The organism is Inquilinus sp. 2KB_23 (assembly GCF_052115705.1).
GTDB classification, from domain to species: domain Bacteria; phylum Pseudomonadota; class Alphaproteobacteria; order DSM-16000; family Inquilinaceae; genus Inquilinus; species Inquilinus ginsengisoli_A.
The window spans coordinates 54272-109030 of the sequence record NZ_JBFRHF010000027.1 but is presented as its reverse complement, the minus strand read 5'-3'; the positions used below and the strand labels follow the sequence as shown (position 1 = coordinate 109030).

The window sequence follows — 54759 nt, the reverse complement described above, 5'->3', positions numbered from 1 at the left end:
GCCGGCCAGGTGGTGCCGTCCGAGCCGGGCGGCGAGCCCGGGCCCGGCCGGGTCAGCACCGTGGTCGGGGCGCCGGTCAACGCCACCATCACCGGCACGGGCACCGCCAAGAAGCAGGCCGCGGGCAGCCGCCTGCTGCTGCTGTATCTGGAGCAGGACCGCGACGTCCACGGCACCAAGCAGAAGATGCCGGTCGGTGCCGTGGTCGTCGCGCTGCCGAAGGACGCCAGCCTCGGCGCCCATGATCTCAAGCCGTTCTCGCAGGCGGTCGCGGCCGACAAGACCGCGACCGGCTACGGCGTCTCCTTCAGCCTCGAGGCCGGCAGCGATTCGCTCGACGGCTGCGACCAGCAGGCTAGCGGGACGTTGACGCTGACCAGCCTCGACCCGGTCGCCGGGTCGGCGCGCTTCACCTGCGCCGACCAGAACGACCTGACGGTCGAGACCGATTTCGACGGCATCCCGACGGAATAGCCGTCAGATCGTCAGAGGATGAAGTCACCGGCAACCAGGGTCGGCAGGCCGGACAGCTTGATCTGGAAGTCCGCCGTCCCGTCGCCGTTGACGTCGCCCTCGACCAGCGTGTCGGCGCCGGAGCCGATGGCGTGCAGCTGGCCCGCCACATGGGTGAAGGCGCCGGCGATGAAGGTGAAGGCCTGGTCGCCCGCCACGGTGGTGTTGGCGTCGATCAGATGCAGGTCGATCTTGTCGCCCTGGGACGAGCTGAAGTCCAGAATGCGGTCCGCATTCACGCCTACCGCGCTGTCGGTGATCGCGGCGTAGACGAACCTGTCCGCCCCGGCGTCGCCGCCGATGACGTCCTGGCCGCCATTGCCCTGCAGCACGTCATTTCCGCCATTGCCGCGCAGGATGTTGGCGCCGCTGTTGCCGGTCAGCGTGTCGGCGAAGGACGATCCCGACAGGCTTTCGATGTTGATCAGCGAATCGCCCTGGGCGGTGCCGCCGATGCCGGCGCCGGAGACCAGGCTGACGGTGACGCCGACCGTGCTGTCGATGTAGTAGACGGCATCCGAGCCGTTGCCGCCGTCCAGCACGTCCGGCCCGAGGCCCCCGAACAGCCTGTCGTTGCCGTCGCCGCCGGACAGGAAGTCCGTGCCGGCCAGCCCGGTCAGGATGTTGTCGCCGGTGTTGCCGACCAGGGTGTCGGCATCGGCGGTTCCGGTGGCGTTGATGGCGGCGCTGCCGGTCAGGATCAGGCGGTCGACGAAGTGCGGCATCGTGTAGGTGACGCTGGAATAGATCGTGTCGATGCCGTCGGTGGCCGAGAATTCGGTGACCGTGTCGCCGATGGAGTCGACGATGTAGGTGTCGTCGCCGAAATTGCCGACCATGTTGTCGTCGCCGGCGCCGCCATCGAGATAGTCGTCGCCGCCACCGCCGTCGATATGGTCGTTGCCGTTGCCGCCGAAGCCCTGGTCGTTGCCGATGCCCATGTTGAGGTCATCGTTGCCGTCGAGGCCGAAGAAGATATCGTCGCCACCATTGGGGTCGCTGCCGGTCGGCAGCATGTCGTCGCCGTTGGTGCCTGTGAATGTGGTCATGAAGTCCCTCAGCAATTAGGAATTAAATATCGGCCCCCGTTTCCGAAGCGGAAGTTAGTTTGTATTGGCGGCTTTATTTGGGCACAAACGCGAAGAATCCGAGATATTCGTCTGCATGCATGGCTGCTTCGGCGCCGAGCCGCTCTCGCCGGCGGTCGTGGCCGACAAGACCGCGATCGGCTCAGCCTCGACCCGGCGACCGGGTCGAGGCTGATTTCGACGGTATCCCGACGGAATAGCTCCCTGAGTCAGGGATGGCAGGTCAGAGGATGAAATCCCCGGCGACCAGGGTCGGCAGGCCGGACAGCTTGATCTGGAAATCTGCCGTCCCGTCGCCGTTGACGTCGCCTTCGACCAGCGTGTCGGCGCCGGAGACGATGGCGTGCAACTGGCCCGCCACACCGGTGAAGGCGCCGGTGATGAAGGTGAAGGCTTGGTCGCCCGCCACCGTGGTCTTGGCGTCGATCAGGTGCAGGTCGATCTTGTCGCCCTGGGACGAGGTGAAGTCCAGGATGCGGTCCGCAGTCGCGCCGACCGCGCTGTCGGTCGTGGCGGCGTAGAGGAATTTGTCCGCCCCGGCGTCGCCGCCGATGATGTCCTGGCCGCCATTGCCCAGCAGCACGTCATTTCCGCCGTTGCCGCGCAGGACGTTGGCGCCGTTGCTGCCGGTCAGCGCGTCGGCGTAGCCCGACCCGGACAGGTTTTCGATGTTGATCAGCGTGTCGTGCTGGGCGGAGCCGCCGAGCCCGATGCCGGAGGCGAGGCTGACGGTGACGCCGACCGTGCTGTCGCTGTAATAGGCGGCATCCAAGCCGTTGCCGCCGTCCAGCGTGTCCGGGCCGGCCCCGCCGAAGAGCCTGTCGTTGCCGTCGCCGCCGGACAGGAAGTCCGTGCCGGCCAGCCCGATCAGGATGTTGTCGCCGGTGTTGCCGACCAGGGTGTCGGCATCGGCGGTCCCGGTGGCGTTGATGGCGGCGCTGCCGGTCAGGATCAGGCGGTCGACGAAATGCGGCATCGTGTAGGTGACGCTGGAATAGACCGTGTCGACGCCGTCGGTGGCCGTGTACTCGGTGATGACGTCGGCAGCGGAATCGACGATGTAGGTGTCGTCGCCGAAATTGCCGACCATGGTGTCATTGCCGGTGCCGCCGTCGAGATAGTCGTCGCCGCCACCGCCATCCATGTAGTCGGTCCCGGCCCCGCCATAGACGGTGTCATCGTCGCCGCCGCCCTGGACATAGTCGTCCCCGTCGCCGCCATAGACCAGGTCGTTGCCGCCGCCGGCGTCGACCTGATCGTTCCCGGCCAGGCCCTGGAAGATGTCGTCGCCGGAGTTGTTGGAATTGAACGGCGGCAGGATGTCGTCGCCGCTCGTGCCTGTGAATGTGGTCATGAAGTCCCCCAACGAATAGGAATTAAATATCAGCGCCCGCGTCCGAAAGGGACGTTAGATTGCGTTGACGGCTTTATTTGGGCATAAAAAAGATAAATCCGCGATATTGCATATCTGGATATGCTGATTTTGACCGGGCAAGAAAAAGCCCCCGCCGGAGGCGGGGGCTGGGTCGGTTCCGGACCTGACGGGCCGGGATCAGTAGCGGTAGTGGTCCGGCTTGTACGGGCCCTCGCTCGGCACGCCGATATAGGCGGCCTGCTTCGGCGTCAGCGTGGTCAGCTTGGCGCCGATCTTCTCCAGGTGCAGCGCCGCGACCTTCTCGTCGAGGTGCTTCGGCAGGACGTAGACCTTGCGCTCGTAATTGGCATGGTTCTGCCACAGCTCGATCTGGGCCAGCACCTGGTTGGTGAAACTGGCTGACATCACGAAGCTCGGGTGGCCGGTGCCGCAGCCGAGGTTGACCAGCCGGCCCTGGGCCAGGACGATCAGGCGCTTGCCGTCCGGGAAGATGACCTCGTCGACCTGCGGCTTGACCTCTTCCCACTTGTAGTTGCGCAGGCCCTCGATCTCGATCTCGCTGTCGAAGTGGCCGATGTTGCAGACGATGGCGCGGTCCTTCATCTGCCGCATGTGGTCGAGCGTGATCACGTCGACATTGCCGGTCGCGGTGACGAAGATGTCGCCCAGCGAGGCGGCCTCGTCCATGGTCAGGACCTGGTAGCCTTCCATCGCCGCCTGCAGGGCGTTGATCGGGTCGATCTCGGTGACCATGACCCGGGCGCCCTGGCTGCGCAGCGAGGCGGCCGAGCCCTTGCCGACATCGCCGTATCCGGCGACGACCGCGACCTTGCCGGCCATCATCACGTCGGTAGCGCGCTTGATGCCGTCGACGAGGCTCTCGCGGCAGCCGTAGAGGTTGTCGAACTTCGACTTGGTGACGCTGTCGTTGACGTTGATGGCGGGGACCTTGAGGGTGCCCTTCTTCATCATCTCATACAGGCGGTGCACGCCCGTGGTGGTCTCCTCGGACAGGCCGCGGACGTCGTTCAGCATCTCCGGATACTTGTCGTGCATGAGCTGGGTGACGTCGCCGCCATCGTCCAGAATCATGTTCGGGGTCCAGCCGCCCGGGCCGCGCAGGGTCTGCTCGATGCACCACCAGAACTCCTCCTCGGTCTCGCCCTTCCAGGCGAAGACCGGGACGCCGGCGGCGGCGATGGCCGAGGCGGCCTGGTCCTGGGTCGAGAAGATGTTGCAGGACGACCAGCGGACGGTGGCGCCGAGCGCCGTCAGCGTCTCGATCAGCACGGCGGTCTGGATGGTCATGTGCAGGCAGCCGACGATGCGGGCGCCCTTCAGCGGCTGCGACGGGCCGAACTCCGCCCGCAGCGCCATCAGGCCGGGCATCTCGGTCTCGGCGATCGCGATCTCCTTGCGGCCCCAATCGGCGAGGCTGAGATCCTTGACCTTGTAGTCGGTGAAGGTGGTGGCGTCAGGCATCGGATGCTCCTGCGGCAAATGCGGAATTGGCGCAGGGTGTAGCAGCGGCGCCCGTCCGCCACAAGCATAAAGACATCTTTATATGTTTGATTTTCACCCCTCCCCGCGACGTGGCAGGGAGGGGCGGGGCATCAGGTCAGGCCAAGTCCTTCGCCGTCCCGGCCTTCTTCGCGTGGCGGCGCTTGGCCAGCAGGTTCAGCGCCTCGACGCCGAGCGAGAAGGCGATGGCGAAGTACAGGTAGCCGCGCGGGATGTGGAACTGCAGCCCGTCGGCGATCAGGGCCACGCCGACCAGCAGCAGGAAGGCCAGCGCCAGCATCTTCACCGTGGGGTGGCGGTGGACGAAGCCGCTGATCGGGCCGGACGCCCACAGCATGGTGCCCACCGCGACGATGACCGCGGCGTACATCACCGGCAGGTTGTTGGTCATGCCGACCGCGGTGATCACGCTGTCGAGCGAGAACACCAGGTCGAGGATGATGATCTGGCCGATGATCGCGGCGAAGCTGGCCGCCTTGATGGCGTGGCCCTCTTCCTTCTCCTCGATCGCGGCGTGGATCTCGATCGTCGCCTTGTAGAGCAGGAACAGGCCGCCGCCGAGCAGGATCAGGTCGCGCCACGACACCACGAGGCCGAAGGCGGAGAACGCCGGCGCGGTGAGGCCGATGATCCAGGAGATCATCGCCAGGAACACCAGGCGCAGCAGCAGCGCCAGGATCAGGCCGGTCCGCCGGGCCGAGGCGCGCTGCGCCTCCGGCAGCTTCTCGGTGGCGATGGCGATGAAGATGATGTTGTCGATGCCGAGGATGATCTCAAGCACCGCCAGAGTCAGGAAGCTGGCCCAGATCTGGGGATCGGCGAGGAATTCGAGCACGGCTCGTCGGTCTCCGTTTTGGCTGAAAGCCGCCGGGATATGGGGCGACAGTCCCAGGATTACCAGAAGTTCATGTTGGATCTTTCGCCGCGCCGTGGGCCGATGATGGTCAGGCTTCCTGCCCGAGGTTGCGTGTTCGTGCATGATCATGCATGATTGGCCGACCTCATGCGGACATCGCCATGACCGACATCCTGTTGCCCGACGAGCGGCGCCGCCGCCTGCTCGACCTCCTCGCCCTCGACGGCAAGATCCTGGCCACCGCCGCCAGCGCTGCGCTGGGCGTGTCGGAGGACACCATCCGGCGCGACCTCAACGACCTCGCCCGCAACGGGGCGGTGCGCCGCGTCCATGGTGGGGCGCTGCCGCTGACCCCAGCCGCCGGGTCCTTCGACCTGCGCGCCGAATCGCGGCCGGAGGCGAAGGCGGCGCTGGGGCGGGTGACGGCGGGGCTGATCCGGCCCGGCGAGGTGGTGCTGCTCGACGGCGGCACCACCATGCTGGCGGTGGCCGAGGCGCTGCCGCCCGACCTGCGCGCCACCATCGTGACGCCGAACCTGCCCGCGGCGCTGGCCCTGACCCGGCACCCGACGGTCGAGGTGGTGCTGCTCGGCGGCCGGGTCGACAAGGGCGGCCAGGTGACGGTCGGCACCTCGGTGCTGGCCGCGCTCGAAGGCCTGCGCGCCGATCTCTGCCTGCTCGGGGTCTGCAGCCTCGACCTCGAGGCCGGGCTCGGCGCCATGGACCATGAGGAGGCGTTGGTGAAGCGCCGCATGGCCGCTTGCGCCGGCCGGGTCGCCGCGGTCGTCACCGCCGACAAGCTGGGCACCGCCGCCCCGTTCCCGATCCTGGCCGTCGACCGGCTGGATGCGCTGATCACCGAACGGGCGGTCGACGCCCGCATCCTGGCCGCCTACCGCAAGGCCGGCCTCACCTTGCTTCTCGCCTGACGGAGCCGTCATGACCAGCCTCGCCCAAGCGGAGGGGAAGACCGCCGACCCGCGCGCCGCGCGCCTCGCCACCCGCGCCATGTTCCTGGTCTGCGGCACCGTCACCGCCAGTTGGGCGCCGCAGGTGCCGCTGGCCAAGGCCCGGCTGGGGCTCGACGACGGCATGCTGGGCCTCACCCTGCTCGGCCTCGGCGCTGGGGCGATGGTGGCGATGCCGCTGGCCGGCTTCCTCGCCGCCCGCTTCAGCAGCCGGCTGATCACCACCCTGGGCGGGCTGGTGATCTGCCTGTCGCTGCCGCTGATCATCCTGGCGCCGGACGCGCCGCTGCTGGCCCTGGCGCTGTTCCTGTTCGGCGCCGCCACCGGGTCGATGGATGTGGCGATGAACGTCCAGGCCACGGCGGTGGAGGCGCGGGGCGCCCGGCCGGTGATGTCCTCCTTCCACGGCATGTTCAGCGTCGGCGGCCTGATCGGCGCCGGCGGCACCAGCCTGCTGCTCGGCCTCGGCCTGGCGCCGCTGTCCGCGGCCCTGATCGTCAGCGGCCTGATGCTGGCGCTGCTGCTGTCCCAGGCCGGGTCGATGCTGCCGCCGGAGCGCGGCGGGACCCGGGCGGGGCTGCGCCTCAGCCTGCCGCGCGGCCTGATCCTGGTGCTCGGCCTGCTGACCTTCGTGCTGTTCCAGGCCGAAGGCGCGGTGCTGGACTGGAGCGCGGTGTTCCTGCACGAGGCTCGCGGCCAGGACCCGTCGGTGGCGGGGCTCGGCTACGCCGTCTTCGCGGTGGCGATGGCGGTGATGCGGCTGACCGGCGACGGCATCACCAGCCGCTTCGGCGGCGAGACCGTGGTCCGCCTCGGCTCCGCCCTGGCGGCGGCGGGCTTCCTGCTGGCGATCCTGGTGCCCTGGCCGGTGGCCGGCCTGGTCGGCTTCTTCCTGGTCGGGGTCGGCGCCGCCAACGTCGTGCCGGTGCTGTTCAGCGCCGCCGGCCGGGTGCCGGGAACCGACCCCGGGCTGGCGATCTCGACCATCGCCACGCTCGGCTATTGCGGCATCCTGGCCGGCCCGGCGGCGATCGGCTTCGTCGCCGACCATCTCGGCCTGCCGCTCGCGCTCGGCCTTGTGGCAGTGCTGCTGGTCGCCACCGCCGCCGCGGCCCGGGCGGTGCGGGTCTAGAGGGCAGCGCTCAGCCGGTCAGGAGCTCGACCACCGGGGCATCGCGCGGCACCGCCAGGGTGAAGCCCCCCAGATCGGCGAAGGCGCTCTGGAAGGCGGGGCGCTGCGACAGCCGCGCGATGTAGTCCGCGAACACCGGATCGCCGCACAGCTGGTAGGCCCGGGCCCACATCACGCCGTGCCCGATGACGCAGTCGGCGGCGGAGAAGCGGCCGCCGCAGGCGAAGCCGCCGGCCTCCAGTTGGCGCTTCAGCTGGGGTTCGACCTCGCCGGCAAATTTGTGGCGGTAGCGCTGGATGGTGCGGTCGTCCCGCTCGCGATCGGGCAGGATGTGCTCGTGGATGCGGATCTGCCACAGCATCATGTCCATGGCAGCGCCGCAGAAATGGATCGCCTGCAGATAGTCGGCACGCTCCGGCGAGAAGCCGTCGGGCAAGGGGGCCAGGCCCTTCTCCGGGAAGCTGTCCGCCAGCAGCACCACCATCGCGCCGCTTTCCAGCATGCGGGTGGACCGGCCATCCTCGGTGACGATCTCGAGCGCCGGCACGCCATGGTTCGGGTTGATGTCGAGATAGCGGGGGCTGTACTGCTCGCCCTCATAGAGGTCGACGACCTCCAGCTCGAAATCGTCGCCGACCAGTTCGTGCAGCAGCCACTTCACCCGGGCGCTGCGCACGGCGGGATAGTGGTACAGCTTGAGCGTCCGGACACGCATGGGCGGGATTCCCTGCCATGCCCGGCGCCATCCGCCGGGCTTCCAGGGTGATGCTGGGCCGCCGGGATTGCACAAGGATGTCGCCCCGGCTACGGCCGCAACCGGACGACGCGCCCCCAGCCTATTTCTCCACGAAGGCCTTCTCGACCACAAAATGCCCGGGCCGATTGTTGGCGCCTTCCTCGAAGCCGCGCTGGTGCAGCATCGCGACCAGGTCCTTCAGGAACACCGGCGACCCGCAGATCATCACCCGGTCGCTGTCCCGGTTCAGCGGCGGCAGCCCCAGATCGGCCGGCAGCTTGCCCGATTCCAGCAGCGCGGTGATGCGGCCGTTGTGGACATAGGGCTCGCGCGTCACGGTCGGATAGTATCTCAGCTTGGCCCGCACCATCTCGCCGATGAACTCGTCCTCCGGCAGCACCCGGGTGATGAAGTCGTCATAGGCCTGCTCGGCGATGAAGCGGGTGCCGTGGACCAGCACCACATTCTCGTACCGCTCATAGGCCTCGGGGTCCTTGATCACGCTCAGGAACGGGGCCAGGCCCGTCCCCGTGGCGCAGAGATACAGGGTGCGGCCGGGCAGCAGGCTGTCCTGGATCAGGGTGCCCACCGGCTTGCGGCCGACCAGGACGTGGTCGCCGACCCGGATGTTCTGCAGCCGCGAGGTCAGCGGGCCGTCCGCCACCTTGATCGAGAAGAACTCCAGATTGTCCTCGTAATTGGACGAGGCCATGGAATAGGCGCGCAGCAGCGGCTTGCCGTCGACCTCCAGCCCGATCATGGTGAACTGGCCGTTGAGGAACCGGAACGCCGGGTCGCGCGTGGTCTTGAACGAGAACAGCCGGTCCGTGTAGTGGCGGACCTCCAGCACGCGTTCGGTGTTCATGGTCGACATCGCATCCCTCCCAGCGAAGGCGCCGTTGCCCGGTATCTTCAGCCGCCCTCGTTGAAGTCGTCCAGCAGCGCGGCGATGCGGCCGGAATCGGTCTGGTCCAGCATCATCCGGGCGCGCCGGGCGGCGGCGACGCTGTCCAGCGTCAGGATCCGGCGCTTGACCTCCAGCAGCCGCAAGGGCGCCATCGACAGGTCGCGGATGCCCAGGCCCACCAGCAGCGCGGTGAAGCGCGGATCGCCGGCGATCTCGCCGCAGACGCTGACCGGGATGCGGGCGCGCAGCGCGGCCTCGACCGTGAACTGCACCAGCCGCAGCACCGAGGTGTGCAGCGGGTCGTAGAGATGGGCCACGGATTCGTCGCCGCGGTCGGCGGCCAGCGTGTACATCACCAGGTCGTTGGTGCCGATGGCGAAGAAGTCGACCTCGCGCGCCAGGGCGTCGGCGATCAGGGCCGCGCCTGGGACCTCGATCATCACCCCCAGCGGCGGCATCGCGGCCGGCACCGGCACCTTGCGCCGCCGCAGCCGCCGCATCGTCCGGTCCAGCGCCGCCTTGACGGTGCGGATCTCGCCGATGGTGGTGATCATCGGCAGCAGGACGCGGATCGGCCCGTGCGCCCCGGCCCGCAGGATGGCGGCCAGCTGCGCCTCCAGCAGCTTCGGCTCCTTCAGCGACAGCCGGATGGCGCGCAGGCCCAGCGCCGGATTCGCGATCTCGGCGAAGCGGCCGCCCAGCGCGGCCGCGATCTTGTCGCCACCGAGGTCGAGGGTGCGGATGGTGACGACCTTGCCGGCCATGGCGTCGACCATGCCGCTCAGGGTCGCGTACTGCTCCTCCTCGGTCGGCAGGTCGTCCCGGTTCATGAACATGAACTCGGTGCGCAGCAGCCCGACCCCGGCCGCGTTCAGGTCGGTGGCCACCTGGGCGTCGCGCGGCAGCTCGATGTTGGCCGACAGGGTGATGGTGACGTCGTCGCGGGTGCGGGCAGGCAGGCCGACCAGGGCGTGCAGCTGCTTGCGGTCGGCGCGCTGCAGGTCGCGCCGGATGCGGAAGGCGGCCAGGGTCTCCGGGGTCGGGTCGATGATGACGCGGCCGGCGCTGCCGTCGACGATCACCATCTGCCCCGAGCGGATGCCGACCAAGAGGCCGGGCACGCCCAGCACCGCCGGCAGGCCGAGCGACCGCGCCATGATCGCGGTGTGGCTCTGGGCCCCGCCCAGCGCCGCGGCGAAGCCGACGACGCGGCGCGGGTCCATCAGGGCGGTATCGGCCGGGGTGATCTCCTCGGCCAGCACGATGCTGCCCTCGGGCAGGTTGGCGAAGGCCTGGAACTGGCGCTTGGTCAGGTTGCGGATCAGCCGGGCGCCGACCTCGCGGATGTCGTCGATCCGGCTCGCCAGGTAGCTGTCGTCCATCGCCGCGAACTGCACCGCCAGCGCCGCAATCTCCGACTGCACGGCGTATTCGGCGTTGACGCGCTCCTCGGCGATGCGGGTCTCGACGCCGCGCAGCAGGCGCGACCCGGACAGGATCGCGGCATGGGCGTCGAGCAGGTAGCCGATGTCCTCCGCCGCCTGCTCCGGCAGCCCCTGGGCCTTGGCCTTCAGCTTCTTGATCTGGCGCCGGGCCTTGGCCAGCGCCTCGGCGAAGCGCTCGCGCTCGGCCGCCAGGTCGGCCTCGTCCAGCCGGTACTCCGCCACCTGTTCGACGCCGCTCTCGATCAGATGGGCCGGGCCGATGGCAATGCCGCCGGACACGGCCAAGCCGGTCAGCGCCACTTCGCGGTTCGGGGCCGGGGCCGGAATGTCGGCGATCTCCATCGCCATGGGATCAATCCTCGTCGAAGCCGCGTTCGACCAGCGACACCAACGCCGCCAGCGCCGCTTCCGCCTGCGCGCCGGTGGCGGCGATGTCGATCGTGCTGCCCGGGCCGGCCGCCAGCATCATCAGCCCCATGATCGACTGGCCGCCGACCTCGCTGCCGTTGCGCTCGACCCAGATCTCGGCCTCGAACTCGGCCGCCAGCTTGACGAACTTCGCCGCCGCCCGGGCATGCAGCCCGCGCTGGTTGATGATGGTGACGGTCTTGGTCAGCCGGTCCATGGCCGCGTCCGGGGACGTCGGGCCACTCATTTTTTCTTCTCCGGCCTCAGCAGCGCCGACGCGACGCTGATGTATTTCTGGCCGGCCTCGCGGGCGCTGGTCACCGCGTCGGTCAGGGTGTCGGTCTTGCGCACCGAGGCCAGCTTGATCAGCATCGGCAGGTTGATGCCGGCGATGACCTCGACATTGGCGCGGTCGAGGATCGAGATCGCCAGGTTCGAGGGCGTGCCGCCGAACATGTCGGTCAACAGCACCACGCCGCGCCCGCCATCGACCGTGGTCACCTTCTCCAGGATCTCGGCCCGGCGCTGCTCCATGTCGTCCTCGGGGCCGATGCAGACCGTGGCGACCTGGGGCTGGGCGCCCACCACGTGCTCCATCGCCGCGACGAACTCATCGGCGAGGCGACCATGGGTCACGAGGACCATGCCGATCATGGGGTGGGTGGTCATGTTGGTCTGATTGCCTTCCTGTCAGCCCGGCGCCGGCATGTCGCGGTGGATCAGGCCGCGGCGGTAGCCCTGGCCGTCCAGCCAGGCCGCCAGCGTCTCCGCCACGAACACCGATCGGTGTTTGCCGCCGGTGCACCCGACGGCGATGGTGAGGTAGCTCTTGCCCTCGCGGTTGTACCGCGGCAGGAGCGGTTCGAGCAGGCCGAACAGCGACGCCATGAAGGGGTCGAACTGGATGTCGCGCCGGATCATCGCCTGCACCTCGGGGTTCTGGCCGGTCTGCGGGCGCAGCGCCGGAACCCAGTGCGGATTGTCGAGGAAGCGGACGTCGAACACCAGATCGGCCTCGCGCGGCAGGCCGCGCTTGAAGGAGAAGGAGACGACCGAGACGTACAGCCCGGGCGCGGCGCCGATGCCGAAATGGCCTTCGACGATCCGCCGCAGATCCTGCGGGCTGGTCAGCGATGTGTCGAGCACCACGTCGGCCATGGCGCGCAGCGGGTGCAGCTCCAGCCGCTCGCGCCGGATGCCGTCGGCCACCGGGCGGTCGATCGCCAGCGGGTGGCGCCGCCGGGTCTCGGTGAAGCGGCGCTGCAGGATCTCGTCGTCGGCATCGAGGAACAGCAGCTTGACGTCGGTGTCGCGCCGGGCGCGCAGCACCGCGATCTCGGCCTCCAGCGCCGCGACCGAGAAGCCGCGGGTGCGGGTGTCGATGGTCACCGCCATCGGCCGGCCCTCGGCATGCTCGACCAGCGGGCCGAGCAGCACGATCGGCAGGTTGTCGATCGCCTCATGGCCGAGATCCTCGAGGATCTTCAGCGACGAGGAATGGCCGGCGCCGGACAGGCCGCTGATCAGGACGAGGCGGTGCCGGGCCTGGGGCCGCGTCCCGGTGTCGGGGGTGTCCATCATCGTGCCAGGCGGCGTTCGGGGGCGGCGAGGCCGGCGAGGGCGAAGCGCAGCTTGATCGGGGCCGAGGCCTCGAAGGGCGAGACCGAGACCAGCGGCAGGATGATGCCGAGGTAGGCGCAGGTCCCGGGCTCGGGCAGCCGCTCGATCGCCCCGTCCGGCTTCAGGTCGGCGACCAGCAGCACCGGCACCTCCGGCAGGAACGGCACCGGGATCGGGCCGAAGCCGCGGGCCTCGATCAGTCCGGCAAGGATGGCGGGCGGGCGGGCGATCACCAGCCCGCCTTCGAGCGACAGCTGCACGCGGTCGTCGGCCACCAGCCGCCCGCCGGCATCGATGAGCCGCAGTGCCAGATCGGATTTGCCGCTGCCCGACGGTCCGCGCAAAAGCACGCCACGACCGTCGACTGCGACGCAGGTAGCATGGATCGTCGCCATCGCGGGAGGGAAGGTGACTGGCACCTCCCTCCCTGTCAATCGCGACGGCGACAGGTCGGACAAGACGACGCGTTATTTCGCCGGCACAGCCTTGGTCTCCAGCGTGTACGGCGTGTCACCCTGGTAGGAGTAGACCCGCAGCAGGTAGGTGCCGGGGTCCAGCCGCAGCTGCAGCTCCTCCGGATCGGTGCCGGAATTGGCGCCGCTGATCAGGCTCTCCTGGTCCGAGGCGCGCAGCAGGTCGATGTCGGCATCGCCCTTCTCCATGGTCAGCCGCACCGTGACGTCGGCGCGCGACGCCAGGGTGAAGCGCCAGTAGTCGTCCTTGTCGGTGAAGCCGACCCAGTCGCTCAGGGTCACCGGGGTCCGGCCGACATTCTCGATGGTGCCGGCGGCGTCCGGCGTGTTGCCGGCATGGTCCGGCGGCGGCGGCTCGGCCGGGCCGCCGGCCACGGTCAGGCGGTAGTCGGTGGCGCCCTCGCCGGCCGGATAGACGTTCAGGTAGTAGGTGCCGGGGTCGAGCGTCGCGGTCAGCGCCTCGGCCTCGGTGTCGACATTGGTGCCGCTGAGGAGGTAGCTGCCGTCGGCGCCTTCGAGGTTGATGTCGGCATCGGCCGACATCCCGTCCAGGCCGATGGTGACCGTCTGCCGCTCGGTGACCTGGAAGGCGTAGTAGTCGCTGGCATCGGCCGGGCCGACCCAGTCGCCGGCCTCGGCGCTGGTGCCGGTGACGTCGCCGAGGTCATGCGCGTCGGACTGGCTGGATCCGGCCGCGTCGGGCGGCGGCGCCGCGCCCGGCGTGCCAGAGACGGTCAGGCGGTACGGCGTGCCGTCGCCATAGCTGGTGATCACGAAGTAATAGGTGCCGGGGGCCACCAGCTTGCCCATGTGCTCGGCATCCGAACCGCTGTTGGCGGAGGAGGCGACGGTCTGGCCGTCGCCGTCGCGCAGCTCGATATCCGCGTCGCCGGTCATGCCGGCCAGGTCCACTGACAGCTCGGTCCAGCCCTCGACCGTGACGCTGTAGGCGTCGGTCTGGTCGGTCTGCGAGACGCGGCCCTCGGCCACCAGCGGCGTGGCGCCGACCATGCCTAGCGCCGTGGCGGTGGCGATGGTGTCGTCGGCGGATTCATCGGCCTGGCCCAGCGTCGGTGCCGGGCCGGTGGGTGTGCCGGGCAGGGCGACGCGCATCGGCGCCAGGGTCTGCGCCCACATGTAGCCGACCGGCGTCTTCGGGGTCTGCACCCGCACCCAGCCGCCGGCGGCCAGCCGGCCGGTGACGATGACCTGGGACCCGAAGGGCAGCGTCTCCTCCAGCGTGGCGGTGCCGTTCGGGGCGCCGCGGACCGAGGCGCTGGTCCAGGTGACGAAGGACAGCGCGTCCATCTCCTCGGCCACGGCGGGGGCGGCAGCGACGGCCGGGACCGCCGGGGCGGGCGCCTCGACCACCGGCGCGGGCGGCGCCGGCACCTGGACGACGACCGGCGGCGGCACCACCGTCTGGGTCTGGGCCAGGGCCGGGAGGGTGGCCAGGGCGAAGACGCTGCCGAGCAGCAGTCGGCGCAGGCGCGAATTCATCGGATTTCCCCTTCGATGCGGATTGGGTCGATTGTTGCCGCAGATCACTTGGCGGGGATCTTCACCGTGAAGCGGGCGCCGGGACGGCCCTCCCGGTTTTCGGCGAAGATCTGGCCGCGATGGGCGGTGATGATCTGCTTGGAGATGCTGAGGCCCAGGCCGGAATGGGTGCCGAACTTCTCCCCGGCCGGGCGCTCGGTGTAGAAGCGGTCGAAGATCGCCTCCAGCTTGGCGGCCGGGATGCCCGGCCCGTCATCCTCGATGGTCGCGATCACCCAGGCGCCTTCGCGCCGGGCCCGCAGGGTGATGGCGCCGTCCGGCGGCGAGAACGAGATCGCGTTGGTGATCAGGTTGCGGAACACCTGCACCAGCCGGTCCTCGATGCCGGGCACGGTCAGCGACGACCCCGGCGGCAGGCTCAAGGACACCTTGAGGTCGGTGTCCTCCAGCGTGGTCTTGTACAGGTCGGTCAGCATGCCCAACATGCGGCCGATATCGGCGGTCCCGGTCTCGGCGCGCGACAGCTCGGCGTCCAGCCGCGAGGCGTCGGAGATGTCGCTGATCAGCCGGTCCAGCCGCTGCACATCCTCCAGGATGATCGCCATCAGCCGGCGCTGCTGCACCGGGTCGGTGATCCGGGCGGTGGTCTCGACCGCGCTGCGCAGCGAGGTCAGCGGGTTCTTGATCTCGTGCGACACGTCGGCGGCGAAGCGCTCGATCGCGTCGATCCGGGTCCACAGCGCCGCGGTCATCGCCCGCAGCGCGCCGGCCAGCTCGCCGATCTCGTCGCGCCGGCCGCTCATGTCGGGGATCTCGACCTTGCGGCCGCGGCTCTGCTGCACCCGCTCCGCCGCGCGGGCCAGCCGGCGGATCGGCCGGGTGATGGTGCCGGCGAGGTACAGCGACAGGATGATGGTGACCGCCAGCGCGATGGCGAAGACCTTCAGGATCTCCTCGCGCACCGTCTGCAGGTTGCCCTCGATGTTGATGCCCTCGCGGGTCACCAGCACCGCGCCCAGCACCAGCCGCACGCGCTGCACCGGCACGGCGACGCCCAGCATCAGCTGGCCGTCCTCGCGGGTCCAGATCTGGCGGCCGACCCCGCCGGTCAGCGCGGCGCGGACGCTGGCATAGTCGTTGCCCTGCTGGTCCTGGCGCTCGACATAGGTCGGCCAGCGCTTGCGCGGGCCGGCGAACTCGGCGCTCCAGTCGTAGACCGCGTCCCAGGCGGCGCGGATCCAGCCCTTGGCCACCGGCGGCAGCAGCGGCCGCACCTCGATGATGCCGCCGGGCTGGCCCAGCATGCGGCTGTCCGCCACCAGCTTGCCGTCGATGCCGAACAGGCGGGCGCGGGTGTCGGTCGACTGGTAGACCCGGCGGATCATCTGGCGGGCCTTGTCGGGGTCCAGCGACTGCTCGGTGTCGACCCCGCCGACCACCGCTGCCTCGGCCAGGCCGCCGGCGAAGATGGTGGCCTCGGCGTCCAGCGACGCCAGCTCGTTCTCGATCAGCCGCTCCTGGTAGGACGACAGGTACAGCATGCCGCCGACCAGCATCATCAGCGCCATCATGTTGACGGCCAGGACGCGGGCGGTGAGCTTCGAGAAGAAGCGGCGGCGCAACCGGATGATCGGCGCGTCGACGGCGCGGCCGCCGACCGGGGTGGCGGTGATCGGCTCCACCGTGGGCTCGGCGACCAGCTCCGCCATCGGCTCCGGCCGGGCAGCCGCATTCTGCTCGGCGGATTCGCCGAGGCGCGGCGGTGCGGGGCCGCGGGACGCTCTCAATGGAGCCGTCATTGGGGGGCCGTCATGGCGTCATGCGGCGGTCAGACTCCGATCACGGGCGGCCGGCGCTGCCCGCGATCAGGCCTCCTTGTAGCGATAGCCGACACCGTACAGCGTCTCGATGTGCCCGAACTCGGTGTCGACCACCTTGAACTTCTTGCGGATGCGCTTGATGTGGCTGTCGATGGTGCGGTCGTCGACATAGATGTGCTCGCCATAGGCGGCGTCCATCAGCTGGTCCCGGCTCTTGACGTGGCCGGGGCGGATGGCCAGCGCCTTGACCAGCAGGAATTCGGTGACGGTCAGGTCGATGGTCTCGCCGCGCCACAGGCAGGCATGGCGGTTGCCGTCCAGCGTCAGGTCGCCCCGCGCCAGCACCGCGGCGGGGTCTGCGGGCGTGCTGTCGGTGGCCAGCTGCTCGCGCCGCAGCAGGGCGCGGATGCGCTCGATCAGCAGGCGCTGCGAGAACGGCTTCTTGATGTAGTCGTCGGCCCCCATGCGCAGGCCCAGCAGCTCGTCGACCTCGTCGTCCTTCGAGGTCAGGAAGATCACCGGCATGTTGGTGGTCTTGCGCAGGCGGCCCAGCAGCTCCATCCCGTCCATGCGCGGCATCTTGATGTCCAGCACGGCCAGGTCGACCGGCTTCTGCAGCAGCCCGCGCAGCGCCTCGTCGCCGTCGGAGAAGGTGCGGACTTCGTAGCCCTCCGACTCCAGCGATATCGCCACCGACGTCAGGATGTTGCGATCGTCGTCGACCAGCGCGATGGTCTGGGCCATGGCCCCCTCCACTGTCACCACCCGCCCCCGGCGGGCAAGTACCCTCGATGCCGGCGACGCTGAAGGCTCAATATGGCGTATATACGGCCGAAATGTCACTCGAACGCGGTAATCTTCAGGAAAACCAGCGGGGTAGCAACGCCATGACATCCCAGGATGCCGGCCCGGCCGCCGGTCCGAGTGAACGCGCCCGCACTCTGCTGCGCCGTCTCGACCGCGGCGCGCTGGCCACGCTCGACGCCGATGGCGGTCCCTACGCCTCGCTGGTGCTGGCCGCCACCGACCCGGCGGGGCATCCGCTGCTGCTGATCTCGCGGCTGGCGGAGCACACCGGCAACCTCGATCGCGACGCCCGCGCGGCGCTGCTGCTGGACGGCACGGCGGGGCTCGACCAGCCGCTGACCGGGCCGCGGCTGACGGTGTCCGGCCGGGCCGAGCCGGTGGTCGACCCGGGACTGCGCGGCCGCTACCTGGCGCGCCATCCGGATGCGGCCGGCTATGCCGATTTCCAAGATTTCGGCCTGTGGCGGATCCGGGTCGAGCGCGGCCACATGATCGCCGGCTTCGGCGCCATCCACCGGCTCGACGCGGCCGAGCTGCTGGTCGACCCGCCGCCGGCGCTGACCGCGGCGGAGACCGGCATCGTCGCCCATATGAACGACGACCACGCCGACGCCGTCGACCTCTACGCCCATGTCCTGCTCGGCCAGGCGGGCGAGGGCTGGCGGATGACCGGGATCGACGCCGACGGGGCGGATCTGCGCCGCGGCGGCGCCGTCGCCCGCCTGGCCTTCGCCGCCCCGGTGACCGATGCCGATTCGGCGCGGAAGGAGCTGGTGCGCCTGGTCCGCCACGCCCGCAGCGGCGGGCTGGCGGATTGACCGAACGACCGGTCAGCCTTTCCGGCCGGTCCCCCTTTCTGGGTCAGCTCACCGACTTCAGCCGCTCCATGGTCTCGACCAGGGCGGTGCGGATCCCCGGCTCCATCGCGGAATGGCCGGCATCCGGCACCACGACATAGGTCGCCTCGGGCCAGGCGCGGTGCAGCTCGTCGGCGGTCGCGATCGGGCACACCGTGTCGTAGCGGCCCTGGACGATGGTCGCCGGCAGGTGCCGCACCCGGTCGACGTCCTGCAGCAGCCGGTCGGGCGGGGTGAACAGGTTGTTCAGGAAGTAGTGCGCCTCGATCCGCGCCAGCCCCAGCGCATGCGCGTCCTCGCCGGCCGAGGCCACGATCTCCGGATTCGGCAGCAGGGTGGAGCAAGAGCCCTCATAGATGCTCCAGGCCCGCGCCGCGGGCAGGTGCACCGCCGGGTCGGGATCGGTCAGCCGGCGGTGATAGCTGCGGGTCAGGTCGGCGCGCTCCGCCGGGGGCAGGAACTCGACGAAGCTGCGATGCGCCTCGGGGAAGAAGGTGCGCATGCCGTTGAAGAACCAGTCGATCTCCTGCGGCCGCATCAGGAAGATGCCGCGCAGGGTCAGCGACCGGCAGCGCTGCGGATGCGCCTGGGCGTAGGCCAGGGCCAGGGTCGACCCCCAGGACCCGCCGAAGACGTGCCAGCGCTCGATCCCCAGCATGCGGCGCAGCTGCTCCATGTCGCCGACCAGGTGCTCGGTGGTGTTCTGCCGGGTCTCGCCCAGCGGCCGCGACCGGCCGGCGCCGCGCTGGTCGAAGATGATGATGCGGTAGAAGCCGGGGTCGAAGAAGCGGCGATGGGTGGGCGAGGCGCCGGCGCCGGGGCCGCCATGCAGGAAGACCACCGGAACGCCGTCGGGGCGGCCGCACTGCTCCCAATAGATGCTGTGCAGGTCGTCGACCGGCAGCAGGCCGGTGGCGAAGGGCTCGATGGTCGGGAAGATCAGATCGCGCGGCATGGTCTCGCTGTCGGCTGGGGGTCCCCTCCCACTCTACGGACTCGGCGGCGCATTGCAAAAATCGATCGCACGGGGGCAGGCAAGACGCCGCAGCCTGGCCTATGCTCGCGGCATGCGCCGGGCGCTTCTCTCCCTCATCCTGCTGCTGTGCGGCGTCGCCGCCGCGCGGGCCGACAACGCACCCGGCGGTCCGTCGGACGGGCTCGACTACGGGCCGCCGCTGGCCGTCGCCGCGGTGCTCGACGGCCGGACGCTGCGGCTCAGCGACGGCACGGTGGTCCGCCTCAGCGGGCTCGACGTGCCCTTCGGGCGCTGGCAGGCCGCGGCCCGGTCGGTGCTGGCGGCGCTGGTGGACGGCCAGCCGGTGCGTCTGGCCCCGGTGGCGCCGGCCGATCGCTACGGCCGCGTGCCGGGCCATCTGCAGCGCGCCGACGGGCTGTGGATCGAGGAGGATCTGCTGGGCCGCGGCCTGGCGCGGGTCGATGCCGGCGGCGCCGACCCCGCCGCGGCGCTGGTCTCGCTGCTGGTGACCGAAGGCGAGGCCCGGGCGGCCGGCCGCGGCCTGTGGGCCGACCCCGATTTCACCGTGAGGCCGGCGGAGGCGCTGGACCGCGCCGGGCTGGATCGCTTCCAGGTGGTCGAGGGGACGGTGCTGCAGGCGACCATCCTGCGCGGCCGCGCCTACCTCAATTTCGGCACGGATCAGCGGCAGGATTTCACCGTGATGATGGAACCCGACGCCGTCCGCCGGCTCGGCGCCGGGCCGCAGCTGCTGGCGCTGCAGGGCCGGCGCATCCGGGTGCGCGGCTGGCTCGACTGGTCGGGCGGGCCGCGGATCGCGGTCGGGCGGATGGAACAGATCGAAAGGTTGGACTGACATGGCGTCGACACGCCGAGAGTTCCTGCTGTCCACGGCGCTGCTGGCCCTGGCGCCGCGGCTGGCGGCGGCGGACGCCGTCCTGGCGGAGGGCGCCAAGGATGTGCAGGAGGAGTTCGGCGGCCCCTACCAGGCGCCGGCGCTGCGCGACCGCGTCGCCCGCATCGGCCAGCGGGTCGCCGATGCCGAGACCGGCGGCACCATGCGGGTCGCGGTCGACCTGATCGATTCGGACCGGGTGAACGCCGTGGCGCTGCCCGACGGCCGGATCCTGGTCACCCGCGGCCTGCTGGCGCTGGCGCGCAGCGAGGCGGAGGTGGCGGCGGTGCTGGCGCATGAGATCGGCCATGTCGTCGCCGACCACGCCAGGCTGCGGGCGCAGCGGGCGCAGACCCGTCCCGACATCGCCGAGCCGTCGGGTGAGGCCGATTTCGACCAGGCACAGGAGCGGCAGGCCGACCGGATCGGGATCGAGGCGATGGCCGCGGCCGGCTACGACCCCGGTGCGGCGCCCGCCTTTCTGGCCAGGCTGGATGCGGAACACCGCCTCGTCGCCGCTCTGGTGGGACGGCCGGAGCTGGCCTCGGCCGCCGCCAACGGGGCCGACCATCCGGAGACGGCGGACCGGGTCGCGGCCGCCCGCGCCCAGGCGGCGGCGCTGCCGGAGGGCGAGAGCGGGGAGGCGGAGTGGCTCGCCGCCACCGACGGGCTGCCCTGGGGCGAGAGCCCCGGCCAGATCCCGTTCCGGGGCCAGGCCGTGATCGACCCGGTGGCGCGGTTCCGCTGGGACGCGCCGCCGGGCGTGGCGCTGATGCGGCAGCGCCGCCGGGTGATGGGGGTGGGGCCTGACGAATCGGTGATCCTGTTCGACCATCTCAGCCAGCCGGGGGCCCTGCCGGCCCGGCTTTATCTCGAACGGGTCTGGGGCAAGGCGGTGGGCGGCGTCCGCGATGTCGAGGCGCTGGATCTTGGCGGCTTCCCGGCGGCCCGGGGCCGTGCGTCGGTGGCCGGCGCGTCGGGGGCCTGGGATGTGCTGCTGGTGATGATCGAGACCTCGGCCGAACGGCGCGACCGCTTCACCGTGCTGACCCGGGCCGGCAGCCCGGCCCAGGCGCCGGCCCGCGCGGCGGTCGACAGCTTCCGCCGGATCAGCGCGGCGGAGGCCGCCAAGGTGCGTCCCCGCCGCCTCGCCATCGCCAAGGTGCGGCCGGGCGACACGGTGGCGTCGCTGGTCGGCCGCATGCGGGTCGAGGCGGCGGAGGACCGGTTCCGGCTGCTGAACGACGGCGACCGGCCGGCGCCGGGCAGCCTGGTGAAGCTGATCGTCGAGTGAGGGCGGGGAAAGGGAGCCACCGCGTCGCCTCCCCCGCTTGCGAGGCCTTTTCAGAGTAGACCCAGCGCGCCTCTTCCTTGTCCCCCCTCCCCTTGCGGGAGGGGGTAGGGGGAGGGGTCTGCGCGCGTCCGCGCGCGAATGGACAAGGATCTTGCCGCGTGGTGCCGAGGGCGGTCGGCCCCGGGCGGAGAAAACCCCCWCCCCCWACCCCCWCCCGCAAGGGGAGGGGGGACTCGGTAAGGTTCGACCTTGAGACCCCAAGCTTCACCCCACACCCCTCAGGCGACGTCCCCGGCGATCACCGCGCGCTGGGCGGCCAGGCCGTCGCCGACCAGCTCCATGAAGGCGCGGATGCGGGCGGTGCGGCGCAGGTCGGCATGGGTGATCAGCCACAGCTCACGGCGCAGCGCCGGGATCGGCGGGAACAGGCGGCGCAGTTCCGGCTCCGGGTCGGCGAGGTAGCAGGGCAGGATGGCGAGGCCGATCCCGGCCTTGGCGGCGACCAGCTGGTTGACCAGGCTGGAGCTGCGATAGGCGATCGCCTCCGGCGGCACCGCGGCGGCCAGCCAGGCGGCGGTGCCGACCGCGCCGGCGCCCTCGGCCCAGCCGATCACCGGATGGGCGCCGAGATCCTCGATCCGCGCCGGCGCCGGGTCGCCCGCGCGGCCATAGGCGGCCCAGGCGATGTCCGCCAGCTTGCGGCCGAACAGCTCGGGCTCGGCCGGGCGCAGCGCGCGCAGGGCGATGTCGGCCTCGCGCCGCCCGAGGTCCAGCGCCCGGTTGTCCAGGATCAGCTCGACCGTGATGCCGGGATGGGCGGTGCGGAAGCGGGCCAGCTCGGGCGTCAGCAGGCGATAGGCCAGGGTCTCCGACGCGGTGACCCGCAGCGTGCCGGACAGGCGGATGTCATGGCCGGCCAGGTCGCGCTCGACCGTCAGCAGCTCGGCCTCGATCCGCAGCGCCGCCGCGATCAGGCGCTCGCCGGCCTCGGTCGGGGCGTAGCCGCCCTCGGCGCGGTCGAACAGCCGGGTCTCCAGCCGCGCCTCCAGCGCCTTGAGGCGGCGGAACAGGGTGGAATGGTCCAGCCGCAGCGCCTGCGCCGCGACGGCAAGGCGGCCGGCCCGGCCGATCGCCAGCACCGACCGCAGCTCCTCCCAGGACAGCTTGGACATGGATTGCATCCACGCAATGGCGATTGGCCAATACACAACAGCCGTTGCGTTGATGCAAAGCCTATCGTCGATCCGACCGCCGCAACCGGTGCGGCGGAGCAGATGGAGATCACGATGACCGACAAGATCAGCCGGGCGGAGCTGAAGGCGAAGCTGGACCGCGGCGACGCCGTGACCCTGGTCGAGGCGCTGCCCGAGGCCTATTGGCGCGACCAGCACCTGCCGGGGGCGCTCAGCCTGCCGCATGACAAGGTCGACGCCCTGGCGGCCGGCCTGCTGCCGGACAAGGCGGCGGAGATCGTGGTTTATTGCGCCAACACGCCCTGCCAGAACTCCAGCATCGCGGCGCGCCGGCTGGCCCAGCTCGGCTACACCAGGGTGCGCGACTACGTCGAGGGCAAGCAGGACTGGATCGAGGCCGGGCTGCCGGTCGAGACCGCGGCGGCCGTGGCGGGCTGAACCGGCCCAGGCAGGATTTCCGGGCTCTGGCCGCGCAGGGGCGGGCCCCGGGAGTCCTGCCAACGCCCGATGGCGAGCGGCACCGCCGGCTATGGCGCCGCGTCCGGAGCGGGAAAGATCATCCGCAGGCAGGCGCCGCCGGACGCCCCGTCCGACACCACGATCCGACCGCCATGCAGGCGCATGGTCTCCCGCACCAGGTTCAGGCCGAGGCCGGCGCCCTGTCCCTGGGGATGGAGCCGGTAGAAGGGCTCGAACACCCGCTCGTGCTGTTCGGCCGGAATGCCCGCGCCCTCGTCGGCGACCTCGACGATCCCCGGGGCCGCGACGCGCACCGTGATCAGGCCGCGGCGGCCGCCATGGTCGATGGCGTTCTGCACCAGGTTGGTCAGGGCCCGTTCCAGCGACGTCCGGTCGCCCGACACCAGGACCGGCCGGGCGTCCGCCGCCTCCGCAGCCCCGGCCTCGAACGCCATCTGGTAGCCCGCCGCGAAGGCCAGGGGGGCGATGTCGCTCACCACCCGGCGGGCGAGCGCGACGAGGTCGACCGGGGCCATCTGCCCCTGCCGGTCGAGCCGCTGCAGGTCGAGCAGCTGTTCCGTCAGCACCGCCAGGCGGGCGGCATCCTCCAGCAGGCGGGTCTTGTCCCGGCCGGGCGGCAGCGAGGCGATCCGGATGTTCAGGATGGCGATCGGGGTGCGCAGCTCATGCGCCGCATCGGCCAGGAAGCGGCGGTGCCGCTCATAACCCTCGTCGAGGCGCCCCAGCGCATCGTTGACGGCCTTGACCAGCGGTGCCACCTCGGTCGGCATGTCGTCGACCGGCAGCCGCACGCCGCGCTGGTCGATGTCGATCCGCTTCGCCTGCGCGGCCGCCCGGTCCAGCCCGGCCAGCGCCCCGCGGACGACTAGCGGCGTCGCCACCAGCGTGGCCAGGGCCATCACCGCCATGATCGGCAGGATGGCGTTCAGGAGCAGCAGTGCGACGGAAAGCCCGATCATCGACAGCGGCAGCGGGCTTTCCGATCCGGTGAGGATCTGGACCTCGCCGGCCGGGCTGTCGACCCAGCGCAGCCGGCCTGTGGGCCCAGGCGGATCCCCGATATTCCAGCCGAGACGCGCCTGCCCGATGCGGTCGAGGGCGTCACCCAGAGCCGCGAATTCCATCGGGACCGAGCCTTCCGACAGGCGATGGCCCTCGCGATCGCGGATGACGAACCACAGATCGGGCGCATCGACCCGCAGAGAGTCGAGCTGCGGCGTCTGGTCCAGCGCCAGCCCGCCCGCGGCATCGCGGACCACCGCCGGGCGCAGCCTCTCGATGGTCGCGTCGGTGGAGGTCATGTCGACCAGGAAGCCGAAAGCCTTGAGGGTCAGCGTGACCGCCAGCAGGACGACCGCCTGGAACGCCACCAAGCGGACGACGAGCCGCCGCCGGAGCGACCGTTGCGGCCGAGCGGTCATGACTCCTCCCGGAGCAGGTAGCCGACGCCGCGGACGCCGTTGATGGTGACGCCGGCCCCGGTCTCCGCCAGCTTGCGCCGCAGCCGCGAGACATGGGTGTCCAGCGCGTTGGACTGGATCTCGTCATCGAGGCCGAAGACCGCCTCCATCAGGGCCGGCCGCTGCACCATCCGGCCCATGCGCCGCACCAGCGTCTCCAGCACCAGCAACTCGCGCCGCGGCAGCTCCAGCGGGGTGCCGCCGACGCTGGCCTCGCGATGGGCGGCGTCGAAGGCCAGGCGGCCGAGCCGGATGACGTCGGACCGCATCTCGGCCGGGCGACGCAGCACCGCGCGCAGCCGGGCCAGCAGCTCCTCGAAGGCGAAGGGCTTGGCGAGGTAGTCGTCGGCCCCGGTGTCCAGGCCCGAGACCCGGTCGACCAGGCCGCCGCGCGCGGTCAGCACGATCACCGGGACGCGGTTCCCGCCGGCGCGCAGCTGGGGAATCAGGGACAGGCCGTCACCGTCGGGCAGGCGGCGGTCGAGCAGGATGACATCGTAGACATCGTTGACAGCCACCTCCGCCGCCTCGGCCAGGGTCGCGGCGTGATCGACCACCATGTCATGCCGCTTCAGGGCGGAGCGAAGCGCCGCGACCATTTCCGGTTCGTCCTCGACCAGCAGCAGTCGCATCGTCCCACCCGTCCGTCGCCCCATGCGGATAGCAGCCCGAGATTGCGGCAGCATGGCGACGATCCCACCCGCCAGCGGGAAGGGCGCAAGGCTGCCGCAATCTCGGGGTGAGACACCGGACCGGTCGCATCCCGCGCCGATTCGATCCGGAGCCATCGCCATGCCGTCCCACGCCCCGTCGCTGCGCATCGCCTCGATCGTGCCGTCGGTTCGGCGCCGCCTGCCGGACGGGCTCGGCCTCGACGCGGCCCGGATCGGTGCTACGCTGCGCAACATCCCGCCGGCGGCGGTCTATCGGATCACCCGGCAGTCCCGATCCCCTGCGGCCGAAGTCTGAGGCCCGGGATGCCGATCCGCCTCGGCAACCCTGGCCTGGAATCGCCGCTGCCGGGGCTCGGCTTTGCCCGGTGCGGGGAGGGAGCGGATCCAGGCAGCCTGGGGCTGGCCCTGATCGGCATTCTGGTCGCCGCGGAACTGCTGGTCCTGCTGCTGCTCTGTCGCCGCCGGCGCAAGGCCGTCCGAGGCCGGCCTTCCCCCCAATCACGGAGACGATGATGACACGCCTCTCCCGCCACGGCCGGCCGCGGATGGTGCTGGCCTGGACCCTGTGGCCGCTGCTGTATGGCGGCGGGCTGGTCGGCACCGGCCTGGCGCTGGCCAGCGCCCATCCGCTGTTGTGGTTCAACGCCGTCTATGTCTCGGTCGCCGTGGCGATCGGCCTGTTCGAACGGCTGATGCCGCATGAGGAGGCCTGGCTGCAGCCCGATGGCGAGACGGTCGACAATCTCGCCCACACCCTGTTGACCAAGGGGCTGGCCCAGCTCGGCGCCGCGATCATCTCCAGCGTCGCCATGGTCACGGCCGCCGTCGCGCAGCCGGCGATCCGCATCCCGGGATCGCCCTGGCCCGACCAATGGCCGCTGGCCGTCCAGGTGATCCTTGGCCTTGTCCTCGCCGAGGTCGGGCTCTACGCCGCGCACCGGCTGGCGCATGAGCGGCTGGCGCTGTGGCGGTTCCATGCCCTGCACCACAGCGTGCGCCGGCTCTGGGTTCTCAACACCGGCCGCTTCCACCTCGTCGATTCGTCGCTGAAGATCGCCCTCAGCCAGACGCCGTTGTACCTGCTGGGGGCGCCTCTGCCGGTGTTCCTGTGGATCAGCGCCGTGACCGCCTTCACCGGTCTTCTGACCCATTGCAACATCGATCTCCGCACCGGCCTTCTCGATCGCGTGGTCAGCACGCCGGCCTTGCATCGCTGGCACCACTCGAAGGTGCTGGAGGAGGGCAACCGCAACTACGGCGAGAACCTGATGCTGTGGGACCAGCTGCTGGGCACCTACCACAACCCGGCGCGGCGCCCGCCGGTCGATATCGGCATCCGCGGGCGGATCGCATCGGGCTTCCTGCGGCAGCTGGCGCAGCCCTTCACCGCGGCCGGTGTCCGCGCGATCCTCGGGGCGGCGCCCCGGCAGCCGCGGACCGGTGACGCCGCCGCCCGGTCGTCCGGCTGACCGGGCGGGACTTCGGCGCGGCTACCTCCAGCCGCGCCAGGGCCGCTCGTCATCCCGGTCACGTCGGCGGTCCAGCCAGTCCAGCAGCTCGTCGCAGCTGCGCGCCCGGCCGTCGCTGACCCGGCCGTCCGTGCAGGGGTCGTAGCGGCCGCGCCGGTCCTCGCGGTCCCGACGGCGGTCCAGCCAGTCGTGCAATTCGGCGCAGCTGTGCGGGTGGCCGTCGCTGAAGCGGCCATCCGTGCACGGGTCGTAACGGTCCCGGACCGGCGATACGGGCGCTCCGCCGGCGGTCGGCAAGACCGGCAACGGCACCGCTTGCACCGGCACCGGGACGACGGCCGCCATGGCGAGCGCGATCAGCAGGGCGCCGGGTGAGCCGGAACTCCTGGTCATGACTGTTCCCTTTCGAAGTGATCCTGGACGGCGCGAGCGGGCGGCGAAGCGCCGCCGCCGGCTCCCGGCAGGCCGGGCGCGGGCGCGCACCGGCCCTTGCCGCAGCACGATCGCGCGCTTCGGTTGCGCGAGCATTGCGCGCTTCAGTCGACGGGAATGCCGAAGCCCAGGTCCGGGAAGGCGCCTCGCTGCCGGTGGAGCTGCAGCCTGCCGGCAGGCGTGACGGGGAGGTCATCCTTCACACGCGGCAAAGCCGCCTCACTCGCCAACCAGCGCGCGAAGGACGGCAGCGCCGCCTCGCCGAGCGGCGGACGGCATGGCGATGGGCAATGGACGACCGGGTCCGCAGGGACCGCGACGGCTGGCCGCGGCTCTCACTCCTCCAGGAACAGCTCCTCGGGCCGGGTGACGTGCTGGGCGATCGAGGCGCGCAGCTTCAGCATCGCCCGGTGCTCGAGCTGGCGCACCCGCTCCTTGCTGACGCCGAGCTGGCGGCCCAGCTCCTCCAGCGTCGCGCCGCTGTCGCGCAGCCGGCGCTGGCGGATGATGGTCTGCTCGCGCGGGCTCAGGGCGCCGATCGCCTCGGCCAGCCAGCGCGAGCGGGTGACGTTGTCGCGCAGGCCGATCACCACCTCCTCGGGCGAGGGGCGGGTGTCGGCCAGCAGGCCCTGCCAGTCGTCCTCGCCCTCGTCGGAGATCGGGGCGTTGAGCGACTGGTCGCCCGCCGCCAGCCGCATCTCCATGGCCTCGACCTCGGCGACGCCGACCCGCAGCTCGGTGGCGATCCAGGCGCGGCCGGCCTGGGTCAGGCCGCTCTGCCCGCCGGCATTCTCGATCTTGGCGCGCAGCCGGCGCAGGTTGAAGAACAGGGATTTCTGCGCCGCGGTGGTGCCGGTGCGCACGATCGACCAGTTGCGCAGGACATAGTCCTGCATCGCCGAGCGGATCCACCAGGCGGCGTAGGTCGAGAACCGCACCTCGCGGTCGTGCTCGAACCGGGCGGCGGCCTGCATCAGCCCGACATTGCCCTCCTGCACCAGGTCGCCGACCGGCAGGCCGTAGTTGCGGAAGCGCGAGGCGGTGGAGATGACCAGGCGGGTATAGGCCCGCACCAGCGCGTGCAGCGCCGGCTCCTCATGCTGCTCGCGCCAGCGCCGCGCCAGATCGAACTCGGTCTCGCGCGAGAGCAGCGGCTCGCCCATCGAGGCTTTGATGTATTTCAGATTGGCGCGCTGGGTCTCGGGATCGTCGAGATGCGGCATGAACGCCCCCTCTTCGGCCGAATGGCGCCGCGGATCCGGACCGCGACCTCGATAGACGAACACCCCCGGATACGGCGTCGTTCCATCGCCGGATCATGCCGGGGTCGATCACCCAACGATTCGTCGGATTGAGGTGGATGGTTACGCCGGAGAGAGTCGTCAGACTTCGACGATCTCGATCAGCGAGCCATCGGGTTCGAACAGCCCGGCGGCCAGGCGGCCGCCGCGGCCGCAGCCGGAATCGAGGGTCACCGCCATGCCCTCGAGCTGAAGCCCGCCGCCGGCCGGGTCGTGGCCGCGGACCAGGCGGTGGAAGCCGTCGAACGGCGCGGTGATGGCGGCGAAGCTGCCGGAGGACCACCAGAAGGCGTCGCCCTGGGCCGCCAGGGGACGGCTGGGGTCGATCCCGGCGCTGACGAACAGGGCGCCACCTCCGCCTTCGGCGGCGGCGTCGGTGCCAGCCCGCTCGGTGAAGGCGGCCCGGCGCAGCGCGGCGTAGAGGGCATTGTGCCCCGGCGCGCTGCGGATCGATTCGCGCAAGGCATTGGTCCAGCGGGTCAGCCGGATCGCGCCCTCGCGCGCCGCGGCCAGGCCCTCCTCGGCGCGGCCGCCATAGGCGCGCAGCGTCGGCTCGACCCCCTGGGCCAGCATCCAGCGCAGCACGTCCTGCGGGTTGGGCGCGAATTGCAGCTGCAGCATCTTCTGCCACATCTCCTCCTGCGCCCCGCGCAGGAAGACGACGTCCTCGGCCAGGACGCCGGGCCGGGCGATCAGGCTGCGGCGGACCGACAGCACCTCGTCGACCAGGGCGTGCACCCGGTCGGAATGACCGATCAGGTTGCCGAGATAGACCAGCCGGTCGCCCGGGGCAAAATGGGCCAGCACATGGTCGTGCAGCGCGACCAGGCGGTCGACCGCGCCGTGCACGGCACCGATGGCCCAGACCCGCCGAGGGCGGCCGAGCCTGGCGAATTTCTCCGAATCGCCTGTCACGTCAGGCCCGGGGTGTTGAGGTCGATCATATCCTGCCGCAGTCTAGCAACTGGCTCCCGCGAGGCCAGCCCAATTCCCACACCCAACGTCCCAGCCCCGCGTCGTGATCCACGGTTTCGTGACGAAGAGGGCGTCCGGGCATGAAAAAGGCGGCCCGAAGGCCGCCTTTGTCGGAAGCGATGGCGGTCAGGCCGCCTTCTTCAGCACCTGTTCCAGGCGCTGGGTCGCCTTGACCTCGTCGATCTTCTCGACCGCGGCCAGTTCGCGGGCCAGCCGCTCCAGCGCCGCCTGGTAGATCTGGCGCTCGCTGTAGGACTGCTCCGGCTGGTCGGTGGCGCGGTGCAGGTCGCGCACCACCTCGGCGATCGACACCGGGTCGCCGGAGTTGATCTTGGCTTCGTATTCCTGGGCGCGGCGGCTCCACATGGTCCGGCGCACGCGGCTGCGGCCGGTCAGGGTCTCCAGCGCGGTCTTGATCCGGTCCTTCGACGACAGCTTGCGCAGGCCCGACTTCTTGGCCTTGCCGACAGGAACCTTGAGCGTCATCCGCTCCTTCTCGAAGCTGATGGCATACAGCTGCACGGTCAAGCCGCTGATGCTGTGCGTCTCCAGCGCCTCGATGCGGCCGACGCCATGCGCCGGGTACACCACATAGTCGCCGACGTCGTACTCAAGTTCCTGAGCCATGTCTGCCAATGGAGTCACCCTCTATGGTCGGACCCAGTGGGCGGTATGCCGACGGGCGGCTACCGCTCCGCGCGCCTTCACCGCGCGACGACCACTTTCGAATTCCACGCCGAAAAGTCGGACACAGAAACCGATTCCGAACCATAGGGGGCTGGGTCGGAAGTGATCGTCAGCACCGGGAATAGGCGTGTACTATAATACGTTGCGCTTCCGATATGAAGGCCGGTCCCGCCAATACATGACGCTTTTTTTGCAATGCAGGGCGGCGGACTCGGCGAATCGTCAATTGCCTTCGCCCGGAGTCGCGCTGAAATGCTCGGCAAATTTGTTCTCGACGTCCTTCCAGGCGTCGGCGTCGGCCGGGGCATCCTTCTTGCGGGTGATGTTCGGCCACAGCGTCGCGTATTCCCGGTTCAGCTCGCCCCATTTCTCGGCGGCGTCGGCCTCGGTGTCCGGCTTGATCGCCTCGGCCGGGCATTCCGGCTCGCACACGCCGCAGTCGATGCACTCGTCCGGATGGATGACCAGCATGTTCTCGCCCTCGTAGAAGCAGTCCACGGGGCAGACTTCGACGCAATCCATGTACTTGCACTTGATGCAAGCCTCACCCACGACATAGGTCATACTTTACTCCGGATCCTCTTCCGCGGCCGTTTCGGCACCATTACGCGCAAGCACACGGCGGCGGGCGGCGCCGCTATCCGCGTCCGAAACGAACAGGAGGGCCGCGACTCGCCGCATCAGATTGGCTTCGAGATCGTCGATCTTACCATCGGCCACAATCACATCCCACAGCATTTCCACAATGCGGATGCGCGCCGGCTCGTCGCAATGCTCGCGGATGGTGTGGGTCAGGGCGTGCCAGGACACCGCGCCGTCGCTCGCCCGCTCGGCCTCGGTCTCCAGCTGGGCGGCCTCGAACGGGCCCAGCCGGAAGCGCCAGGCCAGCAGCGCCTGGATGCGCTCGCGCTCGGCCTGGTCGGTGATGTCGTCGACGCGGGCGGCTTCCATCAGCAGCGCGGCCACGGCCCGGCGCAGGGCGCCGTCGTCGCGCGGCGGGCGGGCGTCGCCCCGCGCCCAATCGAGAATCTGGTTCAGCATGGCGGAGATCTAGTCGCTGTCCTGCAGCCTTTGAAGGGACCGGCGGTCGCGCTTGGTCGGGCGCGGGCCCGCTTCCGGCAGGGCGGCCTCCGGCGTCGGCGGCTGCAGGTCGCGGTACAGACGCTGCGCTTCGCTCGCCGGGCCGCGGCGTTCGGCCAATGCGACGACCTCGATCACCCTGATGTGGCGGCCCTGGACGAAGGTCAGCACCTGGCCGGGGCGGATTGCCGCATGCGCCTTCAAGGTGGGCGTGCCGTCGATGCGCACGGCACCGGTGGCGCAGATCCGCGCCGCCAGGCTGCGCGTCTTGAAGAAGCGCGCCTGCCACAGCCATTTGTCGAGTCGGGGGCGTTCGGTCTCGTGATCGGGCTGGTCAGGCATCGCGGCGGGCCAGCAGGGCAAGCTTGGCGAACGGATTGTCGGCCGCCACCGCAGCCGGGCGCGCGGCCTGCGGTCGCCGCGACCTCACCGGAACATAGCTCACGCGTCCCTCGCCATCCTGGGTCGGCCGATACCCGGCCGCCTGCAGGATAGCCGGGATTTCGGCGACGGTGCAGCCGACGATCGGCGCCAGCGTCGGGTCGGCGGTCAGCCCGCCCTGGCGCCGGCGCGATTCGGCGGCGTCGCGCAGCGTCTCGATCCGGTCCAGCCGCACCCGGCGCGGGCCGAAGGCGACGAAGCCGGCGAGGTCGAGCGCCGCGGCGTTGCCATCGTCGTCGGCCGGGGGGGCCGGGACCGAGATGCGGGACGGGTCGGGCAGGGCGACCGGCAGCGTCCAGCCCGCGGCGACGGCGCCCAGCAGCACGCGCAAGCCGGTCGGCCGCGGCTTCAGCATCGGCGCGAGATAGACATGGGCGGGCCCGAAGCGCACGCCGAAGGCGCCCAGCTGCCGCCGGTCGGCCGAGGTCAGGCTGGCGATCAGCCCGTCCAGCGCCCGCCGCGGCAGCAGGCCCAAGCCCTCGATCAGCTGGAAGGCGATGCCGCGGGCGGCGCCGGCCAGGGGGGCGTCGCGCAGCCGCAGCAGCGGCCGCAGCTCGCGGTCGATGTGGTCGGCCAGGAAGCGCTGCAGCCGGGCCGCCACCCGGTCGCGGCCGGCGCCGTCCAGCAGGTCGGTCTCGCGCACCCGGACGGCGGGGGCCAGCGGCGACGGCCCGGCGGCGATGCGGCCGACCGGCACGCCCAGCCAGGACAGCACGCCATCCGGGGCCAGGGCGAGATCGGCGCCCGGCGCCGCCTCCAGCCGGCCGATGCGGCCGGCGATCTCGTCCCGCAGCGCCCGCCGCACCGCGCTGCGGATCGCCTTGAGGTCGTCGTCCTCGATGGTGGCGTCGGGGGTGAAGGCGAAGCCCTCGATGCTGCCGACATGCTCGCCCTCGACCAGCACCTCGCCGGCGGCGTTGACCGCAGCCAGCAGCTCGCCGCCCGCCTTCATCGACCGCACCAGCAGGGCGGTGCGGCGGTCGACGAAGCGCTGGGTCAGGCGCTCGTGCAGGGCATCGGACAGCCGGTCCTCGACCGCGCGCGTGCGCTCCTGCCAATGCGCCGGATCCGCCATCCAGCTGCCGCGATGGGCGACATAGGTCCAGGTGCGGATGTGGGCGATGCGGGTGACCAGCGTGTCGATGTCGCCCTCGGTGCGGTCCAGCCGGGTGACCTGACGGGCCACCCAGTCGGGGTCCAGCCGGCCGGCCGGCTCGGTCAGCTGGCGGAAGATCTGGGCCTGGATCCGGGTGTGGGCGTCGGACAGCACCTTGCGGAAGTCCGGGATCTGGCAGATGTCCCACAGCAGGCGCACCGCCGCCGGGTTGCTGGCGCGTTTGATCAGCTCGGCGTCGCGCATCAGGATGCCGAGCGACAGGTGGTCGTCGGCCTCGGCGGCGCGCCGCAGCTCCGGCCGCGGCGGCCGGCGCTCCAGGCTGCGCAGCAGCCCCAGCGGGCTGCGGTAGTCGAGCTCGGCGTTGCGCCACATCAGCGCCTGCAGCGGGTCGAACTGGTGGTTCTCGACCCGGTCGACCAGCTCCTCGTCCAGCGGCCCGGCCTCGTCGGTGGTGCCGAAGCTGCCCTCGGTCATATGCCGCCCGGCGCGGCCGGCGATCTGGGCGATCTCGGTGGCGTGCAGCCGGCGCGGGGCGCGGCCGTCGAACTTGGTCAGCCGGGCGAAGGCGACATGGTCGATGTCGAGATTCAGCCCCATGCCGATGGCGTCGGTGGCGACGAGGTAGTCGACCTCGCCGGACTGGTACATCCCGACCTGGGCATTGCGGGTGCGGGGGCTCAGCGCGCCCAGCACCACCGCGGTGCCGCCGCGCTGGCGCCGCATCAGCTCGGCGATCTCGTAGACGTCGTTGGCCGAGAACACCACGATGGCGCTGCGCGCCGGCAGCCGGGTCAGCTTGCGCGTGCCGGTGTAGCGCAGTTCGGAGAAGCGCGGCCGGGTCACGAACTCGGCCTCCGGCACCAGCTTGCGGATCAGCGGGCGGATCGTCTCCGACCCCATCACCATGGTCTCCGCATGGCCGCGGGCGTGCAGCAGCCGGTCGGTGAAGACATGGCCGCGCTCGGGGTCGCCGCACAGCTGGATCTCGTCGATGCCGACGAAGGCGACGGGCCGGTCGAGCGGCATGCTCTCGACCGTGCACAGGAACCAGCGCGCGCCGGGCGGGATGATCTTTTCCTCCCCGGTCACCAAAGCGACATGCGCGCGTCCCTTGATTGCCACGATCCGGTCGTAGTTCTCACGGGCGAGCAGCCGGAGCGGAAAGCCGATCATGCCGCTCGCATGGCCGAGCATGCGTTCGATGGCGAGATGAGTCTTTCCGGTGTTGGTCGGGCCGAGAACGGCCGTGAGTCGCGGACGGTGACCGGCGAGGTACATAAGGGACAATTGAACGCTGCAAGCCTCTAATGCAAGACTGCGCCGGTGCGAGCGGCGCGGACGGTACCTTCAGTCGCACCATATTTTGGCCGGCCTGCCTCAGGGCTCCGCCCATATTGACGGAGATAAAATCACGATGCGCACATCCACTCTGTTTGCCGGCGGCATCGCCGCCTGGATCTTCTGCGTGCCCTTCGCCGGCCAGGCCCAGACGACGCAGGAGGGGGCGGACAAGATCCGGCTCGGCCTCAAGGAGTGGATCGCCAGCCACCTGACCACGGCCGACAAGTCGGTGGTGTTCAACTTCCAGGGCCCGATCACGGTCGTGCCGCAGGGCAAGTCCTACAAGGCGGTGATCCCGAAGTCGGAGGTGGTGTTCGCCGACGGCGACGACCCGGTGACGCTGCCGGTCGACACGATCGAACTGGTGCTGACGCCGCAGGAGAATGGCTGGCTGGACACCGCGATCACCATCCCGTCGCACTACCGGCCCGAGAGCAAGGACGGCAAGGGCATCGACGTGACCATCGGGTCGCAGGCGCTGCACGGCGTGTTCGCGCCGCAGTACCAGACCTTCATGGCGCTCGACAGCAAGCTCGGCGGCATCGAGATGCGTTCGCTCGACCCGACGGAGGCGAAGGGTTCGCTCAAGATCGGTGCGATCGCGGTCGACGGCGACAGCAAGGCGGTCGGCCAGGACACCTATGACAGCACCGGCACTGTGACGATCTCCGACAGCGCCTTCGTCGACGAGAAGGGCGCACAGCTGTTCAAGCTCGACGAGGCGACGGTCGCGGGCACGGCGACAGCCGCCAATCTGGCGGCGCTGTACGGTTTCAGCCAGAAGCTCGAGGCCCTGCAGAAGCGCTATCCGAACGCCGGCGAGGGCGAGCCGTCGAAGGAGTTCCTGGGCGAGCTCGGCAAGGTGTTCAACGGCACCCCGAACCTGTTCGACGATTTCGGCTTCACCTACGGGCTGAAGGGGCTGACGGTCACCCCGCCGCCCGCCGAGGGCGAGCCGGAACAGGTGACGCTCGCGTCCACGAGCTTCGGCATCGGCATCGCCGGCCTGGCCAAGGACGCCTCGACCTTCCAGGTCACGCTGGACCTGGACAAGCTGGGCATCGTTCCGACCCCGGAATTCGGCCAGTTCGTGCCGCACACCGCGACGGTCGACCTGGCGCTGACCAACCTGCCCAACCAGGTGCTGCTGCAGGCCCTGACCAGCATGCTCGACTCCTCGGCCACGCTCGGCCCCGACCAGGCGGCCGAAATCGCGGCCGGCCAGCTGCAGCAGGCCCTGCTGAACAGCAAGGGCGCGCTCGAGATCCGGTCGTTCAAGGCGGTGTCGCCGCTGACCAGCATCGACCTGACCGGCACGCTGAAGCCGAACCCCCGGGCGCCGCTGATGGTGACCGGCGACGTCAAGCTGGTGGTGATCGGGATGGAGGACGCGCTGGAGGCGGCCAAGACCATGCCTGACGGCCAGGAGGCGGTGCAGGGCCTGACCATGCTGCAGACCCTGGGGGCGCAGGACACGGTCGACGGCAAGCCGGCCCGCACCTACCAGCTGGTGGTCAGCGAGAAGGGCGACATCCTGCTCAACGGCACCGACCTGAAGCCGCTGCTCGGCATGCATTGATGCAGGGCATGCATTGAGGCGGGCGGGCTGACCGTCGGATCCTAGGATGGGAACGCCCGCCGTCGGCGGGCGTTCGTCTCTTGGCGCGGCGATCCCACGCCGCAAACCCGGATAAGGAAGCGAAGCATGCGTCGTTCGGTCTGGATCCTGCTCGGCACCACGCCGCTCTGGCTGACCGGTTCCGCCTTCGCCCAGGCGACGCCGGAAGGCGCCGCGGCGCTGCGCGACGGGCTGACCGGGATGATGAAGCCGATCCTGTCCGCCCAGGTCCAGGGCAAGCCGCTGTTCTCCGGCCCGATCACGGTTCAGCCGGCCGGCGCCGACTACACGGTGGTGTTCCCGGGCATCGACCTGACCGTCACCTCGGCCAAGCCGGAAGGGCCGAAATCCCTGACCGTGCAGTGCGGTGCGCAGACCTACCAGGCCACGGCAGTGGCCACCGGCAACAGCTACCGGCTGGATTCGAGCCAGCCGCTGAACTGCACGGCGGAGGCGTCGGGCAAGCCCAAGGTCACCGTGACCACCCGGTCGCTGCAGGCCCATATGGTGGTCGATCTCGACCAGAAGCTGATGACCGAATCCGGATGGCAGGCGGACGGCATCGCGCTCAAGCAGGAGGGCAAGTCCAACGCCTTCACCATCGACCGGTTCTCCGGCACCGGCAGCCTCGTGCCGGCCGCCACCCCGGGCCGCCACAACGCCGTCTTCAAGATGGAGGCCGGGCATCTCAGCGCCGTCGACGAGACCGGCGTCGAGCGTGTCAGCCTCGGCAACGTGGTCTATGACGGCCATGTCGACGGCATGGATGTGCAGACGATCATCGCCAGCTATGGCGACCTGATCGACGCCTATTCCGGGATGTTCGAGGGCCTCGCCGCGGGCGACCAGAAGCTGACGCAGCAGGTCCCGGCCGAGACCATGCGCAAGGTGATGGCCGTCTTCAAGCGCATGATGGCCGGCTACGGCGACGCCGGGGTCTTCACCGGGACGTTCACGGACCTGCGGGTGAAGGCGCCGGAGGTGCAGGTGACGCTCGATTCGCTGCGCTTCGGCGAAGGCTTCGCCGGGGCGTCGGACCCCAAGGGCACCGGCAATCTCGAGATCGAGATGGCCGGCCTGGCGCTGGCGCCGAAGCCGCCCTTCACCCAGTGGATTCCGACCGATGCGACGATCAAGCTCAACGCCAGCGACATCCCGTGGAGCGAGGTGGGCACGGCCTACATCTCGATGATGGAGGCCTCGGCGGACCAGGTCACGGCGCCGGAGCAGGCGCAGCAGCGCATGGCCGAGTCCATGGCCCAGATCGGCGGCATCCTGCGCAGTGCCGGCAGCCGTCTGGACATCGACGCGTTCCACGTCGCGGCGCCGGAGGCGGCGATCGACCTCGGCGGCAAGGTCCAGGGCAGCGCCACGGCGGCGCATGGCGTCACCGCCGCCCTGAAGCTGCGCTTCACCAATCTCGACGGGCTGATCAAGTTCCTGCAGTCCTCACATGATGGCGAGCAGGCCGCCGCGGGGTTGTCGATGGCCCAGGTGATGGGCCATCAGGCCACAGGCGACGGCGGCAAGCCGGCCCGGGACTACGACATCGTGGTCGACGAGGCCGGCAAGATCCTGGTCAACGGCACCGATCTCAGCGCGCTGGCCCCGAAGAAGTAGCACTGAGGCGGATCGGGCCTAGGAGAGGAAAGACCATGCGTCGTCTCGCTTCCACCCTTCTCGGCTCGGCCCTGCTCGGCACCGTCCCGCTCTGGCTCAGCGCGGCCGCCTTCGCCCAGGCGACGCCGGAGGGGGCGGCGGCGTTGCAGAAGGGGCTGACCACGATCCTGACCCGGCGCTGGCGGCGCCCGGCGCCGGCACGCCGATCTTCGAGGGCGGCTGGACGGTGGAGCCGGCCGGGGCGGAGTACCGCATCACCGGCCCCGCTTTGGCACTGGCCCTGCGCGACGATGCCGACGGGCAGAAGCGGGTGCTGCGGATCCGCTGCGACGGCGACCGCTACACCGCGACGCCGACCGAGGCGGCGGTCTACCGGCTGCATGGCGAGACTCCGTTCCGTTGCGAGATCCAGCCGGGCGGCGGCGAGCCTGCGGCGGTGGTCACCAGCCGCGCCCGCAGGGCCGACCTGACGCTGGATCTCGCCGCCTCGCTGCTGACCGCCTCGGCCGACCAGTCCGACGGCGTCACGATCACGGCCGACGGCAAGGTCCAGGTCACGGTCGACCGGCTGCGGCTGACCAGCGCCACCACGCCGCGGGCGGGGTCACCGCGCCAGGACGTCGCCTTGCAGGTCGAGGCTCGGGGCATTTCGGCCGGCGATCCGACGACCGGGGACGCCGCCCGCCTGGCCCATGCCCGCTACAGCACCCGGCTCGAGGATGTCGACGCCGTGGCGCTCCGCGAGCGGGTGTGGCGGCTGGTCGCCTTCGCCCTCGACGCCGCCCAGCGCGACCCCAAAGCGCCGGCCCCGCCGAATTTCGAGCGCAAGGCGGATGTGCTGCTGCGCCAGGTCATGGCGCTGGCCGGCAGGGCGTCGCAGACCGAAATGGTGCTGACCGACATGCGCAGCACGTCGCGCGACACCGTCGCCGGGTTCGAATCGCTGACCGTCTCGGGCGGCTACCATGGGTTGGATCCGGCCGCCCCGGGCCCCGGCCTCGGCGGCGCGGTGGCCATGGAGCTCAAGGGCCTCAAGGTCGGCGCCGCGGCGGGCGCAAGGACCGGCGATCAGCCGGATGTCACGATCGGCCGGCTGCGGCTGGCCGGCGCGCTCGATCCGGCCGCAGGCGGGGCCGGGACGGGAAGCAAGGGCGCCAGCCTGACCTACGGCGTCGATCTCGACGGCCTGGCGGTCAAGGCGCCGGATGACGACGTGGATGTCAGTCTGGCGAACGGCCATTACGGCGGCCGGCTGGACGGTGTCGACGTCGCCGCGATCATCGATGCGGTGCAGACGCTGCAGGGCCTCGCGGCGCGCCATCCCACCGGGGAGCCCTCGCCGCAGGAGATCGACGGGCTGGTCGCCAAGGCGCAGGCGATCACGGCCGCCCTGTCGGGCTATCAGGTCGATCTCGGCCTCGACGGCCTGCGCGTCGCCGCGCCGGACGTGAAAGTCGCCCTCGGCCGCATCGGCTTCGGCGAATCCTACCAGGGGCTCGACCGCGACGACGGCACCGGCCGCGTCACCGCCGAGCTGAAGGGCCTGGCGATCGATCCGCCGCCGCCGCTGGCGGACTGGATCCCGCGGGACGGCGAGATCGCGCTGTCGCTGAAGAGTGTGCCCTTCCGGTCGATCGCCGCCGCGCTGTGGTCCGGCGTCACCGACACGATCGAATCCCCGGGCGGGGGCGAGGAGGCCGAGATGGCCTTCGCCAAGGCGATGGGCGGGGTCCTGCGCAACTCCAGCGCCAGCCTCGATGTCGACGCCTTCCACATCGCGGCGCCCCAGGGGGCGATCCGGCTCGGGGGCTCGGTCCGGGCCGACCGGGCCGCCACCTATGGCGTGACCGGCGACGCGACGCTGCGCCTGGTCGGCTTCGACACCCTGATCAAGGCGCTGCAGGCCCAGCCGGGCGAGGACAGCGCCGGCACGGCCGCCGGGCTGACCATGTTCCAGGTGATCGGCCGCCAGGCCAGGACCGAGGACGGCAAGGCGGCGCGCGACTACGACATCGTGGTCGATTCCAGCGGTAAGATGCTGCTCAACGGCACCGATCTGGCGGCGATGGTCCCGAAGTCCCCGCAATAGGACCGGCGCAGGCGAGCACTGTGGCGGCACGGGGTTGCGGGCCGCCGCCGCTTTGCCCATATCGGGCGGCATCGACGAGAAAGCAGCCGGGACCCTGAGATGGATCATCCGAAGACCGACGAGACCCTGTCCTTCCAGGCTGAAGTCAGCCGCCTCCTCGAGATCGTCGCGCATTCGCTGTACAGCCAGAAGGAGGTGTTCCTCCGTGAGCTGATCTCGAACGCGTCGGACGCCTGCGACCGGCTGCGCTACGCCGCGATCACGACGCCGGAGCTGCTGGCCGGCGATGCCGACTACCGCATCACCTTGGCGGTCGACCGCGAGGCGCGCACCCTGACCGTCGCTGACAACGGCATCGGCATGGGGCGCGAGGACCTCGTCGGCAATCTCGGCACCATCGCCCGGTCCGGCACCAAGGCCTTCCTCGACACGCTGTCGGGCGACGCCAAGAAGGATGTCGGACTGATCGGCCAGTTCGGCGTCGGCTTCTACTCCGCCTTCATGGTGTCGCGCGAGGTCGAGGTGTTCTCCCGCCGCGCCGGCGAGGAGCAGGGCTGGCGCTGGGTGTCCGACGGCAAGGGCAGCTTCACCGTCAGCCAAGCCGACGACGTCGCCCGCGGCACCCGCATCGTCATGCATCTGTCGGACGGCGAGGACGAGTTCCTGGAGCCGCTGCGGCTGCGCCAGATCGTCAAGACCCACTCCGACCACATCGCCGTCCCGATCGTGCTTGTCGAGGCCGAGGGCAAGCAGGAGACGCTGAACCGCGCCTCGGCGCTGTGGACCCGGCCGAAGGCCGAGATCACACCGGAGCAGTACAAAGAATTCTACCACCACGCCGCCCATGCCTACGACGAGCCGTGGCTGACCGCGCATTGGAAGGCGGAAGGCGCGATCGAGTACACCTCTCTGCTGTTCGTGCCGACCAGCCCGCCCTTCGACCTGTGGGAGCCGGACCGCAAGCACCGGGTGAAGCTGTATGTCCGCCGGGTGTTCGTGACCGAGGCGGCGGACGGGCTGATCCCGCCCTATCTGCGCTTCCTGCGCGGGGTGATCGACAGCGAGGACCTGCCGCTCAACGTCAGCCGCGAGATGCTGCAGTCGAACCCGACCGTGACCAAGATCCGGCAGGGCGTGACCAAGAAGGTGCTGGCCGAGCTGAACCGCAAGGCCAAGGACGACCCGGCCGCCTATGCCACCTTCTGGACCGCCTTCGGCGCGGTGATGAAGGAGGGGCTGTACGAGGATCGCGAGCAGCGCGACGCGCTGCTGCCGCTGATGCGCTTCCGCACCACCAAAGGCGACGATCTGGTCAGCCTGGAGGAGTATGTCGGCCGGATGCGGCCGGGCCAGGACGAGATCTGGTACATCACCGGCGACGACGCCGCGGCGCTGGCCCGTTCGCCGCAGCTCGAGGGCTTCCGCGCCCGCGACATCGAGGTGCTGCTGTTGACCGACCCGGTCGACGAGTTCGCGGTGCCCTCGCTGGGCGAGTTCGAGGGCAAGCCGTTCAAATCGGCCACCCGCGGCGGCGCCGACCTGTCGAAGGTCGAGGCCCCGGCCGAGGCGCCGAAGCCCGAGGCCGGCGGCGAGGGGCTGGACAGCCTGATCGCCACGCTGAAGCTGGCGCTGACCGGCCAGGTCAAGGATGTGCGCGTGTCGCAGCGCCTGACCGACAGCGCGGTCTGCCTGGTCGCCGACGAGGGCGACACCGACCTGCATCTCGAACGGCTGCTGAAGCAGCACCGCCGGGTCGAGAGCGGTGCCAAGCGCATCCTCGAGGTCAATCCCGGCCACGCGCTGATCCGCCGCCTCGCCGAGCGTGCGGGCAACGGTGGCGAGGGGCTGGAGGACTGCGCCTTGCTGCTGCTGGACCAGGCGCGGATCATCGAGGGCGAGCCGCTGCCCGACCCGGCCGCCTTCTCCCGCCGCCTGTCCGACGCCCTGGTGCGCGGCCTCGCGGCCTGAGGCCACCCGCCCTCTCCTGCGAGCCGTCCCCCCCTCTGTCATTGCGAGGAGGCGAAGCCGACGAATCCATCCATGGCGCCGGTGCGGGCTGCCCAATGGATTGCTTCGCTGCGCTCGCAATGACGAGGGAGGGGGCGGCGCTGAAGCGGCGATGCCCGTCTGCTCACGCCTGGATCGCGAACACCGGCTGCGGGTCGGCCAGGCCGCGGATCGGGTGCGCGCCGAGCGGCTCGGCGGATCCGCCCCAGGCCTGCCGGAACGTGTCGGAGCACACGGTCGGGCGGTCGAGCTGCTTGGCCAGGGCTTCCAGCCGGCTGGTCAGGTTGACCGCGGGGCCCAGCACGGTGAAGTCCAGCCGGTCGGGGCTGCCGATATTTCCATACAGCACCGGCCCGAGATGCAGCGCCGCGGCGAAGGCCACCGGCTCGGGCCCGGCGGCCAGGCCCCGGTGGATCGCCCGCACCGCGCCGACCGCGGCCTCGCAGGCGGCCGCAGCGCTGCCGGCCTGCTCGACCGGGAAGATCGCCAGCACCCCGTCGCCGAGGAATTTCAGCACGTCGCCGCCACGGTCGACGATGGCCTGGGCGACGGTCTCGAAATAGCGGTCCAGCACCGCCAGCACGGCGGCCGAGGTCAAGCGCTCGGACAGGGCGGTGAAGCCGCGCATGTCGACGAACAGGATCGCGGCATCGACGGCGACGACATCGCCGCGGCGGATCGCGCCGGCTGCCACGCGGTCGGCAGGGCCGACGCCCAGATAGGTGCGCAGCAGGCTGGCGGCGGAGCGGCGCATGGCGGTCGGCTCCATCGCCGCCGCCAGCGGGTGGCGCAGCCGCTCCAGCACCGCCGCCTCGTCTGCGGTGAAGCCGCCGGGCCGGTCGGTGACGAAGCTCGCCACCTGCACCGTCTCGTTGCCGTAGACGATCGGCACCGCGACATAATCGGTGCCGCCGGCCTCGGCCAGCTCATGGAAGATGGTGTGATCGTCCGGCCCCAGCCCGGCCAGCGGGCGGTGCAGCGGCTGCCGGCTCTCCAGCACCGCTTGGTATGGGCTGCCGAGGAAGGCGCTGGTGGCCAGCACCTTGCGGTCGATGACGAAGTCCTCGCCGCCCCGGGCCGTGGTCCACACCACGCCCCAGGCGGTCAGCAGCGGATGGGTGATGCTCTGGCCGATCCGCACCCGCTGCAGCGGCAGGCCGGCGGCGATCAGGCGGCGGCAGAAGCCGTCGACCAGCGCCACCGGGTCGGCCAGCAGCCGGCCTTCGGCCACCAGCCACTCCGCGACGTCCTTGCCGCCTTCCGTCACCGTCATGGCATCCGTCCCGGCCAGGCTCCGGTGGATCAGCCGCCCGCGCGCTGGCGCATCGCCTGCAGCAGGCCGTCGATGCTGCCGCCGTTCTGGGCGATCACCGAGGCGAATTCGTCGCGCTGGGTCACGCTCATGCTGACCCGGGCGACGATGACGTCGACCACCTTGTAGCTGCCGCCGGCCTGGCGCACGCGCCAGTCGACCTGGATCGGCGGGCCGTCCTTCTGCCGGATCTCGGTTCCGACCAGGGTGTCGCCGCTGCTGCCGACCGGGCGGGTGCCCTTCACCACCAGGGTCTCGCCCTGGTAGTTCTGGAACCGGCGGGAATAGGTCTCGATGATCATCCGCTCGAACAGCTGCATGTAGTCCTGCTGCTGCTGCGGGGTCGCGCTGTTCCAGTAGCGGCCGAGCACGAAGCGCCCGATCGTCGGCAGATCGAAGCCCTGGTTCAGGATCCGGGTGAATTCGGCCTGGCCCTGCGCCGTCCCGGCGCCGCCGGCCTGGAGGATGCCGATCGCCCGCTTGGCCATGTCGTCGATGAAGGACGCGGCCGGGTCGGTCTGCGCCGCCGCCAGCCGCGGCAGCCCCGCCAGAAGCAGCCCTGCCGTCATCATGGCGCCTGCGGTCAGCACCGTCCGTCTGTTGATCATGTCTCGACCTTTGTTTTTCTGGGATACCGAAACCCTTCCGCCCCCGGCCCTGGAGCCGGGGCCCCCGCGGAGGAGGGCGCGGGATTATAATCGAATCCCCGGCAAGGTCATGAGGGAACCTGGTCGCAACCTAGTCGCGGCGGCGACGGCCCTGCAGGATCGGCAGGGCGCCCATCGCGACGCCCACCACCAGCGCGGCCAGCGCGGCCTTCGGCGCCATCTTGGCCGCGGTCAGCCCAAGGCCGGCAGCGATGCCTTCAAGCCCGGCCGCTGCGGCCGCCGGGGGCGGGGCCGGCCGGCGACGCGGGGCGCGGCCGGCGAGGACGGCGATCAGGGCGACGATGGCGGCGAGGCCCAGGGCGATCAGCCCGACCACCAGGGCGGCTCCGGCCGGCCCCAGCTGCGGCAGCAGCAGGTAGAAGCCCGACCAGGCCAGCAGCACCAGGGCGATCACCACCAGCACGAAGGCGAACAGCAGCAGCCCGGCCGCGATGCAGGCCCGCCGCAGCGCCCGGCCGAGCCGCAGGCGCTGGCGGGCGGCCATGGCGCCGAGCAGCGCGCCGCCGAGATCCATCATCTCGCCTTGCCTCAGCGGTCCAGCAACTTGCCGATGACGAGACCGACGCCGAAGGCCACGAGGATGCTGGCGATCGGGTTCTGCTCGATCCGCTCCTCCAGCGCCGCGATGCCGTCCTCGCCCTGCGTCCGCGCGCTCTCGGCGAAGCGCTGGGCCCGGTCCTTGGCGGCATGGGCCGCCTCGTTGATCCTGGCGCCACCGGCCTTGGCCTCGGCGGTCGCGGCGTCGCCCAGCGTGCGGGCCAGCGAGGCGATGTCGTCGCGGATCTTGCCGAGATCGGCGCGCAGCGTGTCGAGTTCCTGGTCCAAATTCCGCGTGGCCATGTCTCTGTCCTCATTCGGTTGGACGGGCGCGCCGCGCCGCAAAAATGGAAAGGGGACGGACGGTGACCGTCCGTCCCCTTCGTCGGCAGTCACCATAGAGACCCCAATCCCGCCACGTCTGCATCTTTTGACGCCTGGCGCGATTCAAGCCTCTCTCCGACATCGGCGGGCGGAGAACCGCCCGCCGATGTCGGCTCAGAGGACCGACAACGTGAAAATCAGCAGCGGCCGACGGCGTGGCAATTGGTGGCCGCGCCACCGACGGCGCCGACCGCACCGCCGATCAGGGCGCCCGTGCCGATGTTGCCGCCGGTGATCGCGGAGATGCCGGCGCCGGCGCCGGCGCCGAGCGCGCCGCCGGTGAGGGCGCGGGTGCCCGGGTCGCGACCACAGGCCGCGAGCGCGAGGGTGGCCGCCAGCACGATCATGGTTGGTTTCAACATTCTCTTCTCCATCTCAAGCGCCAGTCAAAGCCAGCACTTCACAACTGAAAAACAGATTGCGCATAACTTTGTTCCCATTTCCATTGGTGACCATTCTGTGGCTCGGCGATGGCATTTCGATGGCCCGTCCCGTAGAAGGCGACAGAATCCGCCATGTCGCGCCGGCAGGACGAACGGCCGGGACAGGACCCGGATCGCCCGGCATCATGCCGGCCGTCGCGGCCGGAGACAGGGCGAAGGAATTGGGGGCGCATGGCTTGCGCTTCAGGATGGGGACGATGACGGAGGCATCGGGACGTGGCAGAGGCGATGATGACAAGGGCGGGCGGTCCGGGTCGCGACGGCGGTGCCCGACGATGACGTCCGGGGTCCCGCCGACATGAATCTGCTGTCGCGCCTGTTCTTCCTGGTCGTCCTCGCCGTCGCGCCCGGGATCGTCCTGCAGGGCTACAACGAGTATGCCCTGCGGATCGCCCGGACCAACGAGATCCAGGACGATGCGATCCGGCTGGCGAATGTCGCCGCCGGGGCGCAGTTCCGCATCGTCGACGGGGTGCGCCAGCTGCTCGCCGCCATGGCCCGGGTGCCGGCGATCCGCGAAGGCCAGGGCGGGCGCTGCACCGAGGTGGTCGACGACCTCCGGTCGGAGGTGCCGAGCCTGACCGCCATCGCCGTGGTCGATGCCGACGGCAACCTACTGTGCGGGGCCAACCACACGGCGGCGATCTCGACCTCGGTCGGCCATCAGGGCTTCTTCCAGCGCGCGCGGGAGATCCGCGGCTTCGCCGTCGGCGGCTTCGCCACCACCGACGCGGTCGGCGAGAAGGTGCTGCACGTCGCCTATCCGATCTTCGACGGCGACAGCTTCCAGGGCGCGGTGGTGGCGGCGCTCAGCGTCGACGCCATGGCCGCCGCGATCAACATCGACACCGAATCGCGCAGCGCGGTGATCACCATCACCGACCGGGCCGGGGTGGTGATGTCGCGGCTGCCCGGGCCCGACAGCGGCTGGATCGGGCGCCAGGTGCCGGAGCCGTTCCTCGACCTGCTGGCGTCGCCGCAGGCCGGCTCGGTCACATCGGGCGCCCTGGACGACACGGTGCGGATCTACGGCTACGTGCCGATGCGGTCGGAGGAGCTGGACCTCTTCGTCCTGGTCGGCATCGACCGGGCGGCCGCCTTCGCCACGATCGATGCCGCCACCCAGCGCGGCATCGCCATGATCGTCGCCGGCCTGCTGGTCTCGCTCGCCGCCGCGGGCATCGGCGGGCGGCTGTTCCTGCTGCGGCCGATCGACCGGCTGCTGTCGGCCGCCCGGGAGTGGCAGCGCGGCAACCTCAGCGCCCGCGTCCCGCTGCGCCACGGCCGCGACGAGTTCGGGCGGCTCGGCCTCGCCTTCGACAGCATGGCGGAGAAGATCGAGCAGAACCTGAAGCAGAAGGACCTGCTGCTGCGCGAGATCAACCATCGCGTGATGAACAGCTTCCAGCTGCTGTCCAGCCTGTTCGGGCTGCAGGCGCGGCGGGCCAGGACGCCGGAGGCGAAGCAGGCGCTGGCCGAGGCCAACGACCGGATCCAGGCCCTGGCCATCGTCCACCGCCGGCTCTACGCCCATGCCGCCGTCGACCGGGTCGAGGTGAAGAGCTATCTGACCGGGCTGTGCGACGACCTGTCCCGCGCGCTGCTGCCCGACAACGGCAGCAAGGAGATCGTGATCGACGCGGTGGAGGCGGACCTGCCGCCGTCGCGCATCGTGCCGCTCGGGCTGATCGTCAACGAGCTGGTGACCAATGCCGTGAAATACGCCTTCCCCGACCGGCGCGAGGGCCGGGTGGAGATCGGCTTCGGGCACCGGGCCGAGGGCGGCTATCGCCTGACCGTCGCCGATGACGGGGTCGGCCTGCCCGAGGGCAAGCCGCCGGCCAACGGCACCGGGCTCGGGATGATGGTGCTGCAGGCGCAGGTGCGGCAGCTCGACGCCGCCATCGACATCGCCAGCAGCCCGGCCGGCACGCGCTTCACCATCGACATCCCGGATCAGCGCGATCCGGAAGCTTAGAGACCGTCAATGCGCCGTCGCGACGGCCTCGCGCAGGCTCAAGCGGGCGCGGGCCAGGCGCGACCGGATGGTGCCGACCGGCACCCGGAAGCGCTCGGCCGCCTGCTCGTAGGATTCGCCACCGACGGCCACGGCCTCCAGCACGTCACGATGGATCGCCGAAAGCCTGGGCCAGCGCGCCGCGATCTCGCGCAGCTCGACCGCCTGGGTCTGGGACGGCGGGGTCACGGCATCCCAATCGTCGATCGGGACCATGATGGCCTGGTTGCGCTTGCCGACCACGTTCTGCGACAGGTGCAGGCGGCGCATCATGACGACCAGCCACGCCATGATGTTGGTGCCCGGCTGCCACAGATGCAGCTTGAGGGCGGCCCGCACCATGGTCTCCTGGACCAGATCGTCAGTGTCGGCGCTGTTTCGGGTCAGGGACCGCGCATAGCGGCGCAGGTCGGGAATGCAGGGAGCGACGATTTGCAGGAATTGTCGCTCTGTCGCGGCGGAGATGGCCGTCATGGCATCGCATCCTGTTGTCGTTGATGCGAACTAAACGAAGCAGACCGGCAGATGTTCCGCTCTAATTTTGCCACGAACCGCATCGTCGGCGACAAATAGATGGATCGTCTTTTATATGTGCCTCAAATCCGGCGATATCCGGCTCGATCCTAACAAATGTTTATATTGGGGAAATTGTGCGATCTCGCGCTGATATTGCCAGAGCGGCTGCGGATACTGGCGGTATCCGCAGCCGCGACACGGGTCTCTCAGCGCGTCGATGCCCCCAGCGCCTGCAGCAGGTTCGAGACGTTGACACCCAGCGCGTCGACGGCGTAGCCGCCCTCCATCACCGTCAGCGTCGGCACGCCCAGGCCGCGGCCCAGGATCTCGCCCATCCGGGTAAAGTCGTCGCTGTTCAGCTTGAACTGCGAGATCGGGTCCTCCTGGAAGGTGTCGGCGCCGAAGGACAGCACCACCGCATCCGGCCCGTAGTCGCGGATCCGCGCCAGCGCGGCGTCCAGCGCCTCGCGGTAGCGGTCCCAGGTCGTGCCGAACGGCATCGGCAGGTTCAGGTTGAAGCCTTCGCCGGCGCCTTCGCCGCGCTCCTCGGCATAGCCGAGATAGTAGGGGTATTCGACATTCGGGTCGGCGTGCAGCGACACGAACAGCACGTCGTCGCGGCCGTAGAAGATCTCCTGCGTGCCGTTGCCGTGGTGGTAGTCGATGTCCAGCACGGCGACGCGAGCGGCGCCGTTGTCGCGGAACCACTGCGCCGCCACCGCGGCGTTGTTGAAGAAGCAGTAGCCGCAATAGACGTCGGTCGAGGCATGGTGCCCCGGCGGCCGGCACAGCGAGAACACAGGCCTGCCGTCGGCCGCCACCTGCTTTGCTCCGCTCAGGGCGACGTCGACCGAGCTCAGCGCCGCGCGCCACGTGCCGGCGGTGATCGGGGTGCCGCAATCGCTGGCGTAGTAGCCCAGCTTACCCTCGATCGAGCTCGGGATGATCTGGCGCATGTTGCGCACCGCCCAGTTGGTCGGCAGCGCGTCGATCTCGCCATGCTGGGCCGCCCACTCGTCCCAGGCGGTCTCCAGGAAGCGGATGAAATGGGGGGCGTGCACCCGGGCGATCGGGTCGGTGCCGAAGCGCTCCGGCGCCCGCACCTCGCCCAGGCCGACCGCCTGGATCCGGGCCAGGATGGTCTCCGCCCGCTCCGGCTTCTCCACCACCGGGATGAAGTGCCCGCCGGTCAGCTCCACCTTGCCGTGTTGCAGCCGGTGGTCCTCGGAATAGATCGTCAGCATCATGTCCCCGCTTTTCCCTGTCGCCGGGCGACGATAGCGGATGCGCGCGGGCGCCGGAACGGGGATCGTCCGACCTTTGGGGCCGCGGCTCAGTCTGGCCGGCCGGTGCCTTCGGGCACTGCCGGCGGCACCTCGGCGTCCGGTCGCGGCGCCGGATCGGCAACCACGGCCTGGGGTGGCGGCGCGGCCCGCCGGGCCCGCCTTTCGCGCAGCCGCCGCCGGAACCAGGCCGCGATCTCCGACAGGTTCTGGAACACCGGCAGCTTCGGCTGGGCGCCGCGGCTCGGCTCCAGCGCCAGCCCGACCTCGGTCACCAGGTTCTCGTCGTCGACGGCGCGGACGATCAGCTCGACCCCGCCGACCGGCAGCCGGTCGCCGATCTCGACCCGGCCGCCGAAGGCGTCCTGCAGGAAGGCGCCGGCGCTGCGGGTCTCGCCCGGTTCGGGCAGGGCGAAGCCGTAGCTCTCCGCCACCTCGGCCAGGGGGGCGTCGGCGTTCAGGGTGAAGTCGCCGAAGAAGTCGCGGTCGTCCTCGGCCAGCCGCATCGGGGTGGCGAACAGCCGGTCCAGCAGCCGGACCTGCTGCGGCGGGGTGAAGATGTAGACCTGGTCGCCGCTTTGCAGCCGCCCGGCATGGTGGATGTCGACCGACTGGCCGTCGCGCACGATCAGGGCGGGCCGGGCCCAGCGCGGGATGCGCTCGCCGCGGGCCACCGGGCTCTGCGCCGCGATGCGATAGACCACCAGCTCGTGGTTGGCGCGGCCCGGCAGCTCCAGCTCGACGCGGTCGACCGGGCCGATCCGCGGCGGCACGATCAGGCCCAGCCACTTCGCCAGCGGCCGGATGGTCCAGCCCTGCAGCAGCAGCGAGAACACCACCACCAGGAACACGCCGTTGAAGATCACCCGCCCCTCGGGCAGCTGCGCGATCAGCGGCAGGATGGCCAGCAGGATCGACACCGCGCCGCGCAGCCCGACCCAGGCGACGAAGGTGGTCTCGTTGCGCGAGAAGCCGTAGGGCAGCAGGCACAGCCACACGGCGATCGGCCGGGCCACGAAGGTCAGCACCAGGGCCACGCCGAGCGCCGGCAGGAACACCGCCGGGAACTGCGACGGCGTGGCCAGCAGGCCCAGCGTCAGGAACATGCAGATCTGGGCCAGCCAAGTCATGCCGCTCTGGAACCGGCGCAGCAGGGCCGAGGCGCGCAGCGTGGCGTTGCCCGCGACCATGCCGGCGACGTAGACGGCGATGAAGCCCGACCCGTGCAGCATGCCGGTGGCGGCGAAGATCAGCAGGGCGAGGCTGAGCACGATCACCGGATACAGGCCGGGGTCGAGGGCGACCCGGTTGATCACGCGCACGATCAGGAAGCCGCCGGCCAGGCCGATGGCGATGCCCAGCCCGGCCTCCAGCGTGAAGCTGGTGGCCAGCGCCCAGGTCAGGCTGGCCGCGCCGGTGCCGGCCCTGACCGCTTCGACCAGCGCCAGGGTCAGGAAGATGGCGATCGGGTCGTTGCTGCCGGATTCGATCTCGAGGGTCGAGCGCATGCGATCGCGCAGGGTGATGCCGCCGACCCGCAGCAGGAAGAACACCGCCGCCGCATCGGTCGAGCTGATGATCGCGCCGGTCAGCAGCGACACGGGCCAGCCGAAGCCGAAGATCAGGCGGACGGCGATCGCGGCCAGGCCGGTGGTGATCAGCACGCCGATGGTGGCCAGGGTCAGGGCCGGGGCCGCGGCGGCCCGGAAGCTCTGCAGCCGGGTCTCGAAGCCGCTGTCGAACAGGATCAGCGCCAGCGCCACGCTGCCGATGAAATAGGCCACCGGCGCATTGTCGAAATGGATCTGGCCGATGCCGTCCTCGCCGGCGCCGAGGCCGACCGCCAGGAACACCAGCAGCAGGGGGGCGCCGACCCGGAACGAGATCAGGCTGGTGAAGACGCTGAGGGCAATGAGTCCCGCCGCAACGAGAATGGCGAGGTTCATCGCCTCGATCATAGGGCCCTCTTCACCGTTCCGGGATCGCGGTCGCAGGAGCGCGACTCGCATCCCGCAGTCCATCCCAGAAAGTTGACCGAAATCAGGCCCGATGGCGAGGATTCAGTCCCGCCCTCCGGCGCAAAGCAGGGCCTCGGTCCGGCGCCTTCATCGCGGCGGCGGCGCGCCTGCACCGCTGATCTCCGGCGTCAGCGCAGGTCGGCGCCCACCGCCTCGGCCACCGAGCGGAAGCCGTCGGCGCGCAGCCGGTCGGCCAGGTCGCGCTTGATCGCGCCCACCAGGTCGGGGCCGCGATAGGCCAGGGCGGTGTAGAGCTGAACCAGGCTGGCGCCGGCACGGATCTTGGCATAGGCGTCGGCGCCGCTGGACACTCCCCCGACGCCGACCAGCGGCAGTCGTCCGGCCAGCAGCTTCGCCATGCGGCGCAGGACCAGGGTCGATGGCGCCATCAACGGTTGGCCGCTAAGGCCGCCGGGTTCGCCGGCCAAGCTCGGCGGCAGGCCGCCGGGGCGGGCGATGGTGGTGTTGGACACGATCAGCCCGTCGATGCCGGCAGCCAGGGCGACCTCCGCGACGTCCTCCAGATCCTCCGGCGTCAGGTCTGGGGCGATCTTGACCAGGATCGGCGGCCGCGCCGTCTCCTCCGCCCGTGCCGCGGTCACCGCGGCCAGCAGCCGCTCCAGCGGCACCCGGCTCTGCATCGCCCGCAGCCCGGGGGTGTTGGGCGACGAGATGTTGACCACGAGATAGTCGGCCAGCCGGGCGAAGGCGCGGATGCCGGCGGCGTAGTCGGCATCCGGGTCGCGGCTGGTCTTGTTGCGGCCGACATTGACGCCGAGAAGCCCGGGCGCGGCGGCGCCGTTGACGCGCCGGGTCTCCAGCCGCGCCGCGGCGGCGGCATGGCCGCGGTTGTTGAAGCCGTAGCGGTTGATCAGCGCCTGCTGCTGCGGCAGGCGGAAGGCGCGGGGCCGCGGATTGCCCGGCTGGGCCCGCGGCGTGACGCTGCCGATCTCGACGAAGCCGAAGCCCAGCCGCAGCATCGGGTCCACCACCTCGGCGTCCTTGTCGAAGCCGGCGGCGAGGCCGATCGGGTTGGCGAAGCGCCGGCCCCACAGCGTCACCGCCAGGATCGGGTCGTCGGGGTCGGACGCAGCGGGGCCGAGGCCGAGCCGCAGGGCGGCCAGGGTGGCGCGGTGCGCCGCCTCGGGCGGCAGCGCCTTCAGCAGCGGCGCGGCCAGGCTGAACAGCAGGCTCACGGGACGGGCGGGAACACGTGCCGGCCGTCGACCAGCGGCAGCGGCGCCACCCTGGTCACCGCCGCCAGAGGCAGCTCGGCGTATAGATGCGGGAACAGGGCGCCGCCGCGCGACGGCTCCCACCGCAGCGCGTCACCCAGCGCGGCCACGTCCACTGCCACCAGCACCAGGTCGGCCTGGCCGGCGAAGTAGCGTGCCGCGGTCTCCCCGGCCTGCTCCGCGGTGGAGAAATGGATGAAGCCGTCGCGATGGTCGACGGCGGAGCCGCGATAGGCGCCGGCGGCTTCGGCATCCCGCCATTCCGCCGCGCTGCAGATCTTGTAGATGTGTCCGGTCATGGCGGCCGACCCTAGGGGCGCGCCCGGGGCCCGTCAATCGCGGGCGGGGCGGGTGGGCGCGTGAAGGGCTGGCCGGATCGGGGTGCGGCGGCAGGGCCTCGCCACCCGTTGGGATGGATCGTGAGCGTTGCAGAATGCGAACCGTATGTGGGTGCACGTCGCAAATTGCGAAATCCGGGAGGTGTTCGAAAAGGCGATCAGATCGATAGTATTAAGTGTTGGGGGAAATATGTATGATTATTTCAAATCACCCTCTTCTGGCTGATCCCGCGCCGAGTCGGCGATGCCGCCGACCCTGTCCGAAAGTTGGCACGGCGATTGCACCTCCTCCTGGCATTAACCTGGGAGGTTTCCAATGGGCGACATTGCGATGACGAATAGTATGACGGTGGTCGAGATGAAGACCCCGATGACTTATGCCCTCGACATGGTGGCGGCGATGGGCGACCCCGGCATTACCACGGTTCCGACCAAGCCGACCGCCAGCATGCTGGCCGCCGGCGCCCGGGCGGGCGGCGTCACCGTCGAGGTGGCGTGGCGCGTGTTCCAGTCGATGGTCAACGTCGCCGACTGATCCCCCGGCCCGCGTTCAGCGAAGCCGGCTCGTCGAGAACAGCCCCGTCGCCGGCATGCGGACCGGCGGCGGGGCTGTTCTCGTCGGGGACGCGGGTCGGCAGCAGGATGGTGATGCGGGTGCCGACCTCCGGCTCGCTGTCGATCATCAGCATCCCGCCATGGCTTTCCACCAGCGCCTTGGCCAGGGGCAGGCCCAGGCCCGACCCCTCGCGCGGCCGGCGCGACAGCCGGCGGGCCTGGCGGAACGGCTCCAGCGCCAGCGCGATCTCCGCCGCGCTCATGCCGATGCCGGTGTCGGCCACCGTGATCCGGATCGACCGGGCCACCGCCACGGCGTCGACCGTGACCTGGCCGCCATCCGGCGTGAACTTCACCGCGTTGGTCAGCAGGTTGATCAGGATCTGGCGCAGCCGCAGCGGGTCGGCGTTCAGCGGCGGCAGGTCCGCGGCCACCCGCTGCTCGATGCGGATGCCCAGCGCCTCGGCGCGCTGGGCCACCAGGCTGACCGCGTCGCGGATGTCGCTTGCCAGGTCGACCGGCTCGATCTGCAGGTCGAGGCGCCCGGATTCCACCCGCGACAGGTCGAGCACGTCGTTGACCAGCGCCAGCAGGTGCTGGCCCGACCGGTGGATGTCGTCGGCGTAGCTGCGGTAGCGTTCGGGCAGCGGGCCGAGATGGGCGTCCCGGATCAGCTCGGAAAAACCGAGGATCGCGTTCAGGGGCGTCCGCAGCTCGTGGCTCATATGGGCCAGGAAGGTGGTCTTGGCTTGGTCCGCCGCCTCGATCGTCTGCATCGCCTCGCGCATCCGTTGCTCGGCCACGCGTTCGGCGGTGATGTCGAGATGCACCACCACGGCGCCCACCGCCCGGCCCTCGACGATCGGCGCCGCCAGCAGTCGGATGGTGCGCTCCGCCGCGCCGGCACCGAGCCTGTACTCGACCGGCGCTGCCGGCTGGATACCCTGGACCACGCCGGCGAGATGCACCCTGACCTCGGCACCGGCGCCGCCGGCGGCGTCGCTCAGCGCGAAGTAGTCCTCGCCCGGGCGGGACCCGCCGCCGACGAAGCGCTCGCGCTCGCCCGGCCACTGCCACAGCGGGTTGGCGGTCAGGATGAGGCCGCGCTCGTCGATCAGGGCCAGCGGCGTCGGCAGCGCGTTCAGCGTGGCGGCATAGCGTTCGCCCAGGATGGCCAGCTGCCGGTGCGCCTGCAGTTCCATGATCCGGCGGTCCAGCCGGGTCGCGATCAGGGCCAGGGCGAAGACGATGATGTCGGCCGCGGTGATCAGCCCGGCCAGAATCGCGGGCGGCACCGGGGTGGCGGCGCGGGCGATGGCGGCGTAGGCGGCCGGGTCGGGCATGAAATGCGCCGCGGCCATGCCGGTGAAGTGCATGCCGGCGATCGCCGCCCCCATCATCACTGCGGCCAGCACCCGATGCATGCGGCGGATGTCGGACAGGGCCAGATGCAGCGCCGCGGTGGCGGCGACCACGGCGACCAGGATCGACAGCACCACGAACACGGGATCGTAGGCGATGTGCCCCGGCGCCACGATCGCGGCCATGCCGACATAGTGCATGCCGGCGATGCCCAGCCCCATGCACAGGCCGCTGGCCAGCAGCGGCAGCGGCGCCGTGCGCTGTTCGCCCGGCGGGATGGCGCCCCCCAATGTGGCGACGGTGAAGCCGGCGCCGGTGGCCAGCACGGCGATCAGCAGCGACAGCAGCGTCAGCCGCAGGTCGTAGTCGAAGTTGACCGGCAGGCGCATCGCCAGCATGGCGATGAAGTGCATCGACCAGATGCCGCCGCCCATCGCCACCGCCCCGCCCAGCAGCCACAGCAGCCGGGCCTCGCCGCGGGCGATGCGGATGCGCTTGCCGAGATCGAAGGCGACGTAGGAGGCGAGGACGGCAACCAGGATGGCGAGCGCGGCCAGCCAGAGGTCCTGCCCGGGCAGCAGGGAATGGTGAAGACTATCGCCAGTGAAATCCATCGCCGTTCCGGTCGGCCGGGCCTGCGGCCGGGAAACGGGAAATCCGGCTGTCCAGCATGCCGGGAAGTGTAACCGCGGCGGGGAGGCGTGGCTATGGGGAGGGGCGGCAGCCCGGCTCCCCGACCGCGCTGCCGTCGATCGCCCGTCTCAAAGGCTCAGGGACGGGTGTCGGGAACCGCTACGAGGCTCGGCAGCGGGGTGTCGACGTGAATGGCCGGTGCCGGCTGGGACGCCAGCGGGGCCACCGGGGCGGGGGCGTAGCTGAGATGCTCAGCCACCGCGGCGCAGGACACGGCGAAGCT

General features: G+C 70.7%; 54 protein-coding genes (2 of these 54 only partly in view). 16 read left to right on the top strand and 38 right to left on the bottom strand.

Going from position 1 to position 54759, the window contains the following annotated elements; all coding sequences use genetic code 11:
- Positions 1–474, top strand: partial view of a hypothetical protein gene (locus AB4112_RS28560; protein ID WP_309798873.1) — the 3' portion only. Its footprint begins 489 nt before the window's first position; 474 of the gene's 963 nt are visible here — the last part of the coding sequence; the start codon falls outside the window, past its left edge; its stop codon occupies positions 472–474.
- An 11-nt stretch (positions 475–485) separates the two neighbouring features.
- On the opposite strand, the gene AB4112_RS28555 is transcribed toward AB4112_RS28560, so the two are convergent.
- The 4 genes from AB4112_RS28555 to AB4112_RS28540 all read right to left on the bottom strand — a co-directional run bounded on the left by AB4112_RS28555 (position 486) and on the right by AB4112_RS28540 (position 5332).
- Positions 486–1562: a calcium-binding protein gene (locus AB4112_RS28555; protein ID WP_309798874.1), complete on the bottom strand. Its 1077-nt coding sequence runs from the start codon at positions 1560–1562 to the stop codon at positions 486–488.
- Between the two features lie 262 nt (positions 1563–1824).
- Entirely contained in the window at positions 1825–2955 is a 1131-nt protein-coding gene (locus tag AB4112_RS28550) for a calcium-binding protein (RefSeq protein WP_309798876.1), read from the bottom strand.
- A gap of 198 nt (positions 2956–3153) precedes the next feature.
- Positions 3154–4458, bottom strand: coding sequence for an adenosylhomocysteinase (gene ahcY, locus AB4112_RS28545; protein ID WP_309798878.1), 1305 nt, complete (start codon positions 4456–4458; stop codon positions 3154–3156).
- Between the two features lie 136 nt (positions 4459–4594).
- On the bottom strand, positions 4595–5332 hold the full coding sequence (locus AB4112_RS28540; RefSeq protein ID WP_309798879.1) for a TerC family protein: 738 nt from the start codon (positions 5330–5332) through the stop codon (positions 4595–4597).
- A gap of 182 nt (positions 5333–5514) precedes the next feature.
- Between AB4112_RS28540 and AB4112_RS28535 the strand changes: the two genes are divergently transcribed.
- Together AB4112_RS28535 and AB4112_RS28530 are read left to right on the top strand one after the other, a co-directional pair.
- A complete protein-coding gene (locus AB4112_RS28535; RefSeq protein WP_309798880.1) occupies positions 5515–6282 on the top strand; it encodes a DeoR/GlpR family DNA-binding transcription regulator in 768 nt (255 codons plus the stop codon).
- Between the two features lie 10 nt (positions 6283–6292).
- Entirely contained in the window at positions 6293–7453 is a 1161-nt protein-coding gene (locus AB4112_RS28530; RefSeq protein WP_441724452.1) for an MFS transporter, read from the top strand.
- 10 nt (positions 7454–7463) lie between these two features.
- Here the strand turns inward: AB4112_RS28530 and AB4112_RS28525 are convergent, their stop codons facing one another.
- The 10 genes from AB4112_RS28525 to AB4112_RS28480 form a co-directional block, all read right to left on the bottom strand.
- Entirely contained in the window at positions 7464–8168 is a 705-nt protein-coding gene (locus AB4112_RS28525; RefSeq protein WP_441724450.1) for a glutathione S-transferase family protein, read from the bottom strand.
- Between the two features lie 121 nt (positions 8169–8289).
- Complete coding sequence (locus tag AB4112_RS28520; protein WP_441724449.1) at positions 8290–9063, bottom strand: ferredoxin--NADP reductase; 774 nt, start codon at positions 9061–9063, stop codon at positions 8290–8292.
- A gap of 38 nt (positions 9064–9101) precedes the next feature.
- On the bottom strand, positions 9102–10889 hold the full coding sequence (gene ptsP / locus AB4112_RS28515) for a phosphoenolpyruvate--protein phosphotransferase (RefSeq protein ID WP_309798887.1): 1788 nt from the start codon (positions 10887–10889) through the stop codon (positions 9102–9104).
- Positions 10890–10893: 4 nt separating this feature from the next.
- A complete protein-coding gene (locus tag AB4112_RS28510) occupies positions 10894–11196 on the bottom strand; it encodes an HPr family phosphocarrier protein (RefSeq protein WP_309798889.1) in 303 nt (100 codons plus the stop codon).
- Entirely contained in the window at positions 11193–11603 is a 411-nt protein-coding gene (locus AB4112_RS28505) for a PTS sugar transporter subunit IIA (protein WP_309799091.1), read from the bottom strand. Before AB4112_RS28505 ends, AB4112_RS28510 begins: the two co-directional genes overlap by 4 nt.
- 36 nt (positions 11604–11639) lie before the next feature.
- Complete coding sequence (gene rapZ / locus AB4112_RS28500; protein WP_441724448.1) at positions 11640–12530, bottom strand: RNase adapter RapZ; 891 nt, start codon at positions 12528–12530, stop codon at positions 11640–11642.
- The gene (locus AB4112_RS28495; RefSeq protein ID WP_309799092.1) at positions 12527–12964 is read right to left on the bottom strand and encodes an HPr kinase/phosphorylase; all 438 of its coding nucleotides are present in this window, start codon (positions 12962–12964) and stop codon (positions 12527–12529) included. Before AB4112_RS28495 ends, rapZ begins: the two co-directional genes overlap by 4 nt.
- 72 nt (positions 12965–13036) lie before the next feature.
- Positions 13037–14542 carry a pre-peptidase C-terminal domain-containing protein gene (locus AB4112_RS28490; RefSeq protein ID WP_309798893.1) on the bottom strand — a complete coding sequence of 502 codons (1506 nt, stop codon included), beginning with the start codon at positions 14540–14542 and terminating at the stop codon, positions 13037–13039.
- A gap of 44 nt (positions 14543–14586) precedes the next feature.
- Positions 14587–16329, bottom strand: coding sequence for a stimulus-sensing domain-containing protein (locus AB4112_RS28485; RefSeq protein WP_441724446.1), 1743 nt, complete (start codon positions 16327–16329; stop codon positions 14587–14589).
- Between the two features lie 78 nt (positions 16330–16407).
- Positions 16408–17106 carry a response regulator transcription factor gene (locus tag AB4112_RS28480; RefSeq protein WP_441724444.1) on the bottom strand — a complete coding sequence of 233 codons (699 nt, stop codon included), beginning with the start codon at positions 17104–17106 and terminating at the stop codon, positions 16408–16410.
- Between the two features lie 143 nt (positions 17107–17249).
- Here AB4112_RS28480 and AB4112_RS28475 point away from each other — a divergent pair, with 143 nt between their 5' ends.
- A complete protein-coding gene (locus tag AB4112_RS28475; protein ID WP_441724442.1) occupies positions 17250–17987 on the top strand; it encodes a HugZ family pyridoxamine 5'-phosphate oxidase in 738 nt (245 codons plus the stop codon).
- A gap of 43 nt (positions 17988–18030) precedes the next feature.
- On the opposite strand, the gene pip is transcribed toward AB4112_RS28475, so the two are convergent.
- Positions 18031–18981, bottom strand: coding sequence for a prolyl aminopeptidase (gene pip / locus AB4112_RS28470; protein WP_309798900.1), 951 nt, complete (start codon positions 18979–18981; stop codon positions 18031–18033).
- 112 nt (positions 18982–19093) lie between these two features.
- Here pip and AB4112_RS28465 point away from each other — a divergent pair, with 112 nt between their 5' ends.
- Positions 19094–19858 carry a thermonuclease family protein gene (locus AB4112_RS28465; protein WP_441724440.1) on the top strand — a complete coding sequence of 255 codons (765 nt, stop codon included), beginning with the start codon at positions 19094–19096 and terminating at the stop codon, positions 19856–19858.
- A gap of 1 nt (position 19859) precedes the next feature.
- Positions 19860–21191, top strand: coding sequence for a M48 family metalloprotease (locus AB4112_RS28460; protein ID WP_441724438.1), 1332 nt, complete (start codon positions 19860–19862; stop codon positions 21189–21191).
- Positions 21192–21469: 278 nt separating this feature from the next.
- On the opposite strand, the gene AB4112_RS28455 is transcribed toward AB4112_RS28460, so the two are convergent.
- Positions 21470–22363, bottom strand: coding sequence for a LysR family transcriptional regulator (locus AB4112_RS28455; protein WP_441724436.1), 894 nt, complete (start codon positions 22361–22363; stop codon positions 21470–21472).
- 114 nt (positions 22364–22477) lie between these two features.
- Between AB4112_RS28455 and AB4112_RS28450 the strand changes: the two genes are divergently transcribed.
- Positions 22478–22822, top strand: a complete 345-nt coding sequence (locus AB4112_RS28450) for a rhodanese-like domain-containing protein (protein ID WP_309798908.1) — start codon at positions 22478–22480, stop codon at positions 22820–22822.
- An 89-nt stretch (positions 22823–22911) separates the two neighbouring features.
- On the opposite strand, the gene AB4112_RS28445 is transcribed toward AB4112_RS28450, so the two are convergent.
- Positions 22912–24285 carry a sensor histidine kinase gene (locus tag AB4112_RS28445; RefSeq protein ID WP_441724433.1) on the bottom strand — a complete coding sequence of 458 codons (1374 nt, stop codon included), beginning with the start codon at positions 24283–24285 and terminating at the stop codon, positions 22912–22914.
- Positions 24282–24956, bottom strand: coding sequence for a response regulator transcription factor (locus AB4112_RS28440; protein ID WP_309798912.1), 675 nt, complete (start codon positions 24954–24956; stop codon positions 24282–24284). The genes AB4112_RS28445 and AB4112_RS28440 overlap by 4 nt, the downstream gene beginning before the upstream one ends.
- 160 nt (positions 24957–25116) lie before the next feature.
- On the opposite strand from AB4112_RS28440, the gene AB4112_RS28435 reads away from it, so the two are divergent.
- From AB4112_RS28435 to AB4112_RS28425, 3 genes are read left to right on the top strand one after another with little or no spacing between them, the layout of a single operon-like run.
- Positions 25117–25293, top strand: a complete 177-nt coding sequence (locus AB4112_RS28435; RefSeq protein WP_309798914.1) for a hypothetical protein — start codon at positions 25117–25119, stop codon at positions 25291–25293.
- Positions 25294–25301: 8 nt separating this feature from the next.
- Positions 25302–25511 (top strand): hypothetical protein, encoded by a 210-nt coding sequence (locus AB4112_RS28430; RefSeq protein WP_309798916.1) that lies wholly within the window; start codon positions 25302–25304, stop codon positions 25509–25511.
- Entirely contained in the window at positions 25511–26467 is a 957-nt protein-coding gene (locus AB4112_RS28425; RefSeq protein WP_309798918.1) for a sterol desaturase family protein, read from the top strand. Before AB4112_RS28430 ends, AB4112_RS28425 begins: the two co-directional genes overlap by 1 nt.
- 21 nt (positions 26468–26488) lie before the next feature.
- Here AB4112_RS28425 and AB4112_RS28420 read toward each other — a convergent pair whose 3' ends face one another.
- From AB4112_RS28420 to AB4112_RS28385, 8 genes are all read right to left on the bottom strand, one after another.
- Complete coding sequence (locus tag AB4112_RS28420; protein WP_309798920.1) at positions 26489–26860, bottom strand: hypothetical protein; 372 nt, start codon at positions 26858–26860, stop codon at positions 26489–26491.
- 374 nt (positions 26861–27234) lie between these two features.
- The gene (locus AB4112_RS28415) at positions 27235–28122 is read right to left on the bottom strand and encodes an RNA polymerase factor sigma-32 (protein ID WP_441724430.1); all 888 of its coding nucleotides are present in this window, start codon (positions 28120–28122) and stop codon (positions 27235–27237) included.
- A 159-nt stretch (positions 28123–28281) separates the two neighbouring features.
- Positions 28282–29115, bottom strand: coding sequence for a hypothetical protein (locus tag AB4112_RS28410; protein ID WP_309798924.1), 834 nt, complete (start codon positions 29113–29115; stop codon positions 28282–28284).
- Between the two features lie 186 nt (positions 29116–29301).
- Positions 29302–29802: a CarD family transcriptional regulator gene (locus tag AB4112_RS28405; RefSeq protein WP_309798926.1), complete on the bottom strand. Its 501-nt coding sequence runs from the start codon at positions 29800–29802 to the stop codon at positions 29302–29304.
- A 282-nt stretch (positions 29803–30084) separates the two neighbouring features.
- Positions 30085–30426 carry a ferredoxin FdxA gene (fdxA, locus tag AB4112_RS28400; RefSeq protein WP_309798928.1) on the bottom strand — a complete coding sequence of 114 codons (342 nt, stop codon included), beginning with the start codon at positions 30424–30426 and terminating at the stop codon, positions 30085–30087.
- A 3-nt stretch (positions 30427–30429) separates the two neighbouring features.
- Positions 30430–30903: a TerB family tellurite resistance protein gene (locus tag AB4112_RS28395; protein WP_309798931.1), complete on the bottom strand. Its 474-nt coding sequence runs from the start codon at positions 30901–30903 to the stop codon at positions 30430–30432.
- A gap of 9 nt (positions 30904–30912) precedes the next feature.
- Positions 30913–31284: an RNA-binding S4 domain-containing protein gene (locus tag AB4112_RS28390; protein ID WP_309798932.1), complete on the bottom strand. Its 372-nt coding sequence runs from the start codon at positions 31282–31284 to the stop codon at positions 30913–30915.
- A complete protein-coding gene (locus AB4112_RS28385; RefSeq protein WP_374710649.1) occupies positions 31277–33778 on the bottom strand; it encodes a helicase-related protein in 2502 nt (833 codons plus the stop codon). The genes AB4112_RS28390 and AB4112_RS28385 overlap by 8 nt, the downstream gene beginning before the upstream one ends.
- A gap of 136 nt (positions 33779–33914) precedes the next feature.
- On the opposite strand from AB4112_RS28385, the gene AB4112_RS28380 reads away from it, so the two are divergent.
- The 4 genes from AB4112_RS28380 (at position 33915) to htpG (ending at position 41136) form a co-directional block, all read left to right on the top strand.
- Complete coding sequence (locus tag AB4112_RS28380) at positions 33915–35420, top strand: hypothetical protein (RefSeq protein WP_309798935.1); 1506 nt, start codon at positions 33915–33917, stop codon at positions 35418–35420.
- Between the two features lie 126 nt (positions 35421–35546).
- Positions 35547–37079: a hypothetical protein gene (locus AB4112_RS28375; protein WP_441724425.1), complete on the top strand. Its 1533-nt coding sequence runs from the start codon at positions 35547–35549 to the stop codon at positions 37077–37079.
- A 226-nt stretch (positions 37080–37305) separates the two neighbouring features.
- Positions 37306–39168: a hypothetical protein gene (locus tag AB4112_RS28370; protein WP_441724423.1), complete on the top strand. Its 1863-nt coding sequence runs from the start codon at positions 37306–37308 to the stop codon at positions 39166–39168.
- Between the two features lie 99 nt (positions 39169–39267).
- Positions 39268–41136 (top strand): molecular chaperone HtpG, encoded by a 1869-nt coding sequence (htpG, locus tag AB4112_RS28365; protein WP_309798941.1) that lies wholly within the window; start codon positions 39268–39270, stop codon positions 41134–41136.
- Between the two features lie 163 nt (positions 41137–41299).
- Here the strand turns inward: htpG and AB4112_RS28360 are convergent, their stop codons facing one another.
- The 5 genes from AB4112_RS28360 to AB4112_RS28340 form a co-directional block, all read right to left on the bottom strand.
- Entirely contained in the window at positions 41300–42448 is a 1149-nt protein-coding gene (locus AB4112_RS28360) for an adenylate/guanylate cyclase domain-containing protein (protein WP_441724421.1), read from the bottom strand.
- A 29-nt stretch (positions 42449–42477) separates the two neighbouring features.
- Positions 42478–43095: an MlaC/ttg2D family ABC transporter substrate-binding protein gene (locus AB4112_RS28355; protein WP_441724419.1), complete on the bottom strand. Its 618-nt coding sequence runs from the start codon at positions 43093–43095 to the stop codon at positions 42478–42480.
- A 130-nt stretch (positions 43096–43225) separates the two neighbouring features.
- A complete protein-coding gene (locus AB4112_RS28350; protein WP_309798947.1) occupies positions 43226–43672 on the bottom strand; it encodes a hypothetical protein in 447 nt (148 codons plus the stop codon).
- Between the two features lie 11 nt (positions 43673–43683).
- The gene (locus tag AB4112_RS28345) at positions 43684–43995 is read right to left on the bottom strand and encodes a DUF883 family protein (protein WP_441724417.1); all 312 of its coding nucleotides are present in this window, start codon (positions 43993–43995) and stop codon (positions 43684–43686) included.
- A 218-nt stretch (positions 43996–44213) separates the two neighbouring features.
- Positions 44214–44438, bottom strand: a complete 225-nt coding sequence (locus AB4112_RS28340) for a YMGG-like glycine zipper-containing protein (RefSeq protein ID WP_309798951.1) — start codon at positions 44436–44438, stop codon at positions 44214–44216.
- Positions 44439–44817: 379 nt separating this feature from the next.
- On the opposite strand from AB4112_RS28340, the gene AB4112_RS28335 reads away from it, so the two are divergent.
- On the top strand, positions 44818–46497 hold the full coding sequence (locus tag AB4112_RS28335) for a sensor histidine kinase (protein WP_441724415.1): 1680 nt from the start codon (positions 44818–44820) through the stop codon (positions 46495–46497).
- Between the two features lie 6 nt (positions 46498–46503).
- On the opposite strand, the gene AB4112_RS28330 is transcribed toward AB4112_RS28335, so the two are convergent.
- The 5 genes from AB4112_RS28330 to AB4112_RS28310 form a co-directional block, all read right to left on the bottom strand.
- The gene (locus AB4112_RS28330) at positions 46504–47010 is read right to left on the bottom strand and encodes an RNA polymerase sigma factor (protein WP_441724413.1); all 507 of its coding nucleotides are present in this window, start codon (positions 47008–47010) and stop codon (positions 46504–46506) included.
- A 248-nt stretch (positions 47011–47258) separates the two neighbouring features.
- Positions 47259–48299 (bottom strand): histone deacetylase family protein, encoded by a 1041-nt coding sequence (locus AB4112_RS28325; protein ID WP_441724411.1) that lies wholly within the window; start codon positions 48297–48299, stop codon positions 47259–47261.
- A gap of 86 nt (positions 48300–48385) precedes the next feature.
- Positions 48386–50293 carry a potassium/proton antiporter gene (locus AB4112_RS28320; RefSeq protein WP_441724409.1) on the bottom strand — a complete coding sequence of 636 codons (1908 nt, stop codon included), beginning with the start codon at positions 50291–50293 and terminating at the stop codon, positions 48386–48388.
- Positions 50294–50481: 188 nt separating this feature from the next.
- On the bottom strand, positions 50482–51549 hold the full coding sequence (locus AB4112_RS28315; RefSeq protein WP_309798961.1) for a quinone-dependent dihydroorotate dehydrogenase: 1068 nt from the start codon (positions 51547–51549) through the stop codon (positions 50482–50484).
- Positions 51546–51887, bottom strand: coding sequence for a DUF952 domain-containing protein (locus tag AB4112_RS28310; RefSeq protein WP_309798963.1), 342 nt, complete (start codon positions 51885–51887; stop codon positions 51546–51548). The genes AB4112_RS28315 and AB4112_RS28310 overlap by 4 nt, the downstream gene beginning before the upstream one ends.
- 370 nt (positions 51888–52257) lie before the next feature.
- On the opposite strand from AB4112_RS28310, the gene AB4112_RS28305 reads away from it, so the two are divergent.
- Entirely contained in the window at positions 52258–52461 is a 204-nt protein-coding gene (locus AB4112_RS28305; RefSeq protein WP_309798965.1) for a hypothetical protein, read from the top strand.
- On the opposite strand, the gene AB4112_RS28300 is transcribed toward AB4112_RS28305, so the two are convergent.
- A complete protein-coding gene (locus AB4112_RS28300; RefSeq protein WP_441724406.1) occupies positions 52445–54457 on the bottom strand; it encodes a sensor histidine kinase in 2013 nt (670 codons plus the stop codon). The genes AB4112_RS28305 and AB4112_RS28300 overlap by 17 nt on opposite strands.
- 155 nt (positions 54458–54612) lie before the next feature.
- Positions 54613–54759, bottom strand: the 3' portion of a protein-coding gene (locus AB4112_RS28295; RefSeq protein ID WP_441724404.1) for a hypothetical protein. The gene runs 60 nt beyond the window's last position; 147 of the gene's 207 nt are visible here — the last part of the coding sequence; its start codon lies beyond the right edge, outside the window; its stop codon occupies positions 54613–54615.

Bases quoted from the DNA above. Each gene is read 5' to 3' on its own strand.
- htpG (WP_309798941.1), top strand. From the start codon at position 39,268: ATGGATCATCCGAAGACCGACGAGACCCTGTCCTTCCAGGCTGAAGTC.
- AB4112_RS28525 (WP_441724450.1), bottom strand. From the start codon at position 8,168: ATGCGTGTCCGGACGCTCAAGCTGTACCACTATCCCGCCGTGCGCAGC.
- AB4112_RS28415 (WP_441724430.1), bottom strand. From the start codon at position 28,122: ATGCCGCATCTCGACGATCCCGAGACCCAGCGCGCCAATCTGAAATAC.
- rapZ (WP_441724448.1), bottom strand. From the start codon at position 12,530: ATGATGGACACCCCCGACACCGGGACGCGGCCCCAGGCCCGGCACCGC.
- AB4112_RS28480 (WP_441724444.1), bottom strand. From the start codon at position 17,106: ATGGCCCAGACCATCGCGCTGGTCGACGACGATCGCAACATCCTGACG.
- AB4112_RS28535 (WP_309798880.1), top strand. From the start codon at position 5,515: ATGACCGACATCCTGTTGCCCGACGAGCGGCGCCGCCGCCTGCTCGAC.
- AB4112_RS28510 (WP_309798889.1), bottom strand. From the start codon at position 11,196: ATGAGTGGCCCGACGTCCCCGGACGCGGCCATGGACCGGCTGACCAAG.
- AB4112_RS28430 (WP_309798916.1), top strand. From the start codon at position 25,302: ATGCCGATCCGCCTCGGCAACCCTGGCCTGGAATCGCCGCTGCCGGGG.
- AB4112_RS28555 (WP_309798874.1), bottom strand. From the start codon at position 1,562: ATGACCACATTCACAGGCACCAACGGCGACGACATGCTGCCGACCGGC.
- AB4112_RS28335 (WP_441724415.1), top strand. From the start codon at position 44,818: ATGAATCTGCTGTCGCGCCTGTTCTTCCTGGTCGTCCTCGCCGTCGCG.
- AB4112_RS28340 (WP_309798951.1), bottom strand. From the start codon at position 44,438: ATGTTGAAACCAACCATGATCGTGCTGGCGGCCACCCTCGCGCTCGCG.
- AB4112_RS28505 (WP_309799091.1), bottom strand. From the start codon at position 11,603: ATGATCGGCATGGTCCTCGTGACCCATGGTCGCCTCGCCGATGAGTTC.
- pip (WP_309798900.1), bottom strand. From the start codon at position 18,981: ATGCCGCGCGATCTGATCTTCCCGACCATCGAGCCCTTCGCCACCGGC.
- AB4112_RS28445 (WP_441724433.1), bottom strand. From the start codon at position 24,285: ATGACCGCTCGGCCGCAACGGTCGCTCCGGCGGCGGCTCGTCGTCCGC.
- AB4112_RS28395 (WP_309798931.1), bottom strand. From the start codon at position 30,903: ATGCTGAACCAGATTCTCGATTGGGCGCGGGGCGACGCCCGCCCGCCG.
- AB4112_RS28520 (WP_441724449.1), bottom strand. From the start codon at position 9,063: ATGTCGACCATGAACACCGAACGCGTGCTGGAGGTCCGCCACTACACG.
- AB4112_RS28300 (WP_441724406.1), bottom strand. From the start codon at position 54,457: ATGGATTTCACTGGCGATAGTCTTCACCATTCCCTGCTGCCCGGGCAG.
- AB4112_RS28325 (WP_441724411.1), bottom strand. From the start codon at position 48,299: ATGATGCTGACGATCTATTCCGAGGACCACCGGCTGCAACACGGCAAG.
- AB4112_RS28490 (WP_309798893.1), bottom strand. From the start codon at position 14,542: ATGAATTCGCGCCTGCGCCGACTGCTGCTCGGCAGCGTCTTCGCCCTG.
- AB4112_RS28450 (WP_309798908.1), top strand. From the start codon at position 22,478: ATGACCGACAAGATCAGCCGGGCGGAGCTGAAGGCGAAGCTGGACCGC.
- fdxA (WP_309798928.1), bottom strand. From the start codon at position 30,426: ATGACCTATGTCGTGGGTGAGGCTTGCATCAAGTGCAAGTACATGGAT.
- AB4112_RS28345 (WP_441724417.1), bottom strand. From the start codon at position 43,995: ATGGCCACGCGGAATTTGGACCAGGAACTCGACACGCTGCGCGCCGAT.
- AB4112_RS28375 (WP_441724425.1), top strand. From the start codon at position 35,547: ATGCGTCGTTCGGTCTGGATCCTGCTCGGCACCACGCCGCTCTGGCTG.
- AB4112_RS28550 (WP_309798876.1), bottom strand. From the start codon at position 2,955: ATGACCACATTCACAGGCACGAGCGGCGACGACATCCTGCCGCCGTTC.
- AB4112_RS28390 (WP_309798932.1), bottom strand. From the start codon at position 31,284: ATGCCTGACCAGCCCGATCACGAGACCGAACGCCCCCGACTCGACAAA.
- AB4112_RS28465 (WP_441724440.1), top strand. From the start codon at position 19,094: ATGCGCCGGGCGCTTCTCTCCCTCATCCTGCTGCTGTGCGGCGTCGCC.
- AB4112_RS28475 (WP_441724442.1), top strand. From the start codon at position 17,250: ATGACATCCCAGGATGCCGGCCCGGCCGCCGGTCCGAGTGAACGCGCC.
- AB4112_RS28380 (WP_309798935.1), top strand. From the start codon at position 33,915: ATGCGCACATCCACTCTGTTTGCCGGCGGCATCGCCGCCTGGATCTTC.
- AB4112_RS28385 (WP_374710649.1), bottom strand. From the start codon at position 33,778: ATGTACCTCGCCGGTCACCGTCCGCGACTCACGGCCGTTCTCGGCCCG.
- AB4112_RS28320 (WP_441724409.1), bottom strand. From the start codon at position 50,293: ATGATCGAGGCGATGAACCTCGCCATTCTCGTTGCGGCGGGACTCATT.
- AB4112_RS28405 (WP_309798926.1), bottom strand. From the start codon at position 29,802: ATGGCTCAGGAACTTGAGTACGACGTCGGCGACTATGTGGTGTACCCG.
- AB4112_RS28460 (WP_441724438.1), top strand. From the start codon at position 19,860: ATGGCGTCGACACGCCGAGAGTTCCTGCTGTCCACGGCGCTGCTGGCC.
- AB4112_RS28440 (WP_309798912.1), bottom strand. From the start codon at position 24,956: ATGCGACTGCTGCTGGTCGAGGACGAACCGGAAATGGTCGCGGCGCTT.
- AB4112_RS28495 (WP_309799092.1), bottom strand. From the start codon at position 12,964: ATGGCGACGATCCATGCTACCTGCGTCGCAGTCGACGGTCGTGGCGTG.
- AB4112_RS28420 (WP_309798920.1), bottom strand. From the start codon at position 26,860: ATGACCAGGAGTTCCGGCTCACCCGGCGCCCTGCTGATCGCGCTCGCC.
- AB4112_RS28435 (WP_309798914.1), top strand. From the start codon at position 25,117: ATGCCGTCCCACGCCCCGTCGCTGCGCATCGCCTCGATCGTGCCGTCG.
- AB4112_RS28350 (WP_309798947.1), bottom strand. From the start codon at position 43,672: ATGATGGATCTCGGCGGCGCGCTGCTCGGCGCCATGGCCGCCCGCCAG.
- ahcY (WP_309798878.1), bottom strand. From the start codon at position 4,458: ATGCCTGACGCCACCACCTTCACCGACTACAAGGTCAAGGATCTCAGC.
- AB4112_RS28355 (WP_441724419.1), bottom strand. From the start codon at position 43,095: ATGATCAACAGACGGACGGTGCTGACCGCAGGCGCCATGATGACGGCA.
- AB4112_RS28330 (WP_441724413.1), bottom strand. From the start codon at position 47,010: ATGACGGCCATCTCCGCCGCGACAGAGCGACAATTCCTGCAAATCGTC.
- AB4112_RS28530 (WP_441724452.1), top strand. From the start codon at position 6,293: ATGACCAGCCTCGCCCAAGCGGAGGGGAAGACCGCCGACCCGCGCGCC.
- AB4112_RS28360 (WP_441724421.1), bottom strand. From the start codon at position 42,448: ATGACGGTGACGGAAGGCGGCAAGGACGTCGCGGAGTGGCTGGTGGCC.
- ptsP (WP_309798887.1), bottom strand. From the start codon at position 10,889: ATGGCGATGGAGATCGCCGACATTCCGGCCCCGGCCCCGAACCGCGAA.
- AB4112_RS28455 (WP_441724436.1), bottom strand. From the start codon at position 22,363: ATGTCCAAGCTGTCCTGGGAGGAGCTGCGGTCGGTGCTGGCGATCGGC.
- AB4112_RS28425 (WP_309798918.1), top strand. From the start codon at position 25,511: ATGACACGCCTCTCCCGCCACGGCCGGCCGCGGATGGTGCTGGCCTGG.
- AB4112_RS28305 (WP_309798965.1), top strand. From the start codon at position 52,258: ATGACGAATAGTATGACGGTGGTCGAGATGAAGACCCCGATGACTTAT.
- AB4112_RS28310 (WP_309798963.1), bottom strand. From the start codon at position 51,887: ATGACCGGACACATCTACAAGATCTGCAGCGCGGCGGAATGGCGGGAT.